This is a genomic window from Nocardiopsis sediminis (assembly GCF_042650565.1).
Taxonomy (GTDB): Bacteria; Actinomycetota; Actinomycetes; order Streptosporangiales; family Streptosporangiaceae; genus Nocardiopsis_B; species Nocardiopsis_B sediminis.
The window spans coordinates 80,068-135,908 of the sequence record NZ_JBHSBH010000011.1 but is presented as its reverse complement, the minus strand read 5'-3'; the positions used below and the strand labels follow the sequence as shown (position 1 = coordinate 135,908).

The window sequence follows — 55,841 nt, the reverse complement described above, 5'->3', positions numbered from 1 at the left end:
GGGCCGGCGCTCGCCGTCGAACCGGCGCCCCTGCTCGCCGCCCTGCTGGCGGGAGCGGAACTCGCCGCCGCCCTCGCGGCCGCGGCGGTCGTCGCGCTCGCCGAAGGAGCGCCGCTCCCCGCGCGGGCGCCCGCCGCCGTAGCCGTTGCGGCGCTGGCGGGGCCCGCCGTTGCGGCCGCGGCGCGGGCGCTCGGGCTCCGGGGGTTCGATCCACGGCTCCCACGAGGGCTCGCGGGCCCCGGTGACCTCGGACAGCAGTTCGTCGCCCGGGTTGACCAGGTGCTGCTTGGCGTCGACGCCGGCGTCGCCCAGCAGGCGGCGCGCCATGCGGCGCTGGTTGGGCGCCACCAGGGAGACCACGCGGCCGGACTCGCCCGCCCGGGCGGTGCGCCCGCCGCGGTGCAGGTAGTCCTTGTGGCCGGTGGGCAGGTCGACGTTGACGACCAGGTCGATGCCGTCGACGTGGATGCCGCGGGCGGCGACGTCGGTGGCGACTAGGGCCTGGATACGGCCCTCGCGGAACTTCGCGAGCGTCTTGGTGCGCACGCTCTGCGTCTTGCCGCCGTGCAGGGACGCGGCCGGTACCCCGGCGTTGACGAGCTGCTCGCTGATGGTGTCGGCACGGTACTTGCTGCGCACGAACAGGATGGTGCGGCCGTCGCGCGCGGCGATCTCGGTGACGATCCGGTTCTTGTCGCGGGGCAGCACCTTGAGCAGGTGGTGCTCCATGGTGGTGACGTGCGAGACCGGCGGGTCGACCGAGTGGGTCTGCGGGTCGTTCATGTAGCGGCGCACGAGCTTGTCGACGTCGCCGTCGAGCGTGGCCGAGAACAGCAGCGTCTGACCGCCGGGGCGCACCTGGTCGAGCAGCTCGCTGACCTGCGGCATGAAGCCCATGTCGCACATCTGGTCGGCTTCGTCGAGCACCGAGATGCCGACGTCGTCGAGCTCGCAGGCGCCCTGCTCGATCAGGTCGCTGAGGCGGCCGGGCGTGGCGACGAGCACCTCGACGCCGCGGCGCAGCTCGTTGATCTGGCGGGTGTAGGAACTGCCGCCGACGACGTCGCCGACGTTGACGCCCAGGACACGGGCGTAGGGCAGCAGGGCGTCGCGGACCTGGTGGGCGAGTTCGCGCGTGGGGACCAGCACCAGGGAGCGGGGCCGGCGCGGGGCGGCGCGGCGCTCACCGGCGCGCACCAGCAACGGGAGCCCGAAGGCGAGGGTCTTGCCGGACCCGGTGCGACCGCAGCCGAGCACGTCCCGGCCCGCGAGGGCATCGGGGATCGTGGCGGCCTGGATCGGGAACGGGGTGGTGACGCCGCTCTGCGCCAGCTTCTCGACGATCTTCTCGGGGAGTCCGAGATCACCGAAAACCGGACATGCAGGATTATCCGTCAAGTGACGTAAACCTTCCTCATCAATGGCGGCGTTTCGAAGAAGGCTCCACGGCCACTCGGGCACAGCGAAGAAATCACACAAACGCGCCGGATACGCGACACGGGGGTAGCAGATGAAGCTCCCCCGGCGCCAAGCGGCCCGGCGCGCCGGATGCGCGCAGCATGAATTGACCGCCTTCAGCAGGGTACTAGACATCGATGGCCAACGGGGACGGGCACCCGGAAATTCCCCGGTGATCCACGCCTCGTGCAGCCGGCCCCGCCTGCGGGTCCGCCCGATCAGCCTCCGGCGGAACCCTGGGACCGCTGACGGGCCAGGGACGACAGACGGGCCACCTGGGCTCGGCGCTCGCGGGCGGCCTGTTCCTCGAGGGTGCCGCCGACGGCCTGCTGGAGCAGGGCCTTGGTCGCAGCGGCGGCCTCGGGCGGGGTGGCCAGGAGGGCGGCCACCAGGTCGTCGACGGCGCGGTCCAGGTCCGCGCCGTCGACGACCAATTCGGCCAGCCGGAGGTCGCGCGCCTCAGAGGCGGAGACGCTGCGTGCCGTCAGGCACAGCTCGATCGCCCGGCTCAGGCCGACGGTGTCGACCAGGGGCTTGGTCCCCGTGAGATCGGGGACCAGCCCGAGGGCGGGCTCCTTCATGCACAGTCGCGCGTCGTCGGCGAGCACCCGCAGGTCGCACGCCAGCGCGAGCTGGAACCCGGCACCGATCGCATGGCCGCGCACCGCGGCGATGGAGACGATGCCGGGACGGCGCAGCCAGAGGAAGCCCTCCTGGTAGCCGGCGATCGCCGCCTCCAGTGCGGCTTCGCCGGCGGGCCCTGCGCCGAGGTACCCCATGAGTGAGGGCTCGCCTTCGACCCCTTCGGGACCGAACATGGCGAGGTCGATCCCGGAGGAGAACGACGGCCCCTCACCGTTAATCACAACAATTCGGACAGATGTCGGCAGGGTCTGGCCGACATGGGCCAGTACCGTCCACGTCCGTCCGGTCATGGCGTTGCGCCGCTCCGGCCGCGCCAGCGTTATCGTCGCGACGCCGCCGGCCACCCGTAGCCGCAGCCCGGCCTCCGCCAGCTGGTCCTCCGTGGGGATCGCCGCCTCCACCACCGTCCGCCTCCGCACGTTCATGCGCCCGGAAACGGGCGCGGTCGAGTCCACCGTCGACGATCGCCCACTGTGACCCGCTGGTGATCCATCCCCTGTGAGCGGGTGCTCCGGAGGGCCGGGGCCAATGGTCAGCCGCGCCGCGTGGCCCCGCCGCGACCACGCAACGTCACGCCCGCCTCCGTGAGGAGGCGGTGCACGAATCCGTAGGACCGCCCGGTCGCTGCGGCCAGGGATCGGATGCTTTCTCCATCGTCGTACCGTCTCTTCAGCTCGGTGGCGAGTTCCGAACGCTCGGTCCCCGTCACCCGGGTGCCCTTTTTCAGGGTCTCGGCCACGACGTCCTCCTGTGCTCTCGGTGATCAAAGCGACATTGCTGCCCATGATCAGCCATGCGGACGCGGCTGGCTACCCATCAGCGACGCACCGCAGTTGCGCGGGCGCGCTGAGCGTATTTCGGACGATACAAAAACCGACCTGCTTGGGACACCGTGGCAACCGGCGCGGCGCCCGCGCGTCCCCTCTTACGAGCCGGGGACGATGCGCGCGGTCACGCCGGCGTGATGAGGTCGGCGAACACTGCACCGTCCACCAGGCCGGAGCCGATGCGCAGTGTCACGCGAGCGTGATGAGGTCGGCGAACTCCACGTTCCAGATGTCCTCGACCCCGTCGGGGAGCAGGATCACGCGCTCGGGCTGGAGCGCCTCGACCGCGCCTTCGTCGTGGGTGACGAGCACGATGGCGCCCTTGTAGTTGCGCAGCGCGCTGAGGATCTCCTCGCGGCTGGCGGGGTCGAGGTTGTTGGTGGGCTCGTCGAGCAGCAGGACGTTGGCGCTGGAGACCACCAGGGTGGCCAGTGCCAGCCGGGTCTTCTCTCCGCCCGACAGCACGCCGGCGGGCTTGTCGACGTCGTCGCCGGTGAACAGGAACGACCCCAGGGTGCGCCGCGCCTCGACCTCGGGGAGGTCGGGCGCCGCGCTCATCATGTTCTCCAGGACGCTGCGGCCGGTGTCGAGCGTCTCGTGCTCCTGGGCGTAGTAGCCCAGGCGCAGGCCGTGGCCGGGGACGACCTCGCCGGTGTCGGGCTTCTCGACCCCCGCGAGCAGGCGCAGCAGGGTGGTCTTTCCGGCGCCGTTGAGGCCGAGGATGACCACCCGGCTGCCGCGGTCGACGGCGAGGTCGACACCGGAGAAGATCTCCAGCGACCCGTAGGACTTGGACAGCCCCGTGGCCGTCAGCGGGGTGCGCCCGCTGGGGGCGGGGTCGGGGAAGCGCAGCTTGGCGACCCGGTCGGCGGTGCGCTGCCCCTGCACCGACCCGAGGATGCGCTCGGCGCGGTTGGCCATCTGCTGGGCGGCCTTGGCCTTGGTGGCCTTGGCCCGGAACCGGTCGGCCTGCTTCTGCAGCGCGCCCGCCTGCTTCTCGGCGTTGGCCTGTTCGCGGCGTCTGCGGCGCTCGTCGGCCTCGCGCTGGATCTGGTAGGCCTTCCAGCCCATGTTGTAGACGTCGATGACGCAGCGGTTGGCGTCGAGGAGGAAGACCTTGTTGACGACGTCCTCGACCAGCTCGACATCGTGGCTGATGACGATCAGGCCGCCCTGGTGCGACTTGAGGAAGTCGCGCAGCCAGACGATGGAGTCGCCGTCGAGGTGGTTGGTGGGCTCGTCGAGCAGCAGCGTGTCGGCGGAGCTGAACAGGATCCGGGCGAGTTCGACGCGGCGCCGCTGGCCGCCCGAAAGGGTGCCCAGGGGCTGAGCGAGGATGCGGTCGGGCAGGCCGAGGCTGCTGGCGATCGACGCGGCCTCGGACTCGGCGGCGTAGCCCCCCATGACGTGCAGGTGCTCCTCGGCGCGGGCGTAGGCGCGCACGGCCTTGTCGCGGACCCTGGGGTCGTCGCTGGTCATCTTCTCCTCTGCGGCCCGCATCCGGCGCAGGGTGTCGTCGATGCCGCGCGCCGAGAGGATGCGGTCGCGGGCGATCTCCTCCAGGTTCGCCGCCCGCGGGTCCTGGGGGAGGTAGCCGACGGTGCCCGAGCTGGTGGCCGAGCCCGCGGCGGGCAGCCCCTCGCCCGCGAGCACCTTGGTCATCGTGGTCTTGCCCGCGCCGTTGCGGCCCACGAGCCCGATCCGGTCGCCGGCGGCGACACGGAAGGACGTGGGCTCCAGCAGCAGCCGGGATCCCACGCGCAGTTCAAGGTCTTGGGCGATCAGCATTGCGGAGCGACTTTCTCGGGAGCGGGTGTCGGGGTGCGGCAGCGGGCGGGACGGGCTGCGGCGGCGCGGGCATCGCTCCCGGGCGGCGGGCGGAGGCGGAGGTCCGGCGGAGGCGCGGAGGCGATCAGCCCGAAATCACGCGCACCCGCTCCAGGGTAGCCCCTGCCCGGTGCGCCCGCGCGGGAATATCCGCGGGCGCCGTGCCCGGCCACGACGGTGGCCGGGCACGGCGCCCCGGGGGTGCGCCGCGCGCCTGCTTACTTCTTGCGGGGCTGGGTCTTCTTGGCCGCGGGCTTCTTGGCGGCGGGCTTCGCCGGCTTCTCCGGCCCGCTGCCGGCCGTAGCGCCGTTCTCGGCCGCCGGCGTGGTCTCCGGGGTGGGCGCGGAGGCGCCGACGGCCGCCGGTGCCGTCTCGGGTCCGGCGCCGGGCGGGGGTCCGGAATCGGCCTCGGAGGCGGCTTCGGGCCCTGGCTCGCGCCGGGCGAAGGGGCGGTCGTGCAGGAGAGCGGCGATCACCGCGATGACGGGGGTCGCCAGGAACATGCCGGTGATGCCGCCCAGGATGCCGCCGAGGGTGATGCCGAGCAGCACCACCGCGGAGGGGAGGTCCAGCGCCGCGCCGTAGACCCGCGGGGCGAAGACGTGGCTCTCCAGCTGCTGGACGATGAGCACGCCGGCGACGACCACCAGGGCGATGACCCACCCCTCGGTGACCAGCGCGACCATGGCGGCCAGCAGGCCGCTCAGGAAGGCGCCGATGACCGGGAGGAAGGCGCCGATGAAGGTCAGCACGATCAGCGGGATGGCGAGGGCGGGGTCGATCAGGAAGACCAGGAAGATACCGATGCCGACCGCGTCGATGAACCCGACGAGCGCCACGCCGCGCACGTAGCGCCCCATGACCCCGTAGGCGATCTCGCCCGCCGACCCCAGCGAGCGGCGGCTGCCGGCGGGGAAGAGCGAGAGCACCCAGGCCACCAGCCGGTCGCCCGAGTGGACGAAGTACACCGTCAGCACGAACACCAGGATGATGCCGAGCAGGATCTCCAGCACGGTGGTGCCGGCCACCCACGCCTGGGTGACCCACGACGACCAGTCCTCCTGGAGCGCCGTCTGCACTTCGCGCTCGGCCGCGGCGATGGTGGTGTTGACCAGCTGGGGGTCGAGGCCGAAGGCCTGGAGGTAGCCGGGCAGGCCGTCGATCGCCTGCTCAACGCTGGTGACCAGCCCTTCGGCCCCCGAGACCGCGGGCTGCACGATGAGCGTGATCACGCCGCCGAGCACGATGAGGGAGCCCACGATGGAGATGGCGGTGGAGGACCCCCGGCCCAGCCCCTTGCGGCGCATCCAGTTGGCCGCCGGCATCAGCAGCGCCGTGACGAAGACGGCGAGGATGAGCGGGAGGGTGACCACCCGCACGTGCACCACGGCCCACACCACGAGGGCGATCACGACCGCTACGAGCAGCAGGCGCCAGCTGGCGTTCGCCATGCGGGCGAGCAGGTCGTCCTCTTCCGGCTCCGGCGGGTCCGGTTCCGCCTGCGTCGCGACGGCCGCCTCGTCCGGCCGCTGCGGGGCCGCGCTCGCTGCCGCCCGCCGCTTGGCGAAGGGCCATTGCCATCCATTCGGCCACGTCGGCCAGTTCACCCGCACGTCATCCCCTCGGAGTCCCTTCGATCATGCTCGTCGTGCACGCGGTCGTCCGCGCGACCCGCCCATTTTCACCCACTGCGCCCTCAGAACTGCCAAGGCTCCCGGGGCCGGTCGCTCGGCACGATCTCGTTGCCGAACGGCGCGAGCGCAACGGGGATCATCTTCAGCGACGCCCAGGCCATGGGGATGCCGATGATGGTGACCGCCAGACCCACCGCCGTGACGATGTGGCCGATGGTCAGCCACCAGCCGGCGACGATCAGCCAGATGACGTTGAGGAAGGTGCTCCCGCTTCCGGCATCGGGGTTGCGGGCCATCTCGCGCCCGAAGGGCCAGAGGGCGTAGTTGGCCATGCGGAAGGACGCGATCCCGAACGGGATGGTGACGACCAGGATGCAGCAGATGATGCCGGCGACCGCATATCCGACGGCCAGCCAGAAGCCGGCGACGAACAGCCAGATGACGTTCAGGATGAATCGCAGCAGCGCCACGGCGGACACGTTTCCTTCGCTATTGACCGATTTCCGGACGACCCCCGCCCGGTACCTCTACCTCTACCTCTTCTTCTGCCTAGGACGACGAGTCTAGGAGCGCGGTTCCGCCGGCGGACCCGGATTCGTTCCCCTAGGGGACGGTGTCCGCCTCGGCGAAGCCCGGGATTATAGGATCGCGACCGTGCGCATCACCAAAATGGGACATGCCTGCGTGCGCCTGGAGCAGGACGGCGCGACCCTGGTCATCGACCCCGGCGGCTTCAGCGAGGCCGACGCCGCCGTGGGGGCCGACGCCGTGGCGATCACCCACGAGCACGGCGACCACTTCGACCTCGACCGCCTGCGCGCCGCCGCACAGGCCCGCCCGGGCCTGGAGGTCTACACCCACGCCGGGATCGCGGCGCAGCTCGGCGAGCTGCGTGAGCTGGGCGCCCGGGTGCACGAGGTCGCCCACGGCGACGCCCTGGCGATCGCCGGGTTCGACGTCCACGTGTACGGGGAGCGGCACGCCGTCATCCACCCGGACATCGAGCTGATCACCAACGTCGGCTTCCGGATCGCCTCGCCCGGCGGCGGGGTGTTCCACCCCGGCGACGCCCTGACCGTGCCGGAGGACCCGGTGCGCACGCTGCTGGTGCCGGTGCAGGCGCCGTGGTCCAAGGCGTCGGAGGTCATCGACTACGTGCGCGCGGTCGGCCCGGCCACCGCGATCCCGGTCCACGACGGCCTCCTGAGCCCGACCGGGCACAACGTCTACGGCGGGCTGATGGGCAACATGCTGCCCGCCGACTACGTGCGGCTGGCCCCGGGCGAGGGCCGCGAGGTCTGACCTTCGGCGAGGGCCCGGGGCGGTGGAGATCCACTGTGATCCACGCATCAGGGGCAGCGGACCCCTAGGCAATACGGGGGTTGGCACATACGATGGACCGCGTCCGGTTGCCCGCCGGATCTCGCACTCCCCCCGAAAAAACGGACATTCGAGCAGACTCAGGTCACTTGGTGTCAGGTTTCGGTAACGGTTGAGCGAGTAATTTCCCCGCCCCCCGTGCACAATCGGGAGCGGGGATGGCATGATTACGTACCGGCTCGCAGGGAGAGCGAATCCGCCTCCCCCAGCCGTTCGCGTGAGCGCCCCCCACCGGCTTCGGTGGATCTGCGCCGCCGTGGTCTCAACCACACCAGGGAACACCGAAGCATTGCACGGCGTTTTGCTCGTGCGGGGTGACTCACGCTGCTTGACCCAGTTTTGTCTGACCCTGTCTTGCAACAGCTTACTAGCGATTTCAGTAGAGGTGGTTCAACCATGTCTCAGGTACGTCGGCAGGCCGCGCTGCGCCCCCGCCCGAGCTGGGGGTGGCAGGATGCCGCCGCGTGCCGGGGCGAGGACCTTGTGCTCTTCTTCGGTCCCGATGGCGAGCGCCAGCCGGAGCGGGAGATCCGCGAGCGCAAGGCCAAGGAGATCTGTGGGCAGTGCCCCGTCCGTAACGAATGTCTCGACTACGCGATCTCGCGACCCGAGAAGTACGGCACCTGGGGCGGCCTGAACGAGGACGAGCGCGCATCCGAGCGCCGCCGTCGCATGCGCCGGGCCAACGCCGCCTGATCCACCCGCTCGGGTTCGGTTCACGGCGGTCGGCGCAGACCGTCAGCACAACAGTTCCTTCCGCGGCCCCGGCCACGTCTTACCCGCGGCGCCCCGACGGATCCCCGTCGAGGGCGCCGCGGGTTTTTCAGGTCCGGTCCGCCGACCGCGGCGCTCACCGGTCGCGCTCGAACCAGTCGGCGGCGGCCTCGCCGATCCGGCTCCACTCCTCCGACCCGGCCAGCAGGTTCTCGGCGCCGGCCACGACCCGCAGCTCGTGCGGGCCCGCCAGCCGGGCCACGGCCCACTCGGCCAGCTCGCGCACGAAGGAGTCGGTGCCCGGCACGAGCACGAGGACCGGCGAGCGGACGTCGCGCAGCGACTGGTCGGCGAGGTCGATACGGCCGCCGTGGGTGACCACCGCCGCGACGTCCTCGGGGCAGCGCGCCGCCGCCTCCAGCGCCGCCGGGGCCGCGGTCCCGGCCCCGAACAGCCCGACCCGGCGGGGCGCGACGTCGGTGGAGCGGCGCAGCCAGCGCACGGCCGCCTCCAGCCGCTGGCCCAGCGCCGCCGCGGTGACCCCGCTGTCGCCCCCCTCGCTTTCGCGCTCCCCCTCCTCGGCGGTGAGCAGATCGAGCAGGAGCGTGGCCTGCCCGGTCTCACGCAGCGAGGCCGCGATCGCCCGGTGGCGGGGGTCGGCGCGCGCCCGGCCGAAGGCGAACACGGCGGCGCCGCGCGACACCTCGGGCACGGTCAGCTCGCCGTCGAGGTAGACGTCCTCGGCGCGGATGCGCACCGCCCGCTCGGCCAGCGCGGCGCTCTCGGGGCCGCGCAGGTCGGACAGGACCGTGGTGACGTCGTCGTCGGTGAGCTGCCGGAAATCGCGGTACCACTGCCCCACCGCCTGGAAGTTCGCCGGGACGGTCAGCACCACCGTGTGATCGGCCTCCGAGCGCAGCATCTCCACCGCCGGCCCGGCGCCGACCGGGATGGCCAGGGTGAGGCGCGCAGGCCGGTGGCGGGCGACCGTGCGCAGTGCGGCCCGGGCGGTGCCGCCGGTGGCCGCGCCGTCGTCGACGACGATGACGTCGCGCCCCGCCAGCCGCGGGGCCGGCCGCGACCCCCGGTACACCTCCAGCCTGCGGCCGAGTTCGACGCGCTCGGCCTGCACCGTGTCGTCGAGCGCCTCGCGCGGCACGTTCAGCCGGGCCAGCGCGTCGTCGTCGAAGCTCACCTGGCCGTCCTCGCCCATCGCGCCCACCCCCAGCTCCTCGTGGCCCGGCAGCCCGATCTTGCGGACCACCAGGACGTCCATGGGGATGTGCAGGTGGCGGGCGAGTTCGGCGGCGACGGGCACGCCGCCGCGCGGGAGCGCGAGGGCGATGGGATCGGTCACGGCGAGGGGGCGGACCCGCTCGGCGAGCAGGCGGCCGGCCTCGTTGCGGTCGGTGAAGGGCAGCGAAACGGGTAGCGGATTCATGGCTGGTCCGGCGCCGCGTCCGCTCTGCGGCCGGTGCGGCGGCACCGCTCCTCCCCCGTGGTGGTCGGCGACGGTGGACGTCGGTCGGCGGAAAGTGCTAGCGGCATACCCGCTTCCCCGCCTGGCACAACCCCGCGAAATCGCAAATCTCGGCCTTGATCGGGCCATCCCGCTGCGGCCTCACAGCACCGCCTTGCGGAAATCGTTCTCCAGGACGGCCATGAGCAGTGCGTCGTGGCGGCGGCCGTCCCAGAGCAGGGCGTCGCGCAGCCGGCCCTCCACCGCGAAGCCGCACGCCCGGTAGACCGCGATCGCGCGCATGTTGAAGGCGTAGACGTTGAGCCAGACCCGGTGCAGGCGGATGCGGTCGAAGGCGTAGGAGAGGATCAGCCGGGTGGCCTCGCGGCCCAGGCCGTGGCCGGTGAACTCGATGGCCGACAGCGCGATCCGGTAGGCGGCGCTCTCGTTGTCGGGGTCGACCTCGTCCAGGGTCAGCCCGCCCATGAACCGGCCGCTGGGCTGCTCGATGATGGCGAGGTCGAGCCGGTCGGGCCGGGTGCCGCGGGTCGCGCACCAGTCGCGGACCTCCTCGTAGCTGAACCTCCGGTGCCGCCCGGTGAGCCTGCGGACCTCCTCGTCGCGGGTCGACGCGTAGTAGCCGTCGGTGTGCTCGCCGGTCAGCGGCACCAGGTGGACGCGGTCGCCCGTGAGGGTCGGCTTCTCTCGCAGCGCGCTCAAATCGATCATCGGTGGGGGGGCTCCGATCGTCGTGGCGGATGAGCGGGATCCGGCGGGAGTCGAGGTCATCAGGGGGGCGGGCCGGCCGGGCGGGAGGACCCGGGTGCGGCGGCGGGCGTCCGTCCGGCCGGAAGCCATATGTAAAAACCACTTCGTCTCTCGTGCAACCCCTTGCTACACAGACGGAACCGCGTCCGCAACACTGGCGCGGACGAACTCATCACGTGGAGGCTCGGTGGCACTTGATCGGAACCGGACGGCCCCTGACGGGGAGGCGAGGCGGGCCCGCCTCGCAGTGGTGCTCCTCTTCTTCCAGAACGGCTTCACCTACAGCAACGTCGTCCCCTGGCTGCCGGCCATCAAGAGCCAGCTCGACCTGTCCAACGCGGCCCTGGGCACGGCGATCGCCGCCATGCCCCTGGGCGCGATCCTGCTGGGCATGCTCGCCGGGCCGTTCATCGCCCGGATCGGCAGCGGGCGCGTCGCCGTTATCGCGGGGGTCCTCGGGGCGTGCCTGCTCCCGCTGGTGGCCGTCGCACCGGAGTGGTGGGCGCTGGCGGCGGTGCTGTTCGGGATCGGGAGCACCGACGCGTGGATGGACGCGGCGATGAACGCCCACGGGCTGCGCGTCCAGAGACGGTACGGGCGCACGATCATCAACACCTTCCACGCGGTGTGGAGCATCGCGGCCGTCGCGGGCGGCCTCACGGGCGCGTCGCTGGCCGGCCTGGGTGTTCCGGTGACGGTGCACTTCTCGATGGTCGCGGTCGTGCTCGCCGTGCTCGCCGTTGTGGCCTGGCGCCTCCTGCTGCCGGGTCCGGAGCACGCGGAGCGCGCCGACGGGCACGCCCCGGCCCCCGGGGAGGTGCTGCGGCTGCCGTGGCGGGCGATCGGGCTGATGGCGGCGCTGGGGGTGCTGCTGATGATGGCGGGGGCGGCCGAGGACTCCGCGGCGTCGTGGGGGGCCGTGTACATGCGTGACGAGCTGGCCGCGCCGCTGTTCCTCGCGGGGCTGCCGTTCGTCGCCTGCCAGTCGCTGATGACGCTGGGGCGGCTCACCGGGGACCGGCTCACCGACCGGTTCGGCGCGGTCGCCGTGGCGCGGTCGGGCGCGCTGTTGGCCGCGGCCGGGCTGTCGGCCGCGCTGCTGTTTCCGGCTCCGTGGACGGCCATCGCCGGCTTCGGCCTGGTGGGGCTGGGGGTGGCCACGCTGTTCCCGTTGGCACTGGCGGCGGCCGGGGAGATCCCGGGGGTGCGCAGCGGCGACGGGGTGACCGCGGTGGCCTGGCTGGCGCGCGTGGGCTTCCTCGCCTTCCCTCCGCTGGTCGGCACCATCGCCGACGCGACGTCCCTGGGCGTGGGGCTGTGGGTCATCCCCGCGGGGGCGGTGATCGCCGCCCTGCTGGCCCCGGCGCTGCGCCCGGCCCCGGCGCGGTCCCACCCGGTATAGCGGCCGGCCGCCCCGGTCCGCACAGTGCGGTCCGGGGCGGCCGGTGCGTCCGCGGGTGCTAGAGCGCCTGCGGGGCGCGGCGCCGCGTGGCGTAGATGGTCACGGCGCCGAGGCCCGTGACGACCATCCCGCCGAGCACGAAGCCCGACAGGTCCACGCCGGTGGTGGGCAGCGTCTCCGGAGCGGAGTCGCCGTCGTCGGCCGCGGGGGCCGACGTGTCGTCGTCCCCGCCCGGGGACGCCTGCTCATCCCCGTCGCCGCCGGGGTTCTGGTCGTCGCCCTCACCGGGGTCGCCCGGATCGCCGGGGTCACCCGGCTCCTCGGGTTCGCCCGGGTCACCGGGGTCGCCCGGCTCCTCCGGCTCGCCGGGGTCACCCGGGTCGCCCGGGTCTCCGGGGTCACCGGGATCGCCCGGGTCACCAGGGTCGCCCGGGTCACCGGGATCGCCGGGGTCACCCGGGTCACCAGGCTCTTCGGGCTCCTCCGGCTCCTCGGGCTCGCCCGGATCGCCCGGGTCACCCGGAGGGGGGTCGCCGGGGTCACCGGGGTCGGGGTCGCCCGGACCGGGCTCGCCCGGGTCACCCGGGCCGGGGAGCTCGGGGAGCTCCGGCAGCAGCGGGGGGTCCGAAGGGATGATGTCGCCCAGCAGCGGCAGCGCGGCCACCGTGTCCTGGACGGGCGCCTGCTGCGGCTGCACCTCGGCGGGCGCCTCGGCCGTCTCAGGGGCATCGGTCAGCGGGGCGGGGGCGGATTCCTCCGGCACCACGTCGAGGCCGTCGGCGTACGCCGGGGCGACGTGGAAGCCCGCGCCCAGCAGCGCCACGGCGGTCACGGTGACCGCTCGTGTTGTTCGGGACATCCTGCTCCTCTCCATCTCGTCAGGCTCTTCAAGGGACGATCATTCGGGGGACAGGGCGTAGAGGTCGCCGTCCGCGATGATCACCGCCCGGCCGTCGAGGACGCCCCAGGGGCGGACGACGTCGGCCGGGAGGTTCACGGGGTCGGCGTCGGGGCCGACCGCAACAGGGGCGCCGGCCGCCTCCCCGTAGACGAAGCCGCCCGCCGCGCTGCCGGGGGCGAAGCCCTCCAGGACCGTGGCGGACCCGCCGTCGAGGTCGACGATCACCGGCCCGTAGGCGGCGACGGAGCCGTTCGCCAGCCAGCGGGCGCCGTCGAGGAGCGCGGGATCGACGGGCGTCTGCGCCACGACCGATCCGTCGCCGGAGTCGTGCACCGCGAGGATCTCCTGGTCGCCTTCTTCGGCCGACCAGCGGACGATCATGTGGTCGGAGCGCCCGGTGAGCACCTCGGCGATGTCGCCGGCGCCGTCGGGGGCCTGGGGCTCGACCTCGGTGGTGTCGCCGTCGAGGCCGACCCAGCGCCACGGGCCGTCCTGCACGGCGGTGAGGACCCGGCCGGGTTCGGCGAGTATGGCGCCGTAGCCGCTGGGGATGGCGACCGTGCGCAGTTCGCCGTCGTCGGGCACCTGTGCGGTGCCCTCGCCCAGCACGAGGGGGCTGGTGCCGGCGAAGGTCACGCGGGAGCCGGAGGGCAGTTCGAGCTCGGTGGGTTCGCCGCCGCCCGCCGGCCACTGCCAGAGGCGGCCGTTGCCGGTGACGGCGAGGCCGAGGTCGCCCTGGCCGTCGGTGATGAAGGTGGGCGCGCCTTCGATGTCGCCCGGAGGCAGGGGGAGGCCGGCCGACCAGAGGGTGGTGCCTTCGGGGTTGACGACGGTGACCTGCTCATCGGGGTCGATGAAGGCGACCGCGCTGCCGTCGGGGGCCACGCCGGGGCGGGTGCCGGGCAGGGTGGGCAGCCGCCAGTCGGCCCGGGTGGTGAACCCGGGGGGAGCCGAGCGGCCCTCCAGGGTGACCGCGGGGTCCTCCCCTGGGCCGACCTGGATGGAGGGGCCGAGGCCGGGCAGCAGCGGCACGGCCGCGACGCCGATGCCGGCGACCGCCGCGATGGCCAGCGCCCCGCCGGCGGTCACCATGACGACGCGGCGCCCCCGGCGGCCGCGGCCGGGCGCGCGCTTGGCGGCGATCTCGATCTCGGTGCCGCCCGCGGCGCGCACGACGCCGGTGGGGCTGATGATCAGCTGCCAGGCGCCGTTGGCGTCGCGGGCGTTGATCAGCACCGAGGTCCCGAGGTGCGCGGCGTATCCCGCCGCGAGGTCCAGGGCGGCGTTGCGGGTCTCCTTGGGGCTGTTGCCCGTGACGACCCGGGTATGGCCCTGGATGGTGACCTCGGCGCTGCGTTCGTCGGGGGACACCACCAGGATGACGGGGGCGCGATGCGGCGGCCCGCCGTTTCCGGGGTCGCGGCTCATGACGCCTCCCCGAACGGAGGGGACACTGAGGTCATGTGATCGTGAACCTGTTCCGTCGAGGAGGTGCGGCGTCTGGTGGCGCCCGGTGGGGGGACGGGGGCGCATCGTGGAGCCGGTGCCGCGGTGCGCCCGGAGCGTCAACGGTGGTCACGGAGATGATACTGAGTCATCGGTCACGGAGTCCTTCCGCCCTGGTCACGCGTCGCATTCGAGCACCGGGGAACGGCGGCGGCACCGCACCGCGCCGGGGCCCGATCCACCGGCATCGACCTGCGACGATGCCGGACGCCCCGGCGCCGCCGAGTGGCCCGCACCCCGAAGACGCCCGGCCGCACCGCCCGGGGTGCGCGTCCGGCGAAAGTGGCCACATCCGGCCGGGACCGCTTCCCCGGCGCGCCGCAGGGCAGGGGCCGCGCCGCCGGTCAGCCGCAGGTGCCGAGCCCGTCGCCGAGCGCATCGTGGTCCTCCTGGGACACGGCGAGCCCGTAGCGGTGGCTGACGTCCACGTAGGCGATGGCGTAGGCGCACCGGAAGCCCTCGTAGGGCTGCCACTCCGCAGGGCCGGAGTCGCCCTTCTGCCCATTGGCCGGGCCGTCGGCGGCCAGGAGGTTGCCCGGGTCGTTGGCGAACTCCACGCGCCGGTCGCGGTCCCAGTCGTCGGCGCCCATGCGCCAGGCCAGCGACAGCGGGACCACGTGGTCGATCTGCACCGCCTGCGGGTCGTCGGAGCTGAACTCCAGGCGCTCACCGGTGTAGGGGTCGTCGAGGACGCCCTCGCGCACGGTGCAGTCGGCGTCGGCGCGCACCTGGTCCAGGTCGCGGGCGAGGATGTCGTGGCGGGTGGGACAGCCGTTGTCGTCGGTGTCGACCCAGGAGTGGCCGAACTCCGAGCGCTCGTAGTCGCCGCGCGGCTGCGGCTCGGCGATCTCCAGCCCGCCGAGGAGGTCGCGCGCCTCGGCGGCGGTGAGATCCGAGGGGCCGTCCGGCCCGCCGGAGCCCCCGGGAGCGGGGGAGGAGGCGGACGGTGTTCCGTCGCCGCCGGTAATGGCCCGGAGCGTGTCGAGGACGTTTCCGCCGGTCAGTGCCGAAACGACGACGGCGAGCACGATCAGCGCCAGAACGGAGGCCACTGCTCCGGTCCGGCGGCCGCGGCCGCGTCGCTCGTCGGGGGATCGGGATGAGCGTGCCATGGCCTCACCTGCCCGGTGCAGGTCGGGGATATGGGGGGAGTGCACCGGTTTCCGCTACGAGGATGCCGGATGCGCGTGCTCCCCGCTGTCGGCGGAGGGGGTGCCGATGCTCTCATCGGCGTCGGCGGGAGGCGCGCCGCCGGCCGTGGGGGCGGGGCCCGTGACGGTGTCCGCGGCGGCGTCCGCGGCGGCGTCCGCGGCGGCGTCCGCGGCGGCGTCCGTGTCCTCCCCGGTCGCGGGCAGGGGCCGTGCGGGGTGGTCCGCGCCGGACCCGGCGCCATCCCGCTCGTCCTCTTTCTCTTTCCCGGTTTCCCCGGCTTCCCCGGCCGCTTCCGTGCCGGTGTCCGCCGCGGCCTCCTCGGCGGCCGCTCCCCCGGTCTCGTCCTCGGCGACGGTGCGCAGGGCCTCTTCGCGGCGCTCGACCATGCGGGCGGCGTGCTCGTGGCGGCGGGCGGCGATGCGCGCCCGGGCCTCGGCGGTGCGCGCGGTGGGCCATGCGGCGTCGATCTCGGCGTTGAGCGCCGATCCGATGAGCACGGCCATCGCCATCACCCAGAACCAGGTCAGGATGGCGATGGGCGCCGCCAGCGAGCCGTAGATGGTGACCTGCCCGAAGGAGGCGCCCATGTAGAGCCGCAGCACCATCGAGCCCAGCAGCAGGATCGCCGTGGCCAGCAGCGAGCCCGGCAGGTAGCGCCAGAGCGGGGTGCGCACCGGGGTGGCGAGGAGGTAGAGCAGGGTGACCGCGCCGGTCGACAGGGTGCCCACCACCGGCCAGTAGGCGCGGCCGAGGTGCCCGACGGTCATCGGCAGCGCCGCGTGCACGACGTCGGGCCCGGCGACCAGGACGGGCAGCACGATCAGCGCGAAGAGCAGCGCCCCGATGTAGCCCAGGAGGGCGAGTGCGCGGTGCCGGATGTAGCCGCGCAGGTCGTCGAGCCCGTAGGCGATGGTGATGGCGTCGATGAACACGCTCATGGCGCGCGACCCCGACCACAGCGACACCAGGAAGGTCACCGACAGCACACTGCCCTGCGCGCCGCCCAGGAAGTCGTCGACCAGCGGGGCGACCACGGAGTCGACGGTGCCGGCGGTCAGCGCCTTGGCCGCAAGGTCGAGGGCCCAGGCCCGGATGTCGAGCACGGTGCCGGCGCCCAGGACAGGGGCGAGGTGGCCGAGGGTCCCGGCGATGCCGAGCAGCAGCGCCGGAAGGGACAGCAGGCAGAAGAAGGCCGCCTCGGCGGAGAGCCCGACGACGCGGGTGCGCACGACCGAGCGGGCGGTGCGGGCGACGACGAGGAGGGGCATCGCCGGGCGCGGCCAACGCCGCCGCCCCGCCTCGGCCGCACGCCCGATGCGCTCCCGCATGTCCCTCACGGAACACCAACCTAAAGGCACGCGCGGCGCGGATGGGCGGGCGCGGGCCCCGGGGCCGGATCCGGCCGGTTCGCCGGCGGGCCGCCGTATTTCCCGGCGGCATTTCCTAGTTGACGAGTGGTTAATGTCCTGTTTACGTGACGCGCTTCACCGCCGCGGGCGCGAGACCACGCCTGGACATCGGCGCTCCGCCGTGACATCGTCGACAACATGATCGCTGCCCTTGACCCGATGCTCTGCGTGCGCCGGCACGTGGACTTCCTTCGGGTCCGCAGCGCCATCTGTCGCAACGTCGGCTGACCTCGCCGCACATCCATCTGTGATTCCGCCCATTTCCAGGGCGTCAGCGGCGTCGACGTTGCCCACCACCTCTCCTGCGCTCTCCGCGTCCCAGCACAGCGCCGTGCCGGACATGCGGGGGTCCGTGTGGTGCGCGCGCCGGCCCGCGCGCCCCGCAACCGCTCGGAGGACCCCGCGATGCCTCCCACGTCCGCTTCGACCGGCGCCACCGCGTCCCGGCGGCCCCGCCGCGGCGAGGGCCAATGGGCCCTCGGCTACCGCGAGCCGCTGAACAAGAACGAAGAGAACAAGAAGAACGACGACGGGCTCAACGTCCGCCGCCGCATCATCGACATCTACTCCAAGGCCGGCTTCGACTCCATCGACCCCGCCGACCTGCGCGGCCGCCTCCGCTGGTACGGGCTCTACACGCAGCGGGCCCCGGGCATCGACGGCGGCAAGACCGCGGTGCTGGAGCCCGAGGAGCTCGACGACCGGTACTTCATGCTGCGGGTGCGCATCGACGGCGGGCAGCTGAGCGTGGCGCAGCTGCGCGCCGTCGCCGAGATCTCCACCGCCTACGGGCGCGACACCGCCGACATCACCGACCGCCAGAACGTGCAGCTGCACTGGGTGCGCATCGAGGACGTCCCGGCGATCTGGGAGAAGCTGGAGGCGGTGGGCCTGTCCACCACCGAGGCCTGCGGCGACACCCCGCGGGTGATCCTGGGCTGCCCGCTGGCCGGGATCGCCGAGGACGAGGTCATCGACGCCACCCCGGAGATCCAGCAGGTCTACGACGACCACATCGGCAGCGCGCTCTTCTCCAACCTGCCACGCAAGTTCAAGAGCTCCATCGCGGGCTGCTCGGTCCACTGCACCAACCACGAGATCAACGACGTGGCGTTCGTGGGGGTCACCGGCCCCGACGGCACCCCGGGCTACGACCTGTTCGTCGGCGGCGGGCTGTCCACCAACCCGATGTTCGCCCAGCGGCTGGGCGCGTTCGTCCGCCCCGAGCAGCTGAGCGAGGTGTGGGCCGGCGTCTGCTCGGTGTTCCGCGACTACGGCTACCGCCGGCTGCGGCACCGCGCCCGGATCAAGTTCCTGGTCAAGGACTGGGGGGCGGCGAAGTTCCGCGAGGTCCTGGAGAAGGACTACCTGGGCTACGCGCTGCCCGACGGCCCGGCGCCCGAGCTGGACCCGGGCACCCGCCGCGACCACGTCGGCGTGCACCGGCAGCGCGACGGCCGCAACTACGTGGGCTTCGCCCCGCGCGTGGGCCGGGTCTCGGGCACCAAGCTGGCGCGCATCGCCGACATCGCCGAAGCGCACGGATCGGACCGCATCCGCACGACCGCCGACCAGAAGCTGGTGATCCTGGACGTCACCGACGACCGGGTCGACGCCCTCGTCGACGCTCTGGAGGCCGAGGACCTGCGGGTGCGGCCGAGCACGTTCCGCCGCCAGACCATGGCCTGCACCGGCATCGAGTACTGCAAGCTCGCCATCGTCGAGACCAAGGCGCGGGGCATCTCGCTGATCGACGAGCTGGAGCGGCGGCTGCCGGACTTCCCCGAGCCCATCACCATCAACCTCAATGGCTGCCCCAACTCCTGTGCGCGCATCCAGGTCGCCGACATCGGGCTCAAGGGCCAGCTGGTGACCGACCGCGCCACCGGCGAGCAGGTCGAGGGGTTCCAGGTGCACCTGGGCGGCGGCATGGGGCTCAACGCGGGGTTCGGCCGCAAGGTGCGCGGGCTCAAGACCACGGCCGACGACCTGCCCGACTACGTCGAGCGGGTCCTGCGCCGTTTCCTGGACCAGAAGGAGGACGGGGAGGCGTTCGCGCAGTGGGTGGCCCGGGCCGCCGAGGCGGACCTGGCGTGAGGCGGGAGGCACCATGACGGAGCGGGCCGCCCCCTACTACTGCCCCTACTGCGGCGACGAGGACCTGGTCCCCTACGAGGGCGATGCCGAGAAGGGCGCCGGGTACGCCTGGGCGTGCCTGTCGTGCACGCGGGTCTTCCGGGTGAAGTTCGTGGGCCTGCGCGGCGCCGCCGCGCGGGGCCACGCCACGAGCGGAACGGACGGAACAGCATGAGCGTCACACTGGACGGCAAGGCGCTGGCCGAACGCGCGGCGGCCGAGCTGGAGGAGGCCCCGGCCACCGAGATCATCCGCTGGGCGGCGGAGACCTTCGGCGACCGGCTGTGCCTGACCTCCTCCATGGCCGACGCGCTGATGGTCGACCTGGTCTCCCGGGTGCGGCCGGGCGTCGACGTGGTCTTCCTCGACACCGGGTACCACTTCGCCGAGACGATCGGCACCCGCGATGCGGTCGCCTCGGTGTACCCCGTCAACCTCATCAACGTCACCCCGGCGCGCACGGTCGCGGAGCAGGACCGCGACCTCGGCCCGCGGCTGCACGGGCGCAACCCGGACATCTGCTGCCACCTGCGCAAGGTCGAGCCGCTCCAGCAGGCGCTGGAGCCCTATGAGGCGTGGATCAGCGGAGTGCGCCGCGACGAGTCCGCCACCCGCCGCGGCGTCGGCGTGGTGGAGTGGAGCGCCCGCCGCGGGATGGTCAAGGTCAACCCCATCGCGCGGTGGACGCAGGGGGACGTGGACGCCTACATCGCCGAGAACGGGGTGCTGGTCAACCCGTTGCAGTACGACGGCTACCCCTCGATCGGCTGCGCCCCCTGCACCCGCCGCGTGGCCCCCGGGGAGGACCCGCGCAGCGGGCGCTGGTCGGGCACCGGCAAGACCGAATGCGGGATCCACCTGTGAGCGCTGTGGGGCCCGGAGCGGCCTCTGGGGCGGGGCCGCCGCTGGTCGCCGTTGCGCACGGCAGCCGCGACGGGCGGTCGGCGCGGGCGGTGGAGCGGATCTTCGCGCGTGTGCGGCGGCTGCGGCCGGGCCTGGACGTGCGGGTGGCCTACCTCGACCACGTCGCACCGGGCGCGGAGGAGTCGCTGACCGGGCTGGCGGCGGAGGGGGCGGGGGCGGCCGTGGTGCTGCCCGTGCTGCTCACCGCCGCCTACCACAGCAAGGTCGACCTGCCCGGGGTCCTGGACCGGGTCCGCGACGGTGCCCCGTGGCTCCAGGTGCGCTACGGCGCCCCCCTCGGGCCGCACCCGCTGCTGCTGGAGGCGGTGGAGCAACGGCTGGCCCAGGCCGGAGCGGTGGCCGATCCCGGGACCGCGCTGGTGCTGGCGTCGGCGGGGTCGGGTGATCCGGCGGCCACCGCTGTCATCGAGGAGGCGGCCCGGGAGCTGGCGCGGCGCGGGCCGTGGCGGCGGGTGGTCCCGGCGTACGCATCGGCGGCCTCCCCCACCCCGGGGCAGGCGGTCGCGGCGCTGCGCGCCGGGGGCGCGGAGCGGGTGGCCGTGGCCTCCTATCTGCTCGCCCCCGGCTTCTTCGCCGACCGCGTCGCCGACCAGGCGCGCGCCGCGGGCGCCTTCGCGGTCTCCCCGGCACTGGGCGACGCCCCGCAACTGGCGCGCCTCGCCCTGGCCCGCTACGACGCCGCCCGCCACCGCGCCCCGCTGTCCCGCACCCCGGCGGGCTGAGGCGCACGGGAGGGGCGGGGCGCCTCGGTGCCCCGCCCCCTCTCTCTTGAGGGGACGGCGCCGGCAACGGAAACACCGGAGATGAACCGACTTCATTCGTGGTGCGGCGCGCGCGTAGGGTGAGGGCGACCACTGGCCGAAGAGCGTTCGATCCCCGCCCCCGGACCGGCCATCGGCCGCTGTGCGGCGCGGACGGCATCGCCCCGGGAGGCGCGGAGCGACCGGACAGGAAAGGCGTGTGCCATGCCCGCCACCCACGAGGTGTTCAACCAGCCGGGGCCGCTGGAGGGCCACGACGTCGCCGCCGACGCCGCGCTCACCGAGGGGCTGGAGCGCGAAGGAGCGGGCTGGGCCGGGGCGGAGCTGCACGAGCTGGGCCGGCTGGCCGGGACCGCGCGCGTGCACACCTGGGCCGAGCAGGCCGACACCCACGGGCCGGTGCTGCGCACCCACGACCGCTACGGCCACCGCATCGACGAGGTCGACTTCCACCCCGCCTGGCACGTCCTCACCGACACCGCCGTGACCCACGGCCTGCACGCCGCCCCCTGGGCCGACGGCCGGCCCGGCGCCCACGTCGCCCGCGCTGCCAAGTTCTACACGTGGTCCCAGGTGGAGAACGGGCACGGCTGCCCGATCTCCATGACCTACGCCGCCGTGCCCGCGCTGCGCCACTCCCCCGCCCTGGCCGCCCGGTTCGAGCCGCTGCTGACCGCGCGCACCTACGACTTCGGCCTGCGTCCGCCGCTGACCAAGGACGGCCTGCTCGCGGGCATGTCGATGACCGAGAAGCAGGGCGGCTCCGATGTCCGGGCCAACACCACCCGGGCCGTCCCCGGCTCCGCCGGCACCTACCGGCTGACCGGGCACAAGTGGTTCACCTCCGGCCCCATGGGCGACCTCTTCCTCACCCTGGCCCAGGCACCTGAGGGGCTGACCTGCTTCCTGGTCCCCCGCGTCCTGGAGGACGGCACGCGCAACGCCTTCCACATCCAGCGGCTGAAGAACAAGCTGGGCAACCGCTCAAACGCGTCGGCCGAGCTGGAGTACGACGGCGCGCTGGCCTGGGCGGTGGGCGAGCCCGGCGACGGCGTGCGCACCATCATCGAGATGGTCAACTGCACGCGCCTCGACTGCGTCATCGGCTCGGCCGCCGGCATGCGCGCCGGGCTGGCCCAGGCCGTGCACCACGCGGGCGAGCGGCACGCCTTCGGCCGCGCGCTCATCGACCAGCCCCTGATGCGCAACGTGCTGGCCGACCTGGCGGTGGAGTCCGAGGCCGCCACCGCCCTCATGATGCGCCTGGCGGGCGCGGCCGACCGCGCCGTCCGGGGCGACGCCGCCGAGGCCGCGTTCCGCCGCCTGGCGGTGGCCGTGGGCAAGTTCTGGGTCACCAAGCGGCAGCCCGCCCACGCGGCCGAGGCCCTGGAGTGCCTGGGCGGCAACGGCTACGTCGAGGAGTCGGGGATGCCGCGGCTGTTCCGGGAGTCGCCGCTGAACTCCATCTGGGAGGGCTCGGGCAACGTCGCCGCGCTGGACGTCCTGCGCGCCATGGCCAAGCGGCCCGATGGCGTCGAGGCGTTCACCGGCGAGCTCGCGCTCGCCGAGGGGGCCGATCCGCGGTTCGACGCCGCGCTCAAGCGGCTGCACGCCGAACTCGCCGACAGCGACGGGATCGAGGGGCGCGCCCGCCGGCTCGTCGAGCTGATGGCGCTGACCCTCCAGGCGTCCCTGCTGATCCGCCACAGCCCGGCGGCGGTCGCCGACGCGTTCGTGGGGTCGCGGCTGGGCGGCGAGGGGGGCGCGGTCTTCGGCACCCTGCCCCGCGGAACGGACACCGCGGCCATCATCGACCGCAACCGCCCGCGCGGCTGACACCGAGCCCGGGCCGGGGCCGGTTTCCGGTCGCGGACGGGTTCGGAATCGGTCAGCGGCCTCCGCCCCGATCAGCGGTGCGCCGCGTGGCGGCGCACGCGAATTCGCACCCGGCAGGGCGCCGTCGAATACCCCGGCCCGCCGACCCGGTCACCCGATGCGCCGCCGGGGTCGCGGCGCGCGATTCGGCAAGGTCAGGAATACCTTCCTGGCCGGAACGGAAGAACCGCTCCCCCAGTGAAAGGCCGCCGGCGGTCCCGGGGAAATCCGGCGCGGTCCCCCGCTATCCGGCCGGCGGACTTCGGCCGTCCGGGGAATGATTCCCATTGCCGCCGCAGCCGCGTTCCCGGGACCCGCGTGCGCCCGGGGAATTGCGTTTGCACGGCGGCCGAACGGGGGGCGACCTGTCGGGCGTACGCCGCGCCGCGCGCCCTCAGCCTGCGGCGGCGTCTAACCTCGGAACCCATGAGTTCCCTTTCCGACACCGCGCCGCGCTTCCGCGCGCTGCTGCCGCCGCCCGGCGGCGACACCGCCCCCGACGTCGACCTCGCCGCCGCCTACGCCTACCCCGAGGGCCTGGAGCGGCCCTGGCTACGCGGCAACATGGTCGCCAGCGCCGACGGCGGCGCCTGGGGCCACTCCGGGCGCACCGCCGAACTCTCCTCGCCGCCCGACCGCGCCGTGATGGGCGTGCTGCGCGGCCTGGCCGATGTGGTGCTGGCGGGCGCGGCGACCGCGCGGATCGAGGGGTACCGCCCCGTGCGCCCGCGCGAGGTGTGGGGCGCGCTGCGCAGCGGCCGGCCGGCGACCCCGCCGGTGGCGGTGGTCACCCGCACCCTGGAGATCCACCCCGATCTGCTCGCGGATGCGCCCGAGGACGCCCGGACGATCGTGTTCACGACCGAGTCGGCCCCGGCCGACCGGCGCCGCGCCGCGGCGCGCGTGGCCGACGTGGTCGTGGCCGGCGACGACTCCGTGCGGCCCGGAGCCGTCTTGGCCGCCCTGGCGGAGCGGGGCCTGCTGCGCGTGCTGACGGAGGGCGGGCCGCACCTGCTCGCCGAATTCACCTCGGCCGGGCTCCTGGACGAATTGTGCCTGACGGTCAGCCCGCGCCTGCTGGGGCCGGCGGCGTCGCGGATCGTCGCCGGGGATTCCCCTGCGCACACCCATGAACTGCGGCTGAACAGGGTGCTGGAATCGTCGGGCTCCCTGTTCCTGAGCTACTCGCGCGCGTGATCCCCGCCTATTCCGGTGTGACGCGCGCCCAAAGTGGCCGGTTTCGGCAGCCCCCCGGCGGCGCATAAAGACCCCCCGACGGGACATACCCCGAGTGGGGCTTCCGCGGCGGGCACCTTCCGAACGGGGTAGGACGTGAAACAATCCGGTATTCACCCCGAAAGCGTGCGGTGGCGCCGAGAGAAGGACGGACGAGTGACATCTGGATCAGTGTGACCCCGCATTCCGGGCGAGAGGATGAACGCAGTGCCGACGTCCGAAAACGACTCACCTCCGGTCTACCGTGAAATCGCCGAGGACCTGCGGGCCGCGATCGCCTCCGGCGAACTCTCGCACGGCGACCGGGTACCGGGCGAGAACGACCTCATGAAGCGGTACAGGGTCGCCCGGGCCACCGCGAGACAGGCCCTGTCGGTCCTCATCAACGAAGGCATCGTGGTGGCGATCCGCGGATCGGGCGTCTACGTCCGCACCTTCCGCCCGCTGCGGCGGCACGGTCCCCGGCGGCTGTCGCGCGAGTTGTGGTCCACCGGGCGGGCCATCTGGCAGGCCGATGCCGCCGACCGCGGGTTCGAGACCGACAGCATCGAGATCGGCAACGTGGCGGCGCCCGAGCACATCTCCCGCGCCCTCGGCCTGCCCGCCGCCGCCCCCGTGCTGCGGCGGTGCCGGCGCTACCGGCTCGACGGCCGCCCGATGCAGCTCGCGACGTCCTACCTGCCCGCGGACCTGGCGGCCGGGACCGCGATCGGCGAAGCCGACACCGGGCCCGGTGGGATCTACGCCCGGCTGGCGGAGCTGGGCCAGGCCCCCGCGCACTTCACCGAGGAGATCCGGGTGCGGATGCCCACGCCGACCGAGGTCGACCGGCTGCACCTGAGCGCGGGCACCCCGGTGCTCGACGTGCTGCGCACCGCGCTGACCGCGGCCCACTCCGCTGTCGAGGTCAACGAGATGACCCTCGACGGATCCGCCTACATCCTCCAGTACGACTTCGACGCCTGATCCTCTGGCGCGAGCGGGGGCAGAAGCGGGCGATCCCGGCCCGCCGTGCGAGCCGGGACCGCCGGGTTCAGCCCTTCCGTGTGGGGGTCCGGCGCGGCTTCGAGGCGAAGACCAGGTAGGCCAGCGCGCACAGCACCGCCGCGACCACGACCGCCCCGCCTGCGGCGGGGAGGACGTCGCCGGGGCGGGTCGCCATCCACCGCGACAGGGCGAAGCCCAGCAGCGATGAGACGGCGAGGGCGCCGAGCGCGATGATCAGTGCCGCCGCCAGGAGCCTGCGGTCGGTCCACGGCTCCGGCCGCGTCCGGTCCAGGCGGGCCGCCGCCGAGGCGGCGGTCAGCCTGGCGACCCAGCGGATCTCGGACGCGGCACCGGCGAACGCGTCCCCGACGGGGCGGACGCGGAGGCCGAGGCGGGCGGCGTGGTGGTCCAGCCAGAGGAGGCCGTAGCGGACCCTTCCCACACGGAGCGGCTGTCGGGTGGTTGCCAGCGGGTTTCGGTACGGGACAAGCGGTACGAGCATGGTTGACCCCCGGCTGCCTGACTCATCGGGGCTCGTACCCGGACCGGATCCGTACGAACTTCCCAAGTGCGAAGAAATCGGCTCGTAACCACCATTGGCCATTTCCTCGACAGGAACGGCGATGCGTGGGTCGCCAGCGGCGAACATCCCCGAATGGGGGTAGCGTCCCTTACATGGACGAATCAACCGCTCCGGTCCGCAGGACCGAGGAGGAGTGGCGGGCGCGCCTGGACCCCGAGGCCTTCGCGGTCCTGCGTCAGGCCGCCACGGAGCGCCCGTGGACGGGCGAGTACACGTCGACGACCACGGCCGGGGTCTACCGGTGCCGCGCGTGCGGCGCCGAGCTCTTCCGGTCCAGCGAGAAGTTCGATTCGCACTGTGGCTGGCCGAGTTTCTATGATCCTTCGGACACCTCGGCGGTAACCCTGCACGAGGACAGCTCGCTTGGCATGATACGTACCGAGGTCCGCTGCGCCCGTTGCGACTCCCACCTCGGTCACGTGTTCCGCGGGGAGGGGTATCCCACCCCCACCGACGAGCGCTATTGCATCAACTCCATCGCGCTCACCCTGGAGGCCGACGACTGAGTGGCATAGCATCCTCCTTCATGGGTGCCGTCGGCCGGGGGACGACCTCCCCCGTCAGGCCCTCCGCACCCGGCGCTCGCTCGGACGGGCGCGTCCGAACGAACCTCCGGGCCTGCCCCCTCGAAGGTCCCATCGCCGCAAGGCATCTCCATGAAAGCTCCCAATGACCGATCCTGATCGCTCCGCGGCGTCCTCCCCGCCGCGCATGGCCCGTGGTTCCGCCCCCTGGCTGGTCCCCGCGTGCGTGGTGGCCGGCGCCGCCGTGCTCGCGGCCCCGGGGTCGCGGACCCGCACCGCCCTCGCCGTCCCCGCGGTGGGGCTGGCGGCCGGCATGGCCTGGTTCTTCCGCGACCCCGACCGCGGACCGGCCAGCGGGAGGCTCATTTCAGCGGCCGACGGCGTCGTGCAGAGCATCGACGCCCAGCCCGACGGCCGCACGCGGGTGGCGGTCTTCATGAACCCCCTCAACGTGCACGTCAACCGCGCGCCCGCGGCGGGCGTCGTGACCCGCGTGGAACACCGGCCCGGGGGCTTCCGTCCCGCATTCGACAAGGACAGCGAGCGTAATGAACGCGTCATCTGGACCTTCGAAACCGAGATCGGTGAGATCACGGTCGTTCAAATCGCCGGCGCGATGGTCAGGCGTATCGTCCCGTATTTCGCTGAAGGGCAGAAGGTGGAACAGGGCGAGAGGATCGGCCTCATCCGCTTCGGCTCACGGGTCGACGTCTACCTTCCGGCCGGGATCGCCCCGGCGGTGGAGGTCGGGCAGAAGGTCAGAGCGGGAGAAACGCGCCTTGACCGCGACTGACGCGGGCCTGCTGACCGGCCCCGCACTGGCCGAGCAGGACGAGCCCGCGCCGCGGCTGCGCCTTGCCGCGGCCGACTACCTGACGCTGGGCAACGCCCTGTGCGGGTTCATGGCGGTCTGGCAGCTCGCGGCGGCGCAGTCCGCACAGCTGTCGGCGGGCGTCGAGGGCCCGTTGCAGCGCAGCGCCATCGCGACGTCGGTGGTGCTGCTGCTCATCGCGGCCGCCTGCGACCTGTTCGACGGCCGGGTGGCGCGCCGGTTCGGCGGCAGCGGCATGGGCGCCGAACTGGACAACCTCGCCGACGTCATCAGCTTCGGGTTCGCCCCGGCGTTCTTCGTCGTCGCCTGGGGCACGCTCTCGGGCGGGGGCGGCGCGGTGCCGATCGTGGCCGCCGCCGCGGTGCTCCTGGCGGTCGTGGTCCGCCTGGCCAGGTTCTCCTGCCAGGCCCCGGGGTCGGACACCTTCTCGGGGCTGCCCAGCCCGTTCGGGGCCATGGCGGTCATCACGATCGTGCTGCTCGACCCCCCGGTCTACGTGGGTGCGGCCGCGGTGCTCGTGGTCGCCTGGCTGATGGTGAGCCAGGTCGAGTACCCCAAGCCGCGCGGGGGCAAGGCGTTCGTGGTCCTGGCCTGGATCCTGGGCAGCGTGGGCTGCCTGACCGCGTGGGCGGCCGACGCCCCCGCGGGCGGCGCCCTGCTGTACTCCGGCGCCAGCCTCGTCCTGGTGCTGATCCTGGCGATCCCGGTCCACCTGCTCCTCACGGGGCGGCGCGGCCGCCGCGACAGCGGCGACCCGGCCTGACGGAACGAAGGGGGGCGCACACGCCGGTGTGCGCCCCCCTTCGGCGTTTCCGGGCCCCGTAGGCCCGCCTGCGCGCTAGGGCAGGGCCTCGACGAGCTCGGCGGGGCTCTTGCGGCGGCCGGTGTAGAACGGCACCTCCAGGCGGGTGTGCCGGCGCGCCTTGGCGCCACGCAGGTGGCGCATCAGGTCGACGATGCGGTGCAGCTCGTCGGCCTCGAAGGCGAGCATCCACTCGTAGTCGCTGAGGGCGAACGTCGAGACGGTGTTGGCCCGCACATCGGCGAACCCGGCGGCCATCCGGCCGTGCTCGGCGAGCATCGCGCGGCGCTCCTCGTCGGGCAGCAGGTACCACTCCAGCGAGCGGACGAAGGGGTAGACGCAGATGTGCTCGCGCGGCTCCTCGCCGGCCAGGAACGCGGGGACATGGCCCCGGTTGAACTCCGCCGGGCGGTGCAGGCCCATCACCGACCACACCGGGGTGGCGGCGCGGCCCAGCGCGGTGCGCCGGAACCCGGCGTAGACCTCCTGGAGCTGCTCGGGGGTGTCGGCGATCCACCAGAACATGAGGTCGGCGTCGGCGCGGAAGCCCTGGAGGTCGTAGGTGCCGCGGGTGGTGACGCCCTTCTGGGCCGCCCCGTCGAGCAGCGCGGTCAGCTCGCCGCCGGCGGCGGCGCGGTCCAGGCCGGCGAGGTCGCCGGACGAGAACACCGACCACATGGTGTAGCGGATGAGCTTGTTCAGTTCTTCGGGGTCGGGCGTGCCGTTGTGGCCGGCGGTCATGGGGCTTCTCCTTGTGTGTCGGACGGTGGGCCGGACGGCGCCGGCGCGGGGCGGCGCGCCGAGCGGGCGCCGGTGCCGGCGGTGCGGGCGGCGGGCAGGGCCGCCGCGATGTGCTCGGCGGCGCCGGTGGCCCCGGCGATGCAGGCGGGGATGCCCACGCCGTCGTAGGCGGCGCCGCAAACGGCGAGGGCGGGGTGGCCGGCCAGCGCCGCGCGGACGCGGCCGATGCGGGCGCCGTGCCCGGCGTCGTACTGCGGCAGGCCGCCGCCCCAGCGGGTGACCCGGATATCGGCCGGGGGCCCGCTGATGCCGCAGATGGCGGCGAGGTCGGCGACGGCCAGCGCGGCGAGGTCGTCGTCGGACCGCTGGAGCACGGCCTCCTCGCCGACGCGGCCGATCGAGCAGCGGATGACGACGGTCTCGGGTCCGGGGCGGGCGGCCAGCTCCCCGGCCAGCCAGGGCCACTTGACGCTGCTGAACGTCGCGGCCTTGATGGCGCGGCCTTCGCGGGCGGGCACGAGGAACCCGCTGCCGGCGGGTGGCCGGGCGAAGGCGGAAGCCGGGTAGGCCAGGGTGACGATGGCCATGCTCGCGTACGCGATGCCGGCCAGCTCCTCGGCCGCGGCGGGGGCGAAGGGGCGCAGCAGGCGGCCGGCCGCGGGCGCGGGGCAGGCGAGCACGACGGCGTCGGCGTCGCGGGTCCGCCCCGCCCCCTCCCCGGCGGCGGGTCCGGTGGTCAGGCGCCACCCGGCGCCTTCGGGGGCGAGCCCGCGGACGGTGGTGGAGGTGAGCACGGTGGCGCCCGACCGCTCGATGAGCGCGTCGGCCAGCCCGGCCAGCCCGCCGTTGAGGGTGGCGAACACCGGCGCCGGGGGCGCGCCCGCCGCGCGCCCGGTGATCGCGCGCACCGCGCGCAGCAGGGAGCGGTCCGTGCGCGCGACCGCGGCGATCTGCGGCAGGGTGCTGTCGAGGGAGAGGCGGTCGGCCCGGCCCGCGTAGACGCCGCCCAGCATGGGCTCCACCAGCCGGTCCACCACCTCGCGGCCCAGCCGGGCCCCCACGAAGGCGCCGACGGGGACGTCGCCGCGGACCGCGGTCCGCGGCAGCACCAGGTCGAGCGCCGCCCGCAGGGTGCCGGCCGGGGAGAGCACCCCGCTGCGGGCGAGCGCCCGCAGGCTCCCCGGGACGCCCATGACGTGGCCGGCGGGGAAGGCGCGCAGCCGCCCGCGGCTGTAGATGGCCGCGGGGACCCGCGCCGGGTACACCAGGCGGTCGCCGAGCCCCAGCTCGCGGATGAGGTCGAGGGCCTCGGGGCGCCGCGCGAGGACGGATTCGGCGCCGGAGTCGACCGGGACGCCCGCCACGTCCGATGTGTGGAGCTTGCCGCCCGGCCGCGGGGCGGATTCCAGGACGGTGACCCTGGCCCCGTTCCTGGTCAGCCGGTAGGCGGCGGTCAGCCCGGAGACCCCGCCCCCCACGACCACGACATGCGGTTCACGCTGCATGGACCCAGCTTTCCAGATGGCCGGGGCGGGGGTGCCGACAGGTTGTTGCCATCCGCCGGCGCGCGGCCGTGACCGAGGTGAGACCTCGCGGGCGCAACGGGGCGGCGACCCGGCGCGTCGGATCCGCATGGAAACGGACTGGGTGACCGGGCGCCCGCGCCGCCGGGTGGCCGCGGGTGCCGCTGTGGCCCTGGCGACCGCCCTGCTGGCGGGGTGTTCCGGAGCGGGTGAGCAGATGTCGGCCGGGGTCGCGGACCGCGGCTCCGAGGGCGCGGCCGCGGTCGCGCCGGAGAGCCAGGAGCAGTCCGGGGAGCAGGGGGCGCCGGGCACCACCGCCGACGTCGATGTGAGTGACCGCACACGGATTCACACCGCGGACCTCAGCGTGGAGGTCGACGACGTCGAGGCGGCGGCGCAGGACGCCGCGGAATGGGTGGACGCAGCGGGCGGGTTCGTCGCGGCCGAGAGCGTCACGACCGCCCGCGGTGAGGTGCCCGGCGCCTCGCTCACCCTGCGGATCCCGCAGGAGCGCTATGAGGACGGGCTCGACGAGCTGGGCGCCCTGGGCGAGCGCTCCGACCTGGACCGCTCGGTGCAGGACGTGACCGAGGAGGTCGCCGACGTCGACAGCCGGGTGGAGTCGGCCGAGGCGTCGCTGGAGCGGCTGCGGGACCTGCTCGACGACGCGGCCACCGTCTCCGACGTGCTCGCGGTGGAGACGGAGATCAGCACCCGCCAGGCGGACCTGGAGTCCCTGCTGGCCCGCCAGGAGTCGCTGGCCGAGCAGACCGCGATGGGCACCGTGCACCTCAACCTGATGCCGCCGGAGAGCTACGTGGGCCGCGACGGCGGCGGCTCGATCGGCTTCGTCGGCGGTCTGGAACGCGGCTGGCTCGCGCTGGTGGCGGTCGGGCAGGGGATCGCCGTAGGGGTCGGCTGGCTGCTGCCGTTCCTGGTGGTCCTGGCGGTCCCGGGCGTCCCGGCCCTGATCTGGTGGCGACGCCGCCGCCGGGCGGCCGCGGCGGCAGCGGGCAGGCCCGCCGAAGGCGCGGGCGCTCCTGCCGCGGACACGCCCGCAGCGGACGCCGCGGCGACGGGCGAGGAGCCGGACACCGCGGGCGCGGACGACGCCGCGGCGACGGCGGACGGCGGTAGCGGCGCCGTCGGCGGCGATGGCAGCGGCGCCCCCTCAGGCAACGACGGCCCGGCCACGGGGTGATCTCTCCGGTGCGGGCACGCGGGACCTTGCGCGGGCCCGCGCCGGGACGGTGCCGGCCCGGTGTACGGCCCCTCAGCGGGGCGGTGTCAGCGCTCGGTCTCCTCGTGGACGAGGTGGGTGAGGCGCGTGAGGACGTCGGGGTCGGTGGTGGGCAGGACGCCGTGACCCAGGTTGAACACGTGGCCCTCGGCGGCGGCTCCGCGTGAGAGGACGTCGCGGGTGCGGTCGGCGACGACGTCCCACGGCGCGAAGAGGGTCGCCGGGTCGAGGTTGCCCTGGAGGGCGGTGCCGGGCTGGACCCGCTGGGCGGCCTTGTCCAGCGGCACCCGCCAGTCCACCCCGACGACATCGGCGCCGGCCTCGCTGAGCAGGCTGAGGAGTTCGCCGGTGCCGACGCCGAAGTGGATGCGCGGCACGTCGGCGTCCTGGAGCCGTTCGAAGATCCAGGCGCTGTGCGGCAGCACCGACGCGCGGTAGTCCTCGGCGCTGAGCGCGCCCGCCCAGGAGTCGAAGAGCTGCACGGCCGAGGCGCCGGCCGCGATCTGGACCCGCAGGAACTCCAGGGTGATGGCGGCCAGGCGGCGCATGAGCTCGTCCCACAGCTCGGGCTCGCCGTACATCAGCGCCTTGGTGCGCTCGTGGTTCTTCGAGGGGCCGCCCTCGATGAGGTAGGACGCGAGCGTGAACGGGGCCCCGGCGAAGCCGATGAGCGGGGTATCGCCGAGCTCGCCGACAAGCTCGCCGACGGCCTCGGTCACGTAGTGCACGTCATCGGGTTCGAGGTCGCGCAGCCGCTTGACGCCCTCGGCGTCGCGGATCGGGTCGGCCACGACCGGGCCGACGCCCGGCTTGATGTCGAGGTCGACGCCGATGGCCTTCAGCGGCACCACGATGTCGCTGAAGTAGATGGCGGCGTCGACGCCGTGGCGGCGCACCGGCTGCATGGTGATCTCGACGATCATGTCGGGCCGCGCGCACGCCTCCAGCATCGGGACATCGGCGCGGACCCTGCGGTATTCGGGCAGTGAGCGCCCGGCCTGGCGCATGAACCACACCGGTGTGTGGGACACCGGGAGGCGCCGGCAGGCGCGGAGGAAGGGAGAGTCGTGCAACGTCACACCCCTGATCGTGCCACGTGTGCGGCGCGGGCGTGTCGTTACCGCCCCGGAGGTGGCCCCCATCGGCCATCATTGGAGCCCGCCGTGTGCGGGAATGGGAAGGAGGGTGAACCTGATAACGACTTCGTCGCGGCAGCGATCCCAAGATCATTACAAAAGGCCGACACGCCGGAAAAACTCCGGGTCCGCGGAGGTGACTCGTGCCACCGTCATGGGGTGCCCACCGTCACGCGCCGCAACCGCCGGCGCGCTCTGCCGCGACGGTGCGGCCGTGGCCGGAACGGGCGCGTCGCGACGCGAACGGCCGCCGCGGCCTGCGGTGCGACATGCTCCAACACAAGATTAAGGCTGACGTTTCCATCATGCCCCCTCTCGGTAGGGTCGATGACGCGCCCCCCGCGTTCAGGCGAGCGGTCGAGAGTCTGCGTACGCCCGCGGTCCGGCCCGAGATCACGGTCGAGGACATCCCCGCCCCCCAGCGCCTCGCCCCCTACGCCGTCGCCATGTCGGCCAATGTCGGCCTCGACGGCGATGACGCCGCCTTCGGCCGGCTGATCGTGCTGTACGACCCCGAGGGCACGCGCGAGTGGCCCGGCCCGTTCCGGGTCGTCGCGTGGGTCAGCGCCGACCTGGAGTCGGAGATCGCGGCCGATCCGCTGCTGGGCCAGGTCGCGTGGAGCTGGCTGACCGAGGCGCTCAGCGGGCACGGCGCCGCGCACCGCGAGCTCAGCGGCACCGTGACGCGCGCCACGACCGAGGGCTTCGCCGCGAAGGCCGACCGGCCGGTGTCCACGGAGCTGGAGCTGCGCGCGTCGTGGTCGCCGGAGTCCGACGACCTGTCGGCGCACATGGAGGTGTGGCTGTCGCTGCTGTCGTCGGCGGCGGGGCTGCCGCCCATCGACGTCGCCGATATCGGCCAGCGCCGGTCGCGGACCGACGGCTGAACCCGGCCCCACCGGTCCCCCGGAGCGCCCCGCAGGCGGCGGCACAGTGCCGTCCGCGGCACTCCCTGCGGCGGACGGCGGCGGAAGGACATACCGTGGTGGGGTGGCGAACGTGCTGAACTCGAAGACAGGTACCCCCGAACCGGAGCATCCGCCGGAGCAGAACGGGCCCGAAGCCCCCCTGTTGCGCGAGCCCCGCGAGGGGCTGCCGCCCGTGGTGGCCGACGCCGCCCACCTGGCCCGGGTGGTCGAGGCGTTCGGCGCGGGAAGCGGCCCGGTGGCCGTCGACGCCGAGCGCGCGTCGGGGTACCGCTACGGACAGCGCGCCTATCTGGTCCAGCTGCGCCGCGAGGGGGCGGGTTCGGCGCTGATCGACCCGATCGCCTGCCCCGACCTCACCTCGCTGAGCGAGGCGCTGGCCGGCGCCGAGATGGTGCTGCACGCCGCCCACCAGGACCTGCCGTGCCTGAGCGAGGTCGGCCTGCGCCCCGCCGTGCTCTTCGACACCGAGCTGGCCGGCCGGCTGCTGGGCTACCAGCGGGTGGGGCTGGGGTCGATGGTCGAGCGTGTGCTGGGCCTGCGGCTGGCCAAGGAGCACTCGGCCGTCGACTGGTCGGTGCGCCCGCTGCCGGCCGACTGGCTGACCTATGCGGCGCTGGACGTGGAGATCCTGGTCGAGCTGCGCGACGCCCTTGAGGCCGAGCTCGCGGAGTCCGGCAAGCTGGAGTGGGCGCGCGAGGAGTTCGCGTCGGTGCTGGCGGCCCCGCCCAAGGAGCCGCGCACCGACCCCTGGCGCCGCACGTCGGGCATCCACCGGGTGCGCAACCAGCGCGCGCTGGGCGTGGTGCGCGAGCTGTGGCAGGAGCGCGACCGCATCGCCCAGGAACGCGACATCTCCCCGGGGCGTGTCCTGCCCGACGCCGGGATCGTCGAGGCCGCCACCGCACTGCCGCGCACCGCCCAGGAGCTGACCGCGCTCAAGCCGTTCAGCGTGCGGCTGGCCCGCCGCTACGCGCAGAACTGGATCAAGGCGATCAGCCGGGCCCGTGACCTCTCGGCCGCGGACCTGCCGCAGCCCAGCGCCCCGGGCGACGGTCCGCCGCCCACCAACCGGTGGGCCGACCGCGATCCGGCCGCCGCGCGGCGGCTGGAGGCCGCCCGGGCGGCGGTGGGCGCCATCGCCGAGCGGGTCACCATGCCCACCGAGAACCTGCTCCAGCCCGATGCGGTGCGGCGGCTGTCGTGGACCCCGCCGGAGGCGGCGGGCACCGATGCGGTCGCCGCCCACCTGCGCGCCCACGGGGCGCGCGAGTGGCAGGTGGGGCTGACCGCCGAGGCTCTCGCGCAGGCGCTGGAGAAGGCGGCCCGGACGTCCTCGTGAGGGCTGATAACGCCCACGTCACGGCTTTGGGTGGTTTTAAACCTGATCCTGGCCAAAAAATGGCATAAGTGACGCGATTCACGCTGGCGGCACACCCCTCAGGCACTTCCCCACCACCGGTTCACGGATTAAGTTATTGAATCGTGCTGTTGTTGATGCGGGGTGGAAAGTTTCGGCGCGCGGCGGGCCGCGGCCATGCAGAGGTGGTGAGTCTGGTGTCGATGTGGCGATCCCTGCTGCGGAAGACAGGGCTCGCCCCCGGCAGCCTGCCCGCCCCCACGTCATCGCCCGAGCACGGCCATACCCCGGGACAGCGCGCCGCGGCCTTGGAGCGCACCCTGCGCGAGACCACCGACGCGTTCGGCCCCGACGACGAGCGCACCATCACCGCCGGCAACAACCTCGCCAGCAAGTACGCCCAGATCGGCCGGCGCGAAGCCGCGGTCGCCCAGTTCGAGCACACCCTCGACTCCGCCGTGCGCGTGTTCGGCGAGGACCACGAGCAGACCGACACCATCCGGGAGAACCTGGCCTGGAGCCTCGAGGACTCCGGCCGCCCCGCCGAGGCCGCGGCCATCTGGGAGCTGCTGCTGGAGCACCGCGACGCCCGGCTGGGGCCCGTGGCCGCCGACACGGTGGCGGCGCGCAGCCGGCTGGCGATCTGCTACCGCCGGTGCGGGCGCCACGACGCCGCCATCTCCCACTTCGAGCGCGCCGTCGAGGACTCCGGGGTCCCCGAGGAGCGCGAGCACCTGCGCATCGGCCTGAGCACGGCCTACGCCGCGATCGGACGCTACGACGACACCACCCAGCAGCTGCGCATGGTCTTCGCCCAGCGCCGCCGCCGGCTGGGCGGCCGGCACCTCGACACCCTCCGGGTCCACCACCGGCTGGGCCGCGCCTACACCCAGGCGGGGCGGCCCGAGGAGGCCGTCGAGACGCTGAGCGCGGCCTACAAGAACGGCCTGGCCGCCGCGGGCGACCCCGAGATCCGCATGCTCACCCTGAAGATGCGCCGCGACCTCGCCGGAGCGCTCAGCGCCGTCGGCCGCCACCGCGACGCCGCCGCCCTGTTCTGACCCGCCGCCCGCGCGGCGGATCGATGTGGCAGACTGCTCGCACGCATTGGTTACCGACCAGTAGCATGAGTGTCGTCACGTCTCCCACTGCGCGATAAGGAGGGCGAACCGTGCCGCGAACCGCCCGCGAAGTCGTATTCGTCGACGGGGCCCGGACCCCGTTCGGCAAGGCCGGCAAGGGCCTCTACGCCGAGACCCGCGCCGACGACATGGTCGTCCGGGTCATCCGCGAACTGCTGCGCCGCAACCCCGGACTGCCGCCCGAACGCGTCGACGAGGTCGCCATCGCCGCCACCACCCAGACCGGCGACCAGGGGCTGACGATCGGCCGCAGCGCCGCCCTCCTCGCCGGCCTCCCCCGCAGCGTCCCCGGCTACGCCATCGACCGCATGTGCGCCGGCGCCCTCACAGCGGTCACCACCACCGGGGCCGGGATCGCCTTCGGCGCCTACGACGTCGTCATCGCGGGCGGCGTCGAGCACATGGGCCGCCACCCCATGGGCGAGGGGGTCGACCCCAACCCGCGCTTCCTCTCCGAGAAGCTCGTCGACCCCTCCGCCCTGGTCATGGGCAACACCGCCGAGAACCTGCACGACCGCTACCCCTCCATCACCAAGGAGCGCGCCGACGCCTACGCCGTGCGCAGCCAGGAGAAGGTCGCCAAGGCCTACGCCGACGGCCGCATCCAGCAGGACCTGGTCGACGTGCTGGTGCGCTCCGCCGAGCTGGGCTTCGGCCTGGCCACCGCCGACGAGCCGCCGCGGCCGGGCACCACCATGGAGGGGCTGGCCGCGCTCAAGACCCCGTTCCGGCCGCACGGCAACGTCACCCCCGGCAACGCCGCGGGCCTCAACGACGGCGCCACCGGTGCGATCCTGGCCGCCGAGGACGTCGCCGCCGAGCTGGGCCTGGACGCCCGGATGCGCCTGGTGGACTTCTCCTTCGCGGGCGTGGAGCCCGAGGTCATGGGCGTGGGCCCGGTGCCGGCCACCGAGCGCCTGCTGGAGCGCCAGGGCCTGGGGATCGCCGACATCGGCCTCATCGAGATCAACGAGGCGTTCGCCGTCCAGGTGCTGGCCTTCCTGGAGCACTTCGGCCTCGCCGACGACGACCCCCGCGTCAACCCCTGGGGCGGCGCGATCGCGCTCGGCCACCCGCTGGCCTCCTCCGGCGTGCGGCTGATGATGCAGCTGGCGCGGCACTTCGCCGACCGCCCCGATGTCCGCTACGGCCTCACCACCATGTGCGTGGGCCTGGGCATGGGCGGGACCGTCCTGTGGGAGAACACGAACTGGGAAGGGAACGACTAGTGAGCAGCGCCATCGACCGGCACCCGGGACTGGGGGAGATGTTCGCCGACGAGGTCGTCACCCGCGCCCTCTCCCGCGACGTCCGGCTGCCCCACGGGGCAGGCACCGCCGTCCTGATCACCCTGGACAACGGCCACGACCACACCAAGCCGAACACCTTCGGCCCGGCCGGGCTGCTCAGCCTCGACGCGGCCATCGAGGCGGCGCGGGGGCGCACCGACATCGCCGCGGTGGTCATCACCGGCAAGCCGTTCATCTTCGCCGTGGGCGCCGACCTCACCGGGGTCCCCCTGCTGCGCGACCGCGAGCAGGCCCACGCCATCGGCCGGCTCGGCCACGACGTGTTCCGCAAGCTGGGCGAGCTGGACGTGCCCACGTTCGCGTTCATCAACGGCGCCGCCATGGGCGGCGGCGTGGAGGTGGCGCTGCACTGCACCTACCGCACGGTCTCCGCGGGGGTCCCGGCGTTCGCGCTGCCCGAGGCGTTCCTCGGCCTGGTCCCCGGATGGGGCGGCACCTACCTGCTCCCCCACCTGATCGGCGCCGAGAAGGCGCTCAAGCTCATCATCGACAACCCGCTGGCCCAGAACAAGATGGTCAAGGGCCCCGAGGTGTTCGACCTGGGCATCGCCGACGCCCTCTTCGAGCCCGCCGACTTCGTCGAGGAGTCGCTGGCGTGGGCGGCGCGCGTGATCACCGGCGAGGTCGCTGTCGAGCGGGCCGAGGTCGACACCGGCCAGGCGTGGCAGCAGGCGGTCGACAACGCCGGGTTCGTCCTGGAGGGCAAGCTGCACGGCGCAGCCCCCGCCCCCGTCCGCGCGCTGGACCTCGTCGCGCAGGCACGGACCCGCACGCGCGACGAGGGGTTCGCTGCCGAGGACGACGCGCTGGCCGACCTCATCATGGGCGACGAGCTCAAGGCCGGGCTCTACGCCTTCGACCTGGTGCAAAAGCGCGCCCGGCGCCCCGCCGGCGCCCCCGGCAAGGAGCTGGCGCGGCCGGTGACCAAGGTCGGCGTCGTCGGCGCCGGCCTGATGGCCGGCCAGCTCGCGCTGCTCTTCGCGCGCCGCCTGGGCGTCCCGGTGGTCATGACCGACCTGGATCAGGACCGCCTGGACAAGGGCGTCGGCTACGTGCACGGCGAGATCGACCGTCTGCGCGCCAAGGGCCGGGTCTCCCCCGATGCGGCCAACCGGCTCAAGCGGCAGGTGTCGGGGTCGCTGACCAAGGACGCGTTCGCCGACGCCGACTTCGTCATCGAGGCCGTGTTCGAGCGGATGGACGTCAAGCAGCAGGTGTTCGCCGAGGTCGAGGCGGTCGTCTCGCCCGAGGCGGTGCTCGCGACCAACACCTCCTCGCTGTCGGTGTCGGAGATGGCGAGCAAGCTGCGCCACCCCGAGCGCGTCGTCGGCTTCCACTTCTTCAACCCGGTCGCCGTGCTGCCGCTGCTGGAGATCGTCCGCGGCGAGCAGACCGGCGACGCCGCCCTGGCCACGGCGTTCGCCACCGCCAAGGGGCTGAAGAAGACCGCCGTGCTGTGCCGGGACGCGCCCGCGTTCGTGGTCAACCGGCTGCTCACCCTGTTCATGGGCGAGGTGCTGAAGGCCATCGAGGAGGGCACCGCCCCCGAGGCCGCCGACCGCGCCGTGGCGCCGCTGGGGCTGCCGATGCCGCCGCTGCTGCTGCTCCAGCTGGTGGGACCGGCGGTCGCGCTGCACGTGTCGGAGACGCTGCACGCGGCCTTCCCGGACCGGTTCGCGGTCTCCGGGCAGCACCGCAGGCTGGTCGAGGCCGGCAAGACGGCGGTGTACGGGCCGGACTTCGCGATCGACCCGGAGGTGGCGGAGCTCTTCTCCGGCGGCGACCGGCCCTCGGAGGAGCCGGAGATCCTGGACCGGGCGCTGCGTGCGCTGGCCCGCGAGATCCGGATCATGCTCGACGAGGGCGTGGTGGCCGAGCCCGCCGACATCGACCTGTGCCTGATCTCGGGCGCCGGCTGGCCGTTCCACCTGGGCGGGATCACGCCGTACCTGGACCGCACCGGCATCGCGGAGAAGGTCAACGGCGCTCCGTTCCACCCCCGGGGGCTCAAGGCCCTCTAGCCGAGCGGGCCGCGCACGGAGATCGCGGAGGGCCCGGTACCCGGATGTCCGGGTGCCGGGCCCTCCGCCGTCGGAGCCCGCGGATGGGGCGGGCCGGGGCCTCAGCCCACGGGGACCGAGGGGCGCTCGCGCCCCGTGCCGTCCTCCGTGCCGCCATCCGCGGTACCCGGCGCCGGCTCCTCACCTTCCTCGGACTCGGTGATGCCCACGCGGTCGTGCAGCCGCCGCAGCGGGCCGGGCAGCCACCAGTTGGCGCCGCCCAGCAGCCGCATGGTGGCCGGGACCAGGAGCGCGCGCACCAGCGTGGCGTCCACGACCACCGCCATGGCCAGGCCGATGCCGATGATCTTGAGGAAGAGCAGGGACGACGACCCCATCGCGCCCAACACCACGACCAGCAGCAGCGCGGCGCTGGTGATGATGCCGCCGGTGCGCTGGAGCCCCACGGCAACGGAGTGGGCGTTGTCGCCGGTCGCGAGGTACTCCTCGCGCACCCGGCTGAGCAGGAACAGCTCGTAGTCCATCGCCAGGCCGAAGGCCACGATGATGATGAGCACCAGGTAGGTCGGGTCGATGGTGCCCACCGCGGTGAAGCCGAGTAGCGCCCCCAAGTGCCCCTCTTGGAAGCCCCAGATCACCACGCCCAGCGAGGCGCCCAGCGACAGGAAGCCCATCAGCACCGCCTTGACCGGCAGGACCAGCGAGCCGAACGCCAGGAAGAGCAGCACCAGGGTCACGGCGATGACGAAGGCGAGCGTCGCGGGCACGGCGTCGACGATGGCCTGGACGTTGTCGAGCTGGAGGGCGGCCACGCCGCCGACCAGTGTCTCGGTCCCGGCCGGGCCGGGTTCGGCGCGCACGTCGCGCACCAGGTCCTGGGTGGCCGGGTCGTCGGTGTCGCCCTCGTAGGCGACGGTGACGTGGGCGATGCCGTCGCCGGTGCGCTCGACGTCGGCGGCCACGGCTCCGTCGAGGCCGGCCAGGCGGTCGGTGTAGTCGCTCAGGTCGTCCTCTGCGGCGTCGCCGGTGACGGCGATGTCGATGACGCTGACGCCGCCGGCCGGGAAGTCATCGCGCAGCGACTCGGTGGCGATGCGGCTGGGGGCGTCCTCGGGCAGGTAGCGCTGGTCGGTGGAGCCGACGTCGGTGAACACCAGGGCCGAGGCGAACGCCAGCAGGACGGCGCCCACGCCCACCACGTAGAGGGCGGGGCGGCGCATGACGCTGTGGGCGAGCCGGGCCCAGCCGCCCGCGCGGGCCTCGATGGCGCCGGTGACCGTGGGAGCGGCCCGGCGCCGGCCGCGGAACAGCCGGAGCGCGTCGATGCGCCGGCCCACCACGCCCAGTAGAGCGGGCAGGACGATCAGCGCGGCCAGAACGTCGAAGAGGACGACCGCGATGCCGCCGAGGCCGATGGAGCGCAGGATGGGCTGGGGGAAGAAGAGCAGGCCGGCGAAGGCGATCATCACGGTGACGCCGGAGAACGCGACCGTGCGCCCGGCGGTGGCCAGGGTCCGCGGGATGGCGTCGGCGATCGTGGCGCCGCGGCCGAGCTCCTCGCGGAACCGGTTGACCATGAACAGGCCGTAGTCGATGGCCAGGCCCAGGCCGAGGATGGTCGCGACGTTGACCGCGAACACCGAGACCTCGGTGACGTAGGTGAGGGCGTGCAGGAGCGTGAGGGAGCCGAGGATGGCCAGGCCGCCCACCGCCAGGGGCATGAGGGCGGCGACGACGCCGCCGAAGATGGCGACGAGCAGGACGAGCAGCACCGGCAGGGAGATGAGTTCGGCGCGCACGACGTCGCCCTCGGCCTGGGCCGACAGCTCGCTCTCGATGGCGACGGGGCCGCCGAGGTGGGTCTCCAGCTGCCCGGCGTCGAGGTCGTCCGCGATGGCCTCGAAGTTCGCCATGCGCTCGGCGTCGGTGTCGCCGGCGAGGGTGATGGGGACGTAGGTGGCGTGGCGGTCCTCGGAGATGAGGACGCCGCGCTCGACGTCGGTGAGGCCCTCGTCGAGGTAGGTGGTGACCGACGCGACGCGGTCCTCGGGGAGGTCGTCGCGCATCTGCTCGACCGAGAACGCGAACATCTGGTTGTCGATGGGCAGGTCCACGCTGCGGTAGACGGCGACGACGTCGACCTGGTCGTGGCCGAGCTCGTCCTCCAGCACCTCGGCGGCGCGGGTGGACTCGGCGCCGGGGTCCTCGAACCCGCCGTCGCTCACGGCGTCGAAGACGCCGGTGCCCCAAACGGCGGAGAAGGCGACGAAGACCGCGGTGGCGACGAGCACCCAGACGCGCCCGCGGTAGCCGAACCGCCCTAGGCTTGCGAACATGAATCCGCCCCTTGGCATGGTGTTAACGTATTGTGAAGGGTGATCAGGAAAGTGAACGGCGTTAGCATTCGGGGATAACTAAAGCTTGCGCCGTTAACTCGTGTCAATATGATCTCCGGCATCCCGGCCTCCACCGGGCGGAGCGAAGGACGGCCCTGGCCGGAAAGGCAGTACGAGTGCAGGTGGCAGCGGATCCGCCGGAGTCCCCGGCACCGTCACGGCGCGAGCGAGTGCGCGAGGCCACGCTGCGCGAGATCAAGGACATCGCGCGGCGCCATCTCGACGCCCAGGGTCCGCCCGGGGTCTCCCTGCGGGCCATCGCCCGCGAGATGGGCATGACCGCCCCGGGACTGTACCGCTACTTCGCCAGCCACGACGACTTGATCTTGTCGCTCCAGGCCGACTTCTTCGGCGAGCTGTCCGCCGCGGTGCGCGCCGCCGACTCCTCCCTGCCCGCCGACGACGTCGACGGCCGCATCTCCGCCGCCCTGCGCGCGTTCCGCACCTGGGCGCTGGCCAACCCGGCCGAGTTCACCCTGCTGTTCGGCCCGCCGGGCCCTGCCCGCGACGCCGCCGACTCCGGCCCGGCGGTCGAGGCCGGCCGCGAGTTCGCCGCGATCTTCTTCGCGCTCTTCGAGACCCTGCTCCGCGAAGAGCGCTTCCCCGTACCCGACGAGGCCGGCCTGACACCGGGCCTGTGCCGCCAGCTGGAGTCCTTCGCCGAGCACACGGGCTTCCCCGCCGCCGACGTCGTCCCCAAGGGGGCGCTGCACGTGCTCACGTCATGCTGGGTGCGACTTTACGGGCTGGTCTGCATGGAGGTCTTCCGGCACCTCTCCTTCGTCATGGACGACATGGAGGAGCTGTTCGAGGCCGAACTGCGCGACATCCTGGCGACCGTGGGCGTGACCTACCGCGCACCCTGAGCCTGCCCCAGCCGGGTCACACTCCCTCCTCACTCCGCTCCAATGGCCCCGCGGAGAGGCCTTCGGCCGGGGGCAGCGCCGCCTCCGCTCACTCGTCGGCTCGCCGTGAGGTAAACCCAGGCGCCCGGAACTCCACAGCCCCGGCAGGACGCTGAGCGGCCCTGTCCGCCGTTGCGGCCGCTTCGGCGTGCCCCGTGGCGTCGGCGTTCCGCAGCCCGGGCGTCGTCCGACGTCTCCGCACGGCCGGCCGATCGCGTGGCGATCGACCGCTCCCGGCCGTCGGATCGGGACCATCCGCACTACCTTCCACCCCGGTGTCCTAATAGGGTTGATCATCACGATTGCGCGCGCCGCACCGACGACAAGGACCGACCTCGTGGACTCCATCCAAGGCGGCGAAGGGACGCCCGGCCCCGGCCGCCCCCCGGCACCTCAGCCCCCGCACAGCGGGTCGTCGGGGCCTAGACCGGCCGTGCCCGATGCACCCGCCGCCCCGGCCGGGCCCGCAGGGGCCACGGCGCCCGCGGGACCGCCCCCCTCTCCGGCCGGGCCCGCAGCCCCGGCCGCGCCCCCTGCGGCCGACCCCGCCGCCACCGCCACCGGCTTCACACCCCCCGCAGGACCTGCCACCGTCACGGGTTCCGTGCCCCCCGCAGGACCCGCCACCACCACGACCTTCGCCGCCCCGGTGGGACCGCGGCCTGGTCACGGCGGATACCCGCCCATGCCGCCCGGCGGCGTACCGCCCGCGGGCCGCCCCTGGCCCCCGCCGATGCCCCCGGGGCCGCCACCGGGCGGGTGGGGCTACCACCACGTGCCGCCGCCGTCGCGGCGCGCCGGGACGGCCGTGTGGGTGGCCGTAGGCACCTCGTCCTTCGCCGCGCTGGTCGCCCTGCTGGTCTCGGTGGCGCTGGTGGCCAACTCCGCCTCGGCCACCCCGCCCTCCGCGCAGGGCGGCGCCTCCGATGTCACCGAGTTCCACAGCCGCGAGCTGTACGAGCGGCCCAAGTCCATCGACCTGGACATCGCCGCGCACCCGGCCTACGACATGCCCGTGCCCGACACCGTCTCCTGCGGGCTGCCCGACCTCGACCCCGAGTCCGAGGCCTCCTGGCGGGCCTTCAGCGACGAGATCGGCGTGTGCCTCAACGACCTGTGGCAGCCGCGGCTGGACGAACTGGGCCTGCGCACCCCCGCGCCGACCTTCCACGTCACCGAGGACAACCCCGACGTCGGCTCGACCGAGGAGGGCATGACCCTCGCGTACTACGAGTACGACTCGCTGAGCATCACCGTCGTCCTGCCCAACGTCATCGAGCTGTCCCGCGACGTCCCCGACGACAGCCAGGAGGCCGTCTGGACCGCGCTGCTGGGCCACGAGTACGGCCACCACGTCCAGCAGGCCACCGGCATCCTGGACGCCTCCTACGAGATGGAGCGCCTCGCCCCGAACGAGAACGAGGAGCTCGAGGCGCTGCGCCGCACCGAACTCCAGGCCGAGTGCATGGGCGGCATCGCGATGCGCGGCTTCGGCGAGTTCGACGCCGCCGAGATCGACCTCGTCAACGAGTACCTCAACGGCGGCAGCGACCTGCCCACGCACGGCACGGCCCGCAACCGGCAGTACTGGTTCGACCAGGGGACCGAGGAAGCGACCCTGGAGGCCTGCAACACCTACGACGCACCGGCGTCGGACGTCCGCTGACCCGCCCCGGCGCCCGCAACGCGGGCGCCGGACGGGCGGGTCTCAGCGGCGGCCGAGGACGCCGCGCAGCTCCGCCCAGCCGAGCAGCTTCACGCGCTCGCCCCGGCCCAGCTCGGCGGCGCGCTCGGCTTCGGCGGCGTCGATGGTCAGCCAGTCCCCGTAGTCGGTGACATCGGCGCCGGAGTCGCGCAGCACCGCCTCGACGGGCTCCAGGTCGCCGACCACCCCCGCCCGCAGGGCGGGAGCGTCGTCGAGCAGCGAGCGCACGGTCTCGGCGGCGTCGGACTTGTTGGTGCCGATGACCCCGGTGGCGCCGCGCTTGATCCACCCGGCCACATAGTCGCCGGGCAGCACCGCTCCCCCGGGGCCGGCGGGGTCGAGGACGCGCCCTGCGGCCTGGGGCACGGTGCGGGTCGCGGGGTCGAAGGGCACCCCCGGCAGCGGGACGCCCGCGTAGCCGATGGAGCGGAAGACCATGCCGACGCCGAGCACCTCGTGCTCGCCCGTGCCGGCCACACGGCCGTCGGGGTCGAGGCGGGTGGCCTCGACCCGCAGCCCGGTGACCCTGTCCTCGCCCAGGATCTCGACGGGGCGGGTCCAGAAGCGCAGGTCGATGCGGCGCGCCCGGCCCTCGGGGCTGCGGCTCGCCCATTCGCCGAGGATCTTCAGGTTGGTGCGCGCGGCGCGCGCCGCTCCCAGCAGCTCTTCGCCGTTGGGGTCGATGTCGACCTGGTGGGGGCGGACGACGATGTCGGCGTTGTCGAGCCTGCCGAGGTCGCGCAGCTCGGGTGCGGTGAACTTGGCCTGGAGGGGGCCGCGGCGGGCGAGCAGGTGGATCCGGCGCACCCGGCTGGCGGCGAGCACGTCGAGCATGGGCTGCGGGATGTCGGTGCCGCGCAGTTCATCGGCGGTCTTGGCGAGGATGCGGGCGACGTCGACCGCGACGTTGCCCGCCCCCACGACGGCGACCTCTTCGGCGTCGAGCAGGAACCGCTCCACGGCGGCGTCGGGGTGGCCGCAGTACCAGTTGACGAAGTCGGTGGCGGCGACGCTGCCGGGCAGGTCCTCGCCGGGGATGCCCATCCGGCGGTCGACCGCGGCGCCGGTGGCGTAGACGACCGCGTGGTAGGAGCGGGCGAGGTCGGCGCGGGTGATGTCGGCGCCGAACTCCACGCCGCCGATGAACCGGACGTCGGGGTGCTCCAGGACCCGGCGCAGCGTCCGGGCGACCCCCTTGATCTTCAGGTGGTCGGGGGCGACGCCGTACCGCACGAGTCCGTAGGGGGTGGGCAGCCGGTCGATGACGTCGACGGCCACGGTCTCGCGGCGCTGCCGGGTCAGGGAGTCGGCGGTGTAGATGCCCGCGGGGCCGGATCCGATCACCGCCACACGCAAAGGATCGGGAGAGGTCATGGCCCCATTGTCGAGCATCGCGCGGGCGGGGGCGCGGGCCGGCGGAAACCCAGGGGTCACCCGACGATGGACAGGATCGCGGTGGCGGCACGGATCAGCGCCGGGTCGCCCCGGGTCTCGGCGAGGGACCGGGCGCGTTTGACCGCGATGCCCCGGGTGGCCAGGCGCCAGAAGGTGTCCTGATCCATGGCGATATACGCCGCGGGGGCGGATGGGGTTTCGGCGCCGGTGCGCAGCGCCCACCGGCCCTCGCCCCGGACGGCTGCCCAGGCGCCTCCTGCGGGACCGGTGAGCTCCACCACGACGGCGGTGCCCGCGGGGCGGTCCTCGCCGCGCAGGGCGCGCGGGAGGGCGCGCATGAAGGTGTCGAGCACCGGCCCGGCGAGATCGGGGGTGTCGGCGCCCGGCCGGCCCACGGCATCGCGGATCTGCTGCTGGTGGGTCCAGAACTCGGTGTAGTCGCGGGCGATGTCGAGCCACGCCGGGGTGGGGTCGGAATCGGCGGCCTGCGCCCACGAGACGCCGAGGTCGGCGGGGGCGTGGAGGTCGCGCGTGGCCCATAGGGCGTCGAGTTGCGGGCCGAGGAAGCCGATCAGGTCGGCCATGACCCGGGGGCTGGCGCACTGGGCCGCGCGGACGAACTCGCCGTTGGTGCTATCGAGGTAGGCGCGCAGCGTTTCGTCATCGGCGAAGACCGCGCCCGCGTGGGAGTCGCGGCTGCCCGACAAGCGCCGGATGTGGTCGTTGAGGAGGTGCGCGACGAGGTCGCGGACCGCCCACCCGGGGCACACGGTGGGGGCCGCCCAATCGGCCGGTCCGAGCGAATCGAGCAGGTCGAGCAGTGCAGCGCGCTCGACCGGGAAGAGGGGGCGGGTGTCGATGGCGGGGCCGAGGTGGTCCATGTGGTGTATCGAAGCACAGGCCGCGCGGGGGCGGCGAGGAGATTTTTCGGGCTGTGGACGGGGGGAACGGCGAGCCGACGAACGAGCGCAGGCGGCGCCGCCCCCGGCCGCAGGCCCCATCCGCGGGACCGGCCCCTGCCCCGCACACACGACGGCCCGCGGCGCTCGTGCGCCGCGGGCCGTTCGGCGGTCTTCAGGGAGCCGGGGGGCGGGGGCTACTTCTGGGCGGGCTCGCCGTCCTCGGCGGTCTTCTCCGCGTAGCGGGAGACGGTCTCGGTGAGCTTGCGGGCGAGGTCCTGGGGGGTCAGGCCCATGTCGGACAGGATCGCGCCGCGCTTGGCGTGGTCCAGGAATTCCTGGTCGATCCCGAAGGTGCGAACGGGCAGGTCCAGGTCGGCGTCGCGCAGCGCCCGGGCCACGGCGTCGCCCACCGCGCCCACGCGCCCGTTGTCCTCGACCACGGCGACCACGCGGTGCCGGGCCGCCTCGTCGACCAGCGCGGGGTCGAGCGGCTTGACCCAGCAGGGGTCGATGACGGTGACGCCGATGCCCTGGTCGGCCAGGCGGTCGGCGACCTCGCAGCAGGTCTGGGCCATCGGGCCGACGGCCACCAGCAGCAGGTCCTCGGAGTGGCCGTCGCGGGTGGCGCGGCGCAGGACGTCCATGGCGCCGACCGTGCCGATGGCGGGGATCTCGTCGGGTACCGCGCCCTTGGGGTAGCGGACGACCGTGGGGGCGTCGTCGACCGCGACCGCCTCGCGCAGCTGCCGGCGCAGCCGCGGCTCGTCGCGGGGAACCGCGATCCGCAGGCCGGGCACGACCTGGAGAATGGACAGGTCCCACATGCCGTTGTGGCTGGCGCCGTCGTCGCCGGTGACGCCCGCGCGGTCCAGGGCGAAGGTGACGCCCTGGCGGTGCAGCGCGGCGTCCATCAGCACCTGGTCGAAACAGCGGTTGAGGAAGGTGGCGTAGACGGCCACGACCGGATGCAGCCCGCCCATGGCCAGGCCGGTGGCGGAGGTTGCGGCGTGCTGCTCGGCGATGCCGACGTCGAACGTGCGGTCGGGGTAGGCCTCGGCGAAGGGCGCCAGCCCGGTGGGGTGCAGCATGGCCGCGGTGATGGCCACGACGTCGTTGCGCTCGGCGCCGATCTCGACCATCTCCTGGCCGAACACCTTGGTCCACTTCACGACGCCGGGGGCCGAGCGGGGGGCCTCACCGGTCTCGGCGTCGATGACGCCGATGGAGTGGAACTGGTCCTCTTCGTTGGTCTCGGCGGGGGTGTAGCCCTTGCCCTTCTGGGTGATGCAGTGGACGATCACCGGGCCGCCGTAGTCGCGGGCGCGGCGCAGCGCCTTCTCGACCGAGGCGGTGTCGTGGCCGTCGATGGGGCCCACGTACTTCAGGCCCAGGTCCTCGAACATCATCTGGGGCTGGATGGCGTCCTTGAGGCCCTTCTTGAGACCGTGCAGCACCTCGTATATGGGCGGGCCGACCACGGGCGCCTTGTTGATCGCGGTCTTGGCGAGGTCGAGCGCCTGCTCGTAGCCCTGGGTCATGCGCAGCGAGGCGAGGTGGTCGGCGAGCCCGCCCATGGTGGGCGAGTAGGAGCGGCCGTTGTCGTTGACGACGATGACGACCCGGCGGTCCTTGCCCTCGGCGATGTTGTTCAGCGCCTCCCAGGCCATGCCGCCGGTGAGCGCGCCGTCGCCGATGACCGCGGCGACGGTGCGTCCCCGGTGGCCCTGGATGGCCTGGGCCTTGGCCAGGCCGTCGGCGTAGGAGAGCACGGTGGAGGCGTGGGAGTTCTCGATGAAGTCGTGCTCGGATTCGGCCCGGGAGGGGTAACCGGACAGGCCGCCCCGCTCGCGGAGCGCGCTGAAGTCGTGGCGGCCGGTGAGGATCTTGTGCACGTAGGACTGGTGGCCGGTGTCGAAGAGGATGGGGTCGTCGGGTGAGTCGAAGACCCGGTGCAGCGCGATGGTCAGCTCGACGACGCCCAGGTTGGGGCCGAGGTGGCCGCCGGTGCGCGACACCTCCGCGACGAGGAACTCGCGGATCTCCGCCGCCAACTGCGGTACGCGCTCGACGGGCAGCTTCTTCAGATCGTCCGGATTCCGCATCGTCGCGAGCAGCGTCACCCTCGTCAGTCCCCTCGTTGCAGCGTGGCGTGCGCGGGTGCGAGCCCTATGGGGCACGCCCTGTCCAGTCCTCAGAGTTTATGAGCCCCGGGAACCGGCTTTTAACCGAACCTATCCCGCGAATCGGTACCCGTTGACGGGCCCCTATGCGACCGTGCGGCCTCGCGCACCCGGCGCAGTTCCGCGGCGATGGCGTCGGGGGTCCAGTGGGCGTTGAGCCCACTGGGGTTGGGCAGCACCCACAGCGGGGTGTCCGCCAGCCCCTCCGGCTGCGGGCCGACCACCGCTTTGGGCCGCCCGAACGCGCCGCGGTAGGCCGTGACGCCCAGGACGGCGACCATCGCGGGGCGGTACTCCGCTATGCGCCGGGCCAGCGCCGCGCCGCCCTCGCGCAGCTCGTCCGGGGTCAGCTCGTCGGCGCGCGCCGTGGCGCGCGCAACGATGTTGGTGATGCCCAGCCCCCACCCGGTGAGCAGGTGCTGCTCGTCGGGGCGCAGCAGCCGCGGGGTGAAGCCGGAGCGGTGCAGGGCGGGCCAGAACCTGTTCCCGGGGCGGGCGAAGTGCAACCTGGTATGCCCGGAGTACAGGCCGGGGTTGATGCCGCAGAACAGGACGTCCAGGCCGGGCGCGATCACGTCGGGGATGGTGGTCCCGTGCGCGGCGGCGAGCTGGTCGCGGGTGGGACGGGTGGCTGCCGTGGTCATCGGCCCCGCAGCCTACCGCACCGGCGTGCGGGCGCTCAGAGCACGGACTGCGCGACCAGCGCGGCCCCGGAGACCGCGACGACCGCGAGGAGCGCGGCGCGCATCCGGCCGGCGTCGACGACCCGGGTCAGCCGCCGCCCGGCCAGGAAGCCCGCGATGACGAAAGGGACCAGCCACAGGCCCGCGTGCACCTCGCGCGCGTGCAGCTGTCCCGCGGCCGCGAGCACGCCGAGCGAGATCGCCACGCCGAACAGGAAGAACCCGGCGAGCGTTCCGCGGACCCGCTGGGCCGGCTCGTGCTGGTAGAGCAGCGCGACCGGCGGGCCGCCGATGGACGTGGCGGTGCTCGTCAGCCCCGAGACGGCGCCCGCGGCCATGAGCGTGGCGGGCGTGATGCGTACCCGCCCCGACCACAGGGAGAGCCCGACCGCGGCCAGCACCATCGTGCCCACCACCACGCCCAGCGCCGCGCGGTCCGCGGTGGCCACCACCCACGCGCCGGCGACGGAGCCGGGGATCCGGGCGGGCAGCCCCCAGGCCAGCCCGCGCCAGTCGATGTGGCGCCATTCGGTGGTGAGCGTGAACATCGGCAGCACCGCGGTGGCGATGAGCAGGGCACCGGGCATCAGCGAGGGGGCGACCACGACGACGACCGGCGCGGCGACCAGCCCGAGGCCGAGGCCGACACCGGTCTGGAGGATGGCGCCGAGGACAACGGCGGTCCCGGCGATGAGGAGGAAGGACGGATCGGGCATCAGGTGGGCGACGCTATAACCCGCCCGTTCCGGTCGGAATACGGAGATTCGCAGTTCAGCGGGGTGGTGCTCCCGGAGTGGGGCGCCGAGGTGGCCGTGCCGCCCGGGTACGGCGCGGCCCCCGGCGGCCGTCCCCACCGGGAGCGCGCGGCGGCCGCCGCCGCGCGGCCCTCAGCGGCGGCGCAGGTGCGGGTCGGTGAGCGGCGCCGGGCTGTGGAAGGTCATGTCGTGCGCGACATCGGTCCCCGGGGGCACGATGTCGTCGATCCGGTCCAGCACCCCGCCGTCCAGCCGCAGGTCCGCCCCCTCCAGCAGGCTCGTCAGCTGGCCGTGGGTGCGTGGCCCGATGATCACCGACGTCACGGCGGGGTGGCTGCGCACGAACGCCGTCGCCAGATGCGGCAGCGGAACCCCCAGGTCGGCCGCCACCTTGGCCAGTTCCGTCACGGCCGCCAGCTTGGCCGCGTTGCCCGGCAGCGCCGGGTCGTACATCGGGGCCAGCAGGACGCTGCGGTGCGCGGTCTTCGGGTCGGCGCCGCCGGCGCCCCCGTACTTGCCCGACAGCCAGCCCGCGCTCAGCGGGCTCCAGGTGAGCACGCCCATGCCGTGCCGCTGCGCGGTGGGCAGCACGTCCGCCTCGATCCCCCGGGCCAGCAGGGAGTAGGGCGGCTGCTCGCTGCGGAGCCGGACGTGCCCGCGCCGTTCCGCCGTCCACTGTGCCTCGACGATCTCCTCGGCGGGGAAGGCGGAGCTGCCGATCGCCCGGACCTTGCCGGATCGCACCAGGTCGGAGAGGGCGGACAGGGTCTCGTCGATGTCGGTGTCGGGGTCGGGCCGGTGGATCTGGTAGAGGTCGATCCACTCGGTGCCCAGGCGCCGGAGGCTGTCCTCGGCTGCGCGCACGATCCACCGGCGCGAGTTGCCCCGGTGGTTGGCGTCGGGGCCCATCGGGTTGTGGAACTTGGTCGCCAGGACGACGTCGTCGCGCCGCCCCTTGAGCGCCTTGCCCACGATCTCCTCGGACTCCCCCTCGGAGTACATGTCGGCGGTGTCCACGAAGTTGATCCCCGCGTCCAGCGCGGTGTGCACCATCCGGATCGCGTCGCCGTGGTCGGTGTTGCCCCAGGCGCCCAGCATCATCGTCCCGAGTGCGTACTCGCTGACGGAGATCCCGGTCCCCCCGAGAATGCGTCGTTCCATGTCGGGTCCTCGTCGTCGTTGTGCGGTTCTGCTCGTGCCCACCACCCTGCTCCGCGCTGAGGCGGCGGCCCAGGCCCGCTTCAGCCTGGGTCGCCCAGGACCAGGCTGAATACACTGGAGCGCATGATGCACAGCGAGGCCGAGCTCAGCCTTTTCCTGAAGGCACGCCGCGCCGCTCTCGACCCGGAGCAGGTGGCGGGCCTGCCTCGCACACTCAACCGGCGCCGGGTCCGCGGGCTGCGGCGCGAGGAGGTCGCCCAGCTGGCCGGCGTCAGCGTCGACTACTACACGCGCATCGAGCAGGGGCGCGGCGGCGCGGTCTCGGCCGAGGTGCTGGGCGCGCTCTCCGACGCGCTCCGGCTGTCCGACACCGAGCGCACCTACCTGCGCAACCTGGCCGGGCGGAACACGCGGCGGTCCGGTGCGTCGTCGGCCGACGGCGTGTGCGCGCCGCCGGCGATGCCGCGCCAGCGGGTCCGGCCCGAGCTGCGGACCCTGCTCACGGCGATGGAGCGGGTCCCGGCGCTGATCATGGGCCGAGCTCTGGACCTGCTGGCCTGGAACGAGCCGCTCGCCCGGCTCTGGCCCGGCCTGGAGCTGCTCGGCGACGACGACCTGAACCTGGCGCGCCTGCTGTTCCTGGATCCCCAGGCCGCGGCGCTGCACATCGACCTGGACGCGATGCGGCGTGAAGTGGTCGCGAAGCTGCGGGCGGACTCCGGCGCCGATCCCGATGAGCCGCGGCTGTGCGGGGTGGTGCAGGACCTGCGCGACGGGAGCCCCGCTTTCCGGGGGCTGTGGGAGGAGCGCGAGGTCCGTGAGCAGCCGCACGGGATCCACCGGCTCCGCCACCCGGTGGCGGGCGAGCTGACCCTGTACTTCGAGAAGATGCCGCTGCCCGCCGACCCCGGGCAGACGCTGCTCACCTACGCCGCCGAGCCCGGCTCCCCCTCCGAGGAGCGGCTGCGCCTCCTGGTCGCGGCCGGCCAGATGGTGTGACCGTTCGCTCCCCCTAGGCGCCGCTGTGGTTGGGCGGCGGCGGTGGCCTCAACCGGTCAGGGCGGGCCGCACACCGGGGACCTCCCAGCGCCAGGCGGGCAGCGCCGCGTCGACCGCGACCTCGGTCACCGGCCCGTCCACCACGCCGGCGGGATCGCGCGGCGCCGCGGCGGCGGGTTCCTGCTCTCCCTGCTGGTCGGCGTCCGGTTCGAAGACGACGTCGATGCCCTGGCCGCCCTCCCGGAACAGCCTCTGCGAGATGCCCATCGCTTCCCCCCTCGTCCGTTCTGCGGGTCCCGGGCCGCCCCGGGGCCTGTGCCCAGCATGCACACCCGAAGGCGAAGAGAGGGTCTGCTGCACGCTAAAGCAGGGTGAGAATGCGCCGGCCCCCGGTTCCCGACCACAAGGGGGACCATCCTTGGTGTCCCGGTAGGTTCGGCTCCATGAAGCCGATGCGCGCTCTGCGCGCCACCCCCCTGGCCGCTCTGCTGCTCCTCGCCGCCTGCGCGGCGCCCGGTCCCAGTCCCGCGGAGTCCGCGCAGCCGGTCTCCTCAGGCGCGGCCGCTCAGACCCCGCCGCCCGAGCGCGCGGCCTTCGACTACCAGATCGGCGGCGCCTACACTCCCCCGGACGGGGTCGAGGTGGTGATCCGCGACCGCGAGGCCGACCCCGCCGACGGCCTCTACTCCATCTGCTACGTCAACGGCTTCCAGGTGCAGCCCGCCGAACTGGACTGGTGGCAAGAGGAGCACCCCGGCCTGCTGCTGCGCGACGCCGACGGCGACCTCGTCATCGACCCGGACTGGGACGAGGCCATCATCGACATCTCGACCGAGGACAAGCGCGCCGCGGCCGCCGGCATCGTCGGCGACTGGATGGCGGGCTGCGCGGCCTCCGGGTTAGACGCCGTGGAACTGGACAACCTGGACTCCTTCAGCCGCTCGCAGTCCCTGCTCACCGCGGACCACGCGCTGGCCTTCGGCGAACTGCTGACCGACCGCGCGCACGCGGAGGGGCTCGCGGCCGGGCAGAAGAACGCGGCGGAGATGATCGACGAGGCCGGCGGGCCCGTCGCGGGCTTCGACTTCGCGGTCGCCGAGGAGTGCGGCCGGTGGGACGAGTGCGGGGTCTACGCCGACGCCTACCCGAACCGGGTACTCGACGTGGAGTACCGCGAGCAGGACATGGACACGGCTTGCGCGGCCGAGGCCGACGGGGTGTCGGTGGTGCTGCGCGACCTCATGGTGACCACGCCCGGCTCCCCCGACTACGTATACGCCACCTGCGCCGACCTGGGCTGACCTCGCTGGGCGGGCGCCCCCGGAGAGAGGCGCCCCCGGAGGGAGGGGCTCCGGGGGCGCCCGGTCCGGCCGCGCCCGCCCGGGGGGAGGAGGGCATGGCGGGCGGGGCCGGGTGGCGTGCGTGGGTGCGCACGCCGGACCGGTCAGCCGCGGGCGTGGGTCTTGCGGCTGCGCCGGGAGACCGCGTCCAGGATGACCGCGATCAGCAGGACCACGGCGGTGATCATGTACCGGACGGAGGAGGGCATCTCCAGCAGGTACAGCCCCGAGGTGATGGCCCCCAGGACCAGGCCGCCCAGCAGGGCGGAGTAGGCGTTGCCGCGCCCGCCGAAGAGGCTGGTCCCGCCGATGACCGCGGCGGCGATCGCGAGCATCAGCTCGTCGCCGCCGGCCGTGTCGAGGCTGGCCGAGAACGAACGCGACACCATGAGGACCCCGCCCACCGCCGCCAGCGTCGACGACAGCGCGAACACCGAGATCCGGATGAGGTCGACGTTGATGCCGGCGCGGCGGGCCGCTTCGGCGCTGCCGCCCACCGCGAACACCATGCGCCCGTAGCGGGTCTTGCGCAGCATCAGGTCGAACACCACCACGAACCCCACGAAGATGAGGAACGACAGCGGGACGCCCATGAAGCTGTTGAACACCGCGACGGCGGCGAACACCGGGATGGCCAGCAGCACGGTGCGCACGGCCGTCTCGACGGCCGGGCGGGCGGGCAGGCCGGCCGCGGCGCGGCGGCGCTCGCCGAGCAGCCGCGAGATCGCGTAGGCGGCCACGGCGAGCGCCCCGATCCCCCAGCCGATGGCGGGCACGAAGTAGGTCTGGGTGAGGGCGGCGATGGGCCCGCCGTCGCGGATGTTGATCGTGCCTTCCTGGCCGAGCAGGTAGATCTGCACGCCCTGCCAGCCCAGCAGGCCTGCCAGGGTCACGACGAAGGCGGGCACCCCGATCTTGGCGAAGATCGTGCCGTGCACGATGCCGATCAGCACACCGGTACCGATCGCGGCCAGGATGGCCAGCCATTCGGCGACGCCCTGGTGCACCGTCAGCACCGCCAGGACGGCGGCCGAGGCGCCGGCGACCGAGCCGATGGACAGGTCGATCTCGCCGAGCAGCAGGACCATGATCACGCCGGTGGTCATGAGGCCCACGGCGGCGATCTGCACGGTGAGGTTGGAGAGGTTCTGCGGCGACAGGAAGCGCTCGTGGTAGAGCTGGAAGATCACGGAGATCACGAGCAGGCCCACAATCACCGGGAACGGTCCCAGTTCGCCGCCGCGCAGGCGGCGGACGGCGGCCGTGAGCAGGCCGCGGGGCGAGGTCGCGGTGACGATCAGCCGCGGGTCGCGCTCGGCGGGCGGCGCCGGCGCCTCGGCGCTGTTGGAAACCGGGGTCTGCTGTGCCATCACGACTCCTCCGTCCCGGACACCGAGACGCGCCCGGACCGGCGCGAGACCGGGTTGTCGGCGGCGCCGGTGATGGCCGCCACGATCTCTTCGTAGCCGGTCTCCTCGACCCGGAAGTCCCCGGCGTTGCGCCCGAGGCGCAGGACCATCGCGCGGTCGGCGACCGCCCGGACGTCGGCCATGTTGTGGCTGATCAGCAGCACGCCGAGGCCCTGGTCGCGCAGGCGCTCGATGAGGTCGAGCACCTGGGCGGTCTGGGCGACGCCGAGGGCGGCGGTGGGCTCGTCGAGCATGACGATCTTGGGGTCGCCCAGCAGCGATCGGGCGATGGCGATGATCTGGCGCTGGCCGCCGGACAGCGAGGCGACGGGGACGCGCAGGCTGGGGATGCTGACCGACAGCGAGTCCAGCAGCTCCTGGGCGCGCCGCTCCATCTCGACCTCGTCGAGGGCGCCGAAGGAGGTGTGCTCGGTGCCGAGGAAGAGGTTGGCGACGATGTCCAGGTTGTCGCAGAGCGCGAGGTCCTGGTAGATGGTGGCGATCCCGAGCCGCTGGGCGTCGTTGGGCCTGGTGATGGTGACCGGGGCACCCTCCCAGAGGATGTCGCCGGTGTCGGCCGGGTTCACCCCGGCGATGACCTTGACGAGGGTGGACTTCCCGGCGCCGTTGTCGCCGAGCAGGGCGACCACCTCACCGGGGGCGACGCTGAGGTCGACCTCGCTGAGCGCCTGCACGGCGCCGAATCTCTTGGAAATCCCGGACAGCTCCAGGACGGGTGTGCTCAATGTGGTGTCCCTTGGACGTCGCCCACGGCGGGACCGGGGGCGGCCGGGGCGGCCGGTGGTCCGCAGCCTTCGCGTGGTGGTCGTGTGGTGGTCCATCGGTGGCCGGCGGCGGCCGGGTTGGCGG

General features: G+C 73.6%; 49 protein-coding genes. 23 read left to right on the top strand and 26 right to left on the bottom strand.

Annotation, left to right across the window (positions count from 1 at the left end; translation table 11 throughout):
* The 6 genes from ACFOVU_RS18005 to ACFOVU_RS17980 all read right to left on the bottom strand — a co-directional run.
* Positions 1 to 1,398: DEAD/DEAH box helicase (locus ACFOVU_RS18005; RefSeq protein WP_378535133.1), on the bottom strand; the 1,398-nt coding region annotated here is incomplete at its 3' end.
* 278 nt (positions 1,399 to 1,676) lie between these two features.
* Positions 1,677 to 2,528, bottom strand: coding sequence for an enoyl-CoA hydratase/isomerase family protein (locus ACFOVU_RS18000; protein WP_378535131.1), 852 nt, complete (start codon positions 2,526 to 2,528; stop codon positions 1,677 to 1,679).
* 107 nt (positions 2,529 to 2,635) lie between these two features.
* On the bottom strand, positions 2,636 to 2,842 hold the full coding sequence (locus ACFOVU_RS17995) for a helix-turn-helix domain-containing protein (RefSeq protein ID WP_378535129.1): 207 nt from the start codon (positions 2,840 to 2,842) through the stop codon (positions 2,636 to 2,638).
* Positions 2,843 to 3,119: 277 nt separating this feature from the next.
* On the bottom strand, positions 3,120 to 4,718 hold the full coding sequence (locus ACFOVU_RS17990; protein WP_378535128.1) for an ABC-F family ATP-binding cassette domain-containing protein: 1,599 nt from the start codon (positions 4,716 to 4,718) through the stop codon (positions 3,120 to 3,122).
* A 257-nt stretch (positions 4,719 to 4,975) separates the two neighbouring features.
* Positions 4,976 to 6,364, bottom strand: a complete 1,389-nt coding sequence (locus ACFOVU_RS17985; RefSeq protein WP_378535126.1) for an AI-2E family transporter — start codon at positions 6,362 to 6,364, stop codon at positions 4,976 to 4,978.
* An 89-nt stretch (positions 6,365 to 6,453) separates the two neighbouring features.
* On the bottom strand, positions 6,454 to 6,861 hold the full coding sequence (locus ACFOVU_RS17980) for a YccF domain-containing protein (protein ID WP_378535125.1): 408 nt from the start codon (positions 6,859 to 6,861) through the stop codon (positions 6,454 to 6,456).
* A gap of 184 nt (positions 6,862 to 7,045) precedes the next feature.
* On the opposite strand from ACFOVU_RS17980, the gene ACFOVU_RS17975 reads away from it, so the two are divergent.
* Both ACFOVU_RS17975 and ACFOVU_RS17970 read left to right on the top strand, forming a co-directional pair.
* Positions 7,046 to 7,693, top strand: coding sequence for an MBL fold metallo-hydrolase (locus ACFOVU_RS17975; RefSeq protein WP_378535123.1), 648 nt, complete (start codon positions 7,046 to 7,048; stop codon positions 7,691 to 7,693).
* Between the two features lie 474 nt (positions 7,694 to 8,167).
* Entirely contained in the window at positions 8,168 to 8,467 is a 300-nt protein-coding gene (locus ACFOVU_RS17970; RefSeq protein WP_378535121.1) for a WhiB family transcriptional regulator, read from the top strand.
* A 154-nt stretch (positions 8,468 to 8,621) separates the two neighbouring features.
* On the opposite strand, the gene ACFOVU_RS17965 is transcribed toward ACFOVU_RS17970, so the two are convergent.
* The gene (locus tag ACFOVU_RS17965) at positions 8,622 to 9,926 is read right to left on the bottom strand and encodes a phosphoribosyltransferase family protein (RefSeq protein WP_378535119.1); all 1,305 of its coding nucleotides are present in this window, start codon (positions 9,924 to 9,926) and stop codon (positions 8,622 to 8,624) included.
* A 180-nt stretch (positions 9,927 to 10,106) separates the two neighbouring features.
* Positions 10,107 to 10,673 carry a GNAT family N-acetyltransferase gene (locus ACFOVU_RS17960; protein WP_378535117.1) on the bottom strand — a complete coding sequence of 189 codons (567 nt, stop codon included), beginning with the start codon at positions 10,671 to 10,673 and terminating at the stop codon, positions 10,107 to 10,109.
* Between the two features lie 226 nt (positions 10,674 to 10,899).
* Between ACFOVU_RS17960 and ACFOVU_RS17955 the strand changes: the two genes are divergently transcribed.
* Positions 10,900 to 12,114, top strand: a complete 1,215-nt coding sequence (locus ACFOVU_RS17955) for an MFS transporter (RefSeq protein WP_378535115.1) — start codon at positions 10,900 to 10,902, stop codon at positions 12,112 to 12,114.
* Between the two features lie 58 nt (positions 12,115 to 12,172).
* On the opposite strand, the gene ACFOVU_RS17950 is transcribed toward ACFOVU_RS17955, so the two are convergent.
* The 4 genes from ACFOVU_RS17950 to ACFOVU_RS17935 all read right to left on the bottom strand — a co-directional run bounded on the left by ACFOVU_RS17950 (position 12,173) and on the right by ACFOVU_RS17935 (position 17,001).
* Positions 12,173 to 12,973 (bottom strand): hypothetical protein, encoded by an 801-nt coding sequence (locus ACFOVU_RS17950; RefSeq protein WP_378535113.1) that lies wholly within the window; start codon positions 12,971 to 12,973, stop codon positions 12,173 to 12,175.
* Positions 12,974 to 13,012: 39 nt separating this feature from the next.
* Positions 13,013 to 14,443 carry a hypothetical protein gene (locus ACFOVU_RS17945; RefSeq protein WP_378535111.1) on the bottom strand — a complete coding sequence of 477 codons (1,431 nt, stop codon included), beginning with the start codon at positions 14,441 to 14,443 and terminating at the stop codon, positions 13,013 to 13,015.
* Between the two features lie 422 nt (positions 14,444 to 14,865).
* Positions 14,866 to 15,633 carry an HNH endonuclease family protein gene (locus ACFOVU_RS17940; RefSeq protein WP_378535109.1) on the bottom strand — a complete coding sequence of 256 codons (768 nt, stop codon included), beginning with the start codon at positions 15,631 to 15,633 and terminating at the stop codon, positions 14,866 to 14,868.
* A gap of 54 nt (positions 15,634 to 15,687) precedes the next feature.
* Positions 15,688 to 17,001 carry a YihY/virulence factor BrkB family protein gene (locus ACFOVU_RS17935; protein ID WP_378535107.1) on the bottom strand — a complete coding sequence of 438 codons (1,314 nt, stop codon included), beginning with the start codon at positions 16,999 to 17,001 and terminating at the stop codon, positions 15,688 to 15,690.
* Between the two features lie 486 nt (positions 17,002 to 17,487).
* On the opposite strand from ACFOVU_RS17935, the gene ACFOVU_RS17930 reads away from it, so the two are divergent.
* The 7 genes from ACFOVU_RS17930 to ACFOVU_RS17900 all read left to right on the top strand — a co-directional run bounded on the left by ACFOVU_RS17930 (position 17,488) and on the right by ACFOVU_RS17900 (position 24,980).
* Complete coding sequence (locus tag ACFOVU_RS17930; protein WP_378535105.1) at positions 17,488 to 19,179, top strand: nitrite/sulfite reductase; 1,692 nt, start codon at positions 17,488 to 17,490, stop codon at positions 19,177 to 19,179.
* 13 nt (positions 19,180 to 19,192) lie between these two features.
* Positions 19,193 to 19,393, top strand: coding sequence for a hypothetical protein (locus tag ACFOVU_RS17925; RefSeq protein WP_378535103.1), 201 nt, complete (start codon positions 19,193 to 19,195; stop codon positions 19,391 to 19,393).
* Positions 19,390 to 20,082 carry a phosphoadenylyl-sulfate reductase gene (locus ACFOVU_RS17920; protein ID WP_378535101.1) on the top strand — a complete coding sequence of 231 codons (693 nt, stop codon included), beginning with the start codon at positions 19,390 to 19,392 and terminating at the stop codon, positions 20,080 to 20,082. The genes ACFOVU_RS17925 and ACFOVU_RS17920 overlap by 4 nt, the downstream gene beginning before the upstream one ends.
* On the top strand, positions 20,064 to 20,864 hold the full coding sequence (locus ACFOVU_RS17915) for a sirohydrochlorin chelatase (protein ID WP_378535099.1): 801 nt from the start codon (positions 20,064 to 20,066) through the stop codon (positions 20,862 to 20,864). Before ACFOVU_RS17920 ends, ACFOVU_RS17915 begins: the two co-directional genes overlap by 19 nt.
* A gap of 243 nt (positions 20,865 to 21,107) precedes the next feature.
* Complete coding sequence (locus ACFOVU_RS17910) at positions 21,108 to 22,739, top strand: acyl-CoA dehydrogenase family protein (RefSeq protein ID WP_378535097.1); 1,632 nt, start codon at positions 21,108 to 21,110, stop codon at positions 22,737 to 22,739.
* A gap of 465 nt (positions 22,740 to 23,204) precedes the next feature.
* Complete coding sequence (locus tag ACFOVU_RS17905; protein ID WP_378535095.1) at positions 23,205 to 23,975, top strand: dihydrofolate reductase family protein; 771 nt, start codon at positions 23,205 to 23,207, stop codon at positions 23,973 to 23,975.
* Positions 23,976 to 24,221: 246 nt separating this feature from the next.
* Positions 24,222 to 24,980, top strand: coding sequence for a GntR family transcriptional regulator (locus ACFOVU_RS17900; RefSeq protein WP_378535093.1), 759 nt, complete (start codon positions 24,222 to 24,224; stop codon positions 24,978 to 24,980).
* Positions 24,981 to 25,047: 67 nt separating this feature from the next.
* Here ACFOVU_RS17900 and ACFOVU_RS17895 read toward each other — a convergent pair whose 3' ends face one another.
* On the bottom strand, positions 25,048 to 25,443 hold the full coding sequence (locus ACFOVU_RS17895; RefSeq protein ID WP_378535091.1) for a hypothetical protein: 396 nt from the start codon (positions 25,441 to 25,443) through the stop codon (positions 25,048 to 25,050).
* 233 nt (positions 25,444 to 25,676) lie between these two features.
* On the opposite strand from ACFOVU_RS17895, the gene msrB reads away from it, so the two are divergent.
* The 3 genes from msrB (at position 25,677) to ACFOVU_RS17880 (ending at position 27,703) form a co-directional block, all read left to right on the top strand.
* Entirely contained in the window at positions 25,677 to 26,090 is a 414-nt protein-coding gene (gene msrB, locus ACFOVU_RS17890) for a peptide-methionine (R)-S-oxide reductase MsrB (RefSeq protein ID WP_378535089.1), read from the top strand.
* Between the two features lie 163 nt (positions 26,091 to 26,253).
* The gene (locus ACFOVU_RS17885) at positions 26,254 to 26,901 is read left to right on the top strand and encodes a phosphatidylserine decarboxylase (protein ID WP_378535087.1); all 648 of its coding nucleotides are present in this window, start codon (positions 26,254 to 26,256) and stop codon (positions 26,899 to 26,901) included.
* Positions 26,888 to 27,703 carry a CDP-alcohol phosphatidyltransferase family protein gene (locus ACFOVU_RS17880; RefSeq protein ID WP_378535085.1) on the top strand — a complete coding sequence of 272 codons (816 nt, stop codon included), beginning with the start codon at positions 26,888 to 26,890 and terminating at the stop codon, positions 27,701 to 27,703. Before ACFOVU_RS17885 ends, ACFOVU_RS17880 begins: the two co-directional genes overlap by 14 nt.
* 75 nt (positions 27,704 to 27,778) lie before the next feature.
* On the opposite strand, the gene hemQ is transcribed toward ACFOVU_RS17880, so the two are convergent.
* On the bottom strand, positions 27,779 to 28,483 hold the full coding sequence (gene hemQ / locus ACFOVU_RS17875; protein ID WP_378535083.1) for a hydrogen peroxide-dependent heme synthase: 705 nt from the start codon (positions 28,481 to 28,483) through the stop codon (positions 27,779 to 27,781).
* Positions 28,480 to 29,988 (bottom strand): protoporphyrinogen oxidase, encoded by a 1,509-nt coding sequence (gene hemG / locus ACFOVU_RS17870; RefSeq protein ID WP_378535082.1) that lies wholly within the window; start codon positions 29,986 to 29,988, stop codon positions 28,480 to 28,482. Before hemG ends, hemQ begins: the two co-directional genes overlap by 4 nt.
* A gap of 127 nt (positions 29,989 to 30,115) precedes the next feature.
* On the opposite strand from hemG, the gene ACFOVU_RS17865 reads away from it, so the two are divergent.
* The gene (locus tag ACFOVU_RS17865) at positions 30,116 to 31,207 is read left to right on the top strand and encodes a DUF4349 domain-containing protein (protein ID WP_378535080.1); all 1,092 of its coding nucleotides are present in this window, start codon (positions 30,116 to 30,118) and stop codon (positions 31,205 to 31,207) included.
* 86 nt (positions 31,208 to 31,293) lie between these two features.
* Here the strand turns inward: ACFOVU_RS17865 and hemE are convergent, their stop codons facing one another.
* Positions 31,294 to 32,262: a uroporphyrinogen decarboxylase gene (gene hemE / locus ACFOVU_RS17860; RefSeq protein ID WP_378535151.1), complete on the bottom strand. Its 969-nt coding sequence runs from the start codon at positions 32,260 to 32,262 to the stop codon at positions 31,294 to 31,296.
* A gap of 425 nt (positions 32,263 to 32,687) precedes the next feature.
* On the opposite strand from hemE, the gene ACFOVU_RS17855 reads away from it, so the two are divergent.
* The 5 genes from ACFOVU_RS17855 (at position 32,688) to ACFOVU_RS17835 (ending at position 39,141) form a co-directional block, all read left to right on the top strand.
* On the top strand, positions 32,688 to 33,269 hold the full coding sequence (locus tag ACFOVU_RS17855) for a DUF3000 domain-containing protein (RefSeq protein WP_378535078.1): 582 nt from the start codon (positions 32,688 to 32,690) through the stop codon (positions 33,267 to 33,269).
* A gap of 103 nt (positions 33,270 to 33,372) precedes the next feature.
* The gene (locus ACFOVU_RS17850) at positions 33,373 to 34,650 is read left to right on the top strand and encodes an HRDC domain-containing protein (RefSeq protein WP_378535076.1); all 1,278 of its coding nucleotides are present in this window, start codon (positions 33,373 to 33,375) and stop codon (positions 34,648 to 34,650) included.
* A gap of 221 nt (positions 34,651 to 34,871) precedes the next feature.
* The gene (locus ACFOVU_RS17845) at positions 34,872 to 35,729 is read left to right on the top strand and encodes a tetratricopeptide repeat protein (protein ID WP_378535150.1); all 858 of its coding nucleotides are present in this window, start codon (positions 34,872 to 34,874) and stop codon (positions 35,727 to 35,729) included.
* 110 nt (positions 35,730 to 35,839) lie between these two features.
* Positions 35,840 to 37,039 carry a thiolase family protein gene (locus ACFOVU_RS17840; protein ID WP_378535074.1) on the top strand — a complete coding sequence of 400 codons (1,200 nt, stop codon included), beginning with the start codon at positions 35,840 to 35,842 and terminating at the stop codon, positions 37,037 to 37,039.
* A 38-nt stretch (positions 37,040 to 37,077) separates the two neighbouring features.
* Entirely contained in the window at positions 37,078 to 39,141 is a 2,064-nt protein-coding gene (locus ACFOVU_RS17835; RefSeq protein ID WP_378535148.1) for a 3-hydroxyacyl-CoA dehydrogenase NAD-binding domain-containing protein, read from the top strand.
* 101 nt (positions 39,142 to 39,242) lie between these two features.
* Here ACFOVU_RS17835 and ACFOVU_RS17830 read toward each other — a convergent pair whose 3' ends face one another.
* Positions 39,243 to 41,477: an MMPL family transporter gene (locus ACFOVU_RS17830; protein WP_378535072.1), complete on the bottom strand. Its 2,235-nt coding sequence runs from the start codon at positions 41,475 to 41,477 to the stop codon at positions 39,243 to 39,245.
* Between the two features lie 182 nt (positions 41,478 to 41,659).
* Between ACFOVU_RS17830 and ACFOVU_RS17825 the strand changes: the two genes are divergently transcribed.
* Complete coding sequence (locus ACFOVU_RS17825) at positions 41,660 to 42,403, top strand: TetR/AcrR family transcriptional regulator (protein WP_378535070.1); 744 nt, start codon at positions 41,660 to 41,662, stop codon at positions 42,401 to 42,403.
* An 853-nt stretch (positions 42,404 to 43,256) separates the two neighbouring features.
* Positions 43,257 to 44,108, top strand: a complete 852-nt coding sequence (locus ACFOVU_RS17820; RefSeq protein ID WP_378535069.1) for a neutral zinc metallopeptidase — start codon at positions 43,257 to 43,259, stop codon at positions 44,106 to 44,108.
* Between the two features lie 42 nt (positions 44,109 to 44,150).
* Here ACFOVU_RS17820 and ACFOVU_RS17815 read toward each other — a convergent pair whose 3' ends face one another.
* The 6 genes from ACFOVU_RS17815 to ACFOVU_RS17790 all read right to left on the bottom strand — a co-directional run bounded on the left by ACFOVU_RS17815 (position 44,151) and on the right by ACFOVU_RS17790 (position 51,223).
* Positions 44,151 to 45,521: an FAD-dependent oxidoreductase gene (locus ACFOVU_RS17815; RefSeq protein ID WP_378535067.1), complete on the bottom strand. Its 1,371-nt coding sequence runs from the start codon at positions 45,519 to 45,521 to the stop codon at positions 44,151 to 44,153.
* Positions 45,522 to 45,577: 56 nt separating this feature from the next.
* Positions 45,578 to 46,423, bottom strand: coding sequence for a maleylpyruvate isomerase family mycothiol-dependent enzyme (locus ACFOVU_RS17810; protein ID WP_378535065.1), 846 nt, complete (start codon positions 46,421 to 46,423; stop codon positions 45,578 to 45,580).
* Positions 46,424 to 46,638: 215 nt separating this feature from the next.
* Entirely contained in the window at positions 46,639 to 48,564 is a 1,926-nt protein-coding gene (gene dxs / locus ACFOVU_RS17805; protein ID WP_378535063.1) for a 1-deoxy-D-xylulose-5-phosphate synthase, read from the bottom strand.
* A 101-nt stretch (positions 48,565 to 48,665) separates the two neighbouring features.
* On the bottom strand, positions 48,666 to 49,268 hold the full coding sequence (gene mug / locus ACFOVU_RS17800) for a G/U mismatch-specific DNA glycosylase (protein WP_378535061.1): 603 nt from the start codon (positions 49,266 to 49,268) through the stop codon (positions 48,666 to 48,668).
* Between the two features lie 35 nt (positions 49,269 to 49,303).
* On the bottom strand, positions 49,304 to 50,023 hold the full coding sequence (locus ACFOVU_RS17795) for a TSUP family transporter (RefSeq protein ID WP_378535059.1): 720 nt from the start codon (positions 50,021 to 50,023) through the stop codon (positions 49,304 to 49,306).
* Positions 50,024 to 50,194: 171 nt separating this feature from the next.
* Positions 50,195 to 51,223, bottom strand: coding sequence for an aldo/keto reductase (locus ACFOVU_RS17790; protein ID WP_378535057.1), 1,029 nt, complete (start codon positions 51,221 to 51,223; stop codon positions 50,195 to 50,197).
* 123 nt (positions 51,224 to 51,346) lie between these two features.
* Here ACFOVU_RS17790 and ACFOVU_RS17785 point away from each other — a divergent pair, with 123 nt between their 5' ends.
* The gene (locus ACFOVU_RS17785) at positions 51,347 to 52,222 is read left to right on the top strand and encodes a helix-turn-helix transcriptional regulator (protein WP_378535055.1); all 876 of its coding nucleotides are present in this window, start codon (positions 51,347 to 51,349) and stop codon (positions 52,220 to 52,222) included.
* A 48-nt stretch (positions 52,223 to 52,270) separates the two neighbouring features.
* On the opposite strand, the gene ACFOVU_RS17780 is transcribed toward ACFOVU_RS17785, so the two are convergent.
* On the bottom strand, positions 52,271 to 52,489 hold the full coding sequence (locus ACFOVU_RS17780) for a hypothetical protein (RefSeq protein WP_378535053.1): 219 nt from the start codon (positions 52,487 to 52,489) through the stop codon (positions 52,271 to 52,273).
* A 176-nt stretch (positions 52,490 to 52,665) separates the two neighbouring features.
* Here ACFOVU_RS17780 and ACFOVU_RS17775 point away from each other — a divergent pair, with 176 nt between their 5' ends.
* Positions 52,666 to 53,523, top strand: a complete 858-nt coding sequence (locus ACFOVU_RS17775) for an endo alpha-1,4 polygalactosaminidase (protein WP_378535052.1) — start codon at positions 52,666 to 52,668, stop codon at positions 53,521 to 53,523.
* A 143-nt stretch (positions 53,524 to 53,666) separates the two neighbouring features.
* On the opposite strand, the gene ACFOVU_RS17770 is transcribed toward ACFOVU_RS17775, so the two are convergent.
* Both ACFOVU_RS17770 and ACFOVU_RS17765 read right to left on the bottom strand, forming a co-directional pair.
* Complete coding sequence (locus tag ACFOVU_RS17770) at positions 53,667 to 54,932, bottom strand: sugar ABC transporter permease (RefSeq protein WP_378535050.1); 1,266 nt, start codon at positions 54,930 to 54,932, stop codon at positions 53,667 to 53,669.
* On the bottom strand, positions 54,932 to 55,717 hold the full coding sequence (locus ACFOVU_RS17765) for an ATP-binding cassette domain-containing protein (RefSeq protein WP_378535048.1): 786 nt from the start codon (positions 55,715 to 55,717) through the stop codon (positions 54,932 to 54,934). Before ACFOVU_RS17765 ends, ACFOVU_RS17770 begins: the two co-directional genes overlap by 1 nt.
* Positions 55,718 to 55,841 lie beyond the last annotated feature (124 nt).

Coding starts and splice junctions, on each gene's coding strand:
- ACFOVU_RS17910 (WP_378535097.1), top strand. CDS start 21,108: ATGCCCGCCACCCACGAGGTGTTCAACCAGCCGGGGCCGCTGGAGGGC.
- ACFOVU_RS17925 (WP_378535103.1), top strand. CDS start 19,193: ATGACGGAGCGGGCCGCCCCCTACTACTGCCCCTACTGCGGCGACGAG.
- msrB (WP_378535089.1), top strand. CDS start 25,677: ATGGACGAATCAACCGCTCCGGTCCGCAGGACCGAGGAGGAGTGGCGG.
- ACFOVU_RS17790 (WP_378535057.1), bottom strand. CDS start 51,223: ATGGAACGACGCATTCTCGGGGGGACCGGGATCTCCGTCAGCGAGTAC.
- ACFOVU_RS17920 (WP_378535101.1), top strand. CDS start 19,390: ATGAGCGTCACACTGGACGGCAAGGCGCTGGCCGAACGCGCGGCGGCC.
- ACFOVU_RS17945 (WP_378535111.1), bottom strand. CDS start 14,443: ATGAGCCGCGACCCCGGAAACGGCGGGCCGCCGCATCGCGCCCCCGTC.
- ACFOVU_RS17905 (WP_378535095.1), top strand. CDS start 23,205: ATGAGTTCCCTTTCCGACACCGCGCCGCGCTTCCGCGCGCTGCTGCCG.
- ACFOVU_RS17960 (WP_378535117.1), bottom strand. CDS start 10,673: ATGATCGATTTGAGCGCGCTGCGAGAGAAGCCGACCCTCACGGGCGAC.
- ACFOVU_RS17770 (WP_378535050.1), bottom strand. CDS start 54,932: ATGGCACAGCAGACCCCGGTTTCCAACAGCGCCGAGGCGCCGGCGCCG.
- hemG (WP_378535082.1), bottom strand. CDS start 29,988: ATGCAGCGTGAACCGCATGTCGTGGTCGTGGGGGGCGGGGTCTCCGGG.
- ACFOVU_RS17950 (WP_378535113.1), bottom strand. CDS start 12,973: ATGTCCCGAACAACACGAGCGGTCACCGTGACCGCCGTGGCGCTGCTG.
- hemQ (WP_378535083.1), bottom strand. CDS start 28,483: ATGACCGCCGGCCACAACGGCACGCCCGACCCCGAAGAACTGAACAAG.
- ACFOVU_RS17915 (WP_378535099.1), top strand. CDS start 20,064: ATGCGGGATCCACCTGTGAGCGCTGTGGGGCCCGGAGCGGCCTCTGGG.
- ACFOVU_RS17775 (WP_378535052.1), top strand. CDS start 52,666: ATGAAGCCGATGCGCGCTCTGCGCGCCACCCCCCTGGCCGCTCTGCTG.
- ACFOVU_RS17845 (WP_378535150.1), top strand. CDS start 34,872: ATGTGGCGATCCCTGCTGCGGAAGACAGGGCTCGCCCCCGGCAGCCTG.
- ACFOVU_RS17795 (WP_378535059.1), bottom strand. CDS start 50,023: ATGCCCGATCCGTCCTTCCTCCTCATCGCCGGGACCGCCGTTGTCCTC.
- ACFOVU_RS17970 (WP_378535121.1), top strand. CDS start 8,168: ATGTCTCAGGTACGTCGGCAGGCCGCGCTGCGCCCCCGCCCGAGCTGG.
- ACFOVU_RS17785 (WP_378535055.1), top strand. CDS start 51,347: ATGATGCACAGCGAGGCCGAGCTCAGCCTTTTCCTGAAGGCACGCCGC.
- ACFOVU_RS17830 (WP_378535072.1), bottom strand. CDS start 41,477: ATGTTCGCAAGCCTAGGGCGGTTCGGCTACCGCGGGCGCGTCTGGGTG.
- ACFOVU_RS17935 (WP_378535107.1), bottom strand. CDS start 17,001: ATGCGGGAGCGCATCGGGCGTGCGGCCGAGGCGGGGCGGCGGCGTTGG.
- ACFOVU_RS17865 (WP_378535080.1), top strand. CDS start 30,116: ATGGAAACGGACTGGGTGACCGGGCGCCCGCGCCGCCGGGTGGCCGCG.
- ACFOVU_RS17990 (WP_378535128.1), bottom strand. CDS start 4,718: ATGCTGATCGCCCAAGACCTTGAACTGCGCGTGGGATCCCGGCTGCTG.
- ACFOVU_RS17855 (WP_378535078.1), top strand. CDS start 32,688: ATGCCCCCTCTCGGTAGGGTCGATGACGCGCCCCCCGCGTTCAGGCGA.
- ACFOVU_RS17810 (WP_378535065.1), bottom strand. CDS start 46,423: ATGGACCACCTCGGCCCCGCCATCGACACCCGCCCCCTCTTCCCGGTC.
- ACFOVU_RS17815 (WP_378535067.1), bottom strand. CDS start 45,521: ATGACCTCTCCCGATCCTTTGCGTGTGGCGGTGATCGGATCCGGCCCC.
- ACFOVU_RS17965 (WP_378535119.1), bottom strand. CDS start 9,926: ATGAATCCGCTACCCGTTTCGCTGCCCTTCACCGACCGCAACGAGGCC.
- ACFOVU_RS17835 (WP_378535148.1), top strand. CDS start 37,078: ATGTTCGCCGACGAGGTCGTCACCCGCGCCCTCTCCCGCGACGTCCGG.
- mug (WP_378535061.1), bottom strand. CDS start 49,268: ATGACCACGGCAGCCACCCGTCCCACCCGCGACCAGCTCGCCGCCGCG.
- ACFOVU_RS17930 (WP_378535105.1), top strand. CDS start 17,488: ATGCCTCCCACGTCCGCTTCGACCGGCGCCACCGCGTCCCGGCGGCCC.
- ACFOVU_RS17885 (WP_378535087.1), top strand. CDS start 26,254: ATGACCGATCCTGATCGCTCCGCGGCGTCCTCCCCGCCGCGCATGGCC.
- ACFOVU_RS18000 (WP_378535131.1), bottom strand. CDS start 2,528: ATGAACGTGCGGAGGCGGACGGTGGTGGAGGCGGCGATCCCCACGGAG.
- ACFOVU_RS17780 (WP_378535053.1), bottom strand. CDS start 52,489: ATGGGCATCTCGCAGAGGCTGTTCCGGGAGGGCGGCCAGGGCATCGAC.
- ACFOVU_RS17940 (WP_378535109.1), bottom strand. CDS start 15,633: ATGGCACGCTCATCCCGATCCCCCGACGAGCGACGCGGCCGCGGCCGC.